The 42,605-nt window shown below is 36.2% G+C and carries 42 protein-coding genes, 1 pseudogene and 1 riboswitch; of the genes and pseudogenes, 6 read left to right on the forward strand and 37 right to left on the reverse strand.

Annotated elements, in window-relative coordinates:
- Positions 1-699 precede the first annotated feature (699 nt).
- From LC076_RS22865 to LC076_RS22885, 5 genes are all read right to left on the reverse strand, one after another.
- The gene (locus LC076_RS22865; RefSeq protein ID WP_226671433.1) at positions 700-1,044 is read right to left on the reverse strand and encodes a hypothetical protein; all 345 of its coding nucleotides are present in this window, start codon (positions 1,042-1,044) and stop codon (positions 700-702) included.
- 193 nt (positions 1,045-1,237) lie between these two features.
- Positions 1,238-1,678, reverse strand: coding sequence for a 3-hydroxyacyl-ACP dehydratase FabZ (gene fabZ / locus LC076_RS22870; RefSeq protein ID WP_226671434.1), 441 nt, complete (start codon positions 1,676-1,678; stop codon positions 1,238-1,240).
- Positions 1,679-2,019: 341 nt separating this feature from the next.
- The gene (locus tag LC076_RS22875; protein ID WP_226671435.1) at positions 2,020-2,313 is read right to left on the reverse strand and encodes a DNA-directed RNA polymerase subunit beta; all 294 of its coding nucleotides are present in this window, start codon (positions 2,311-2,313) and stop codon (positions 2,020-2,022) included.
- Between the two features lie 12 nt (positions 2,314-2,325).
- Positions 2,326-3,162, reverse strand: a complete 837-nt coding sequence (locus tag LC076_RS22880) for a flagellar hook-basal body protein (protein WP_226671436.1) — start codon at positions 3,160-3,162, stop codon at positions 2,326-2,328.
- Positions 3,163-3,177: 15 nt separating this feature from the next.
- A complete protein-coding gene (locus LC076_RS22885; protein ID WP_226671437.1) occupies positions 3,178-4,029 on the reverse strand; it encodes a flagellar hook-basal body protein in 852 nt (283 codons plus the stop codon).
- A 480-nt stretch (positions 4,030-4,509) separates the two neighbouring features.
- Positions 4,510-4,598: riboswitch (cyclic di-GMP riboswitch) on the forward strand.
- Positions 4,599-4,637: 39 nt separating this feature from the next.
- Here LC076_RS22885 and LC076_RS22890 point away from each other — a divergent pair.
- Positions 4,638-5,540 (forward strand): amidase, encoded by a 903-nt coding sequence (locus LC076_RS22890; RefSeq protein ID WP_226671438.1) that lies wholly within the window; start codon positions 4,638-4,640, stop codon positions 5,538-5,540.
- A 310-nt stretch (positions 5,541-5,850) separates the two neighbouring features.
- Here LC076_RS22890 and LC076_RS22895 read toward each other — a convergent pair whose 3' ends face one another.
- The 4 genes from LC076_RS22895 to LC076_RS22910 form a co-directional block, all read right to left on the reverse strand.
- Positions 5,851-6,852 (reverse strand): rod shape-determining protein, encoded by a 1,002-nt coding sequence (locus LC076_RS22895; protein ID WP_226671439.1) that lies wholly within the window; start codon positions 6,850-6,852, stop codon positions 5,851-5,853.
- Between the two features lie 156 nt (positions 6,853-7,008).
- The gene (spoIIID, locus tag LC076_RS22900) at positions 7,009-7,284 is read right to left on the reverse strand and encodes a sporulation transcriptional regulator SpoIIID (RefSeq protein ID WP_026563140.1); all 276 of its coding nucleotides are present in this window, start codon (positions 7,282-7,284) and stop codon (positions 7,009-7,011) included.
- Between the two features lie 632 nt (positions 7,285-7,916).
- Complete coding sequence (locus LC076_RS22905) at positions 7,917-9,566, reverse strand: sodium:solute symporter family protein (RefSeq protein ID WP_226671440.1); 1,650 nt, start codon at positions 9,564-9,566, stop codon at positions 7,917-7,919.
- A gap of 104 nt (positions 9,567-9,670) precedes the next feature.
- On the reverse strand, positions 9,671-9,973 hold the full coding sequence (locus LC076_RS22910; RefSeq protein WP_226671441.1) for a DUF4212 domain-containing protein: 303 nt from the start codon (positions 9,971-9,973) through the stop codon (positions 9,671-9,673).
- A gap of 480 nt (positions 9,974-10,453) precedes the next feature.
- Here LC076_RS22910 and LC076_RS22915 point away from each other — a divergent pair, with 480 nt between their 5' ends.
- Entirely contained in the window at positions 10,454-10,894 is a 441-nt protein-coding gene (locus LC076_RS22915) for a VanZ family protein (RefSeq protein ID WP_226671442.1), read from the forward strand.
- Between the two features lie 25 nt (positions 10,895-10,919).
- Here the strand turns inward: LC076_RS22915 and LC076_RS22920 are convergent, their stop codons facing one another.
- The gene (locus LC076_RS22920) at positions 10,920-11,804 is read right to left on the reverse strand and encodes a M23 family metallopeptidase (protein ID WP_226671443.1); all 885 of its coding nucleotides are present in this window, start codon (positions 11,802-11,804) and stop codon (positions 10,920-10,922) included.
- Positions 11,805-11,958: 154 nt separating this feature from the next.
- On the opposite strand from LC076_RS22920, the gene LC076_RS22925 reads away from it, so the two are divergent.
- On the forward strand, positions 11,959-12,330 hold the full coding sequence (locus LC076_RS22925; RefSeq protein ID WP_226671444.1) for a VanZ family protein: 372 nt from the start codon (positions 11,959-11,961) through the stop codon (positions 12,328-12,330).
- Between the two features lie 221 nt (positions 12,331-12,551).
- Here LC076_RS22925 and spoIID read toward each other — a convergent pair whose 3' ends face one another.
- From spoIID to LC076_RS22945, 4 genes are all read right to left on the reverse strand, one after another.
- Positions 12,552-13,580, reverse strand: a complete 1,029-nt coding sequence (gene spoIID, locus LC076_RS22930; protein WP_226671445.1) for a stage II sporulation protein D — start codon at positions 13,578-13,580, stop codon at positions 12,552-12,554.
- Positions 13,581-14,040: 460 nt separating this feature from the next.
- Entirely contained in the window at positions 14,041-15,342 is a 1,302-nt protein-coding gene (murA, locus tag LC076_RS22935; RefSeq protein ID WP_226671446.1) for a UDP-N-acetylglucosamine 1-carboxyvinyltransferase, read from the reverse strand.
- Positions 15,343-15,374: 32 nt separating this feature from the next.
- The gene (locus LC076_RS22940) at positions 15,375-16,103 is read right to left on the reverse strand and encodes a YwmB family TATA-box binding protein (RefSeq protein WP_226671447.1); all 729 of its coding nucleotides are present in this window, start codon (positions 16,101-16,103) and stop codon (positions 15,375-15,377) included.
- Between the two features lie 149 nt (positions 16,104-16,252).
- Entirely contained in the window at positions 16,253-16,489 is a 237-nt protein-coding gene (locus tag LC076_RS22945; RefSeq protein WP_226671448.1) for a DUF1146 family protein, read from the reverse strand.
- A 423-nt stretch (positions 16,490-16,912) separates the two neighbouring features.
- Here LC076_RS22945 and LC076_RS22950 point away from each other — a divergent pair, with 423 nt between their 5' ends.
- On the forward strand, positions 16,913-17,413 hold the full coding sequence (locus tag LC076_RS22950; RefSeq protein WP_226671449.1) for a hypothetical protein: 501 nt from the start codon (positions 16,913-16,915) through the stop codon (positions 17,411-17,413).
- A gap of 667 nt (positions 17,414-18,080) precedes the next feature.
- Here LC076_RS22950 and LC076_RS22955 read toward each other — a convergent pair.
- From LC076_RS22955 to LC076_RS23005, 11 genes are all read right to left on the reverse strand, one after another.
- Positions 18,081-18,476, reverse strand: a complete 396-nt coding sequence (locus LC076_RS22955) for a F0F1 ATP synthase subunit epsilon (protein ID WP_226671450.1) — start codon at positions 18,474-18,476, stop codon at positions 18,081-18,083.
- Between the two features lie 24 nt (positions 18,477-18,500).
- A complete protein-coding gene (gene atpD / locus LC076_RS22960; RefSeq protein WP_226671451.1) occupies positions 18,501-19,919 on the reverse strand; it encodes a F0F1 ATP synthase subunit beta in 1,419 nt (472 codons plus the stop codon).
- Positions 19,920-20,094: 175 nt separating this feature from the next.
- Positions 20,095-20,955, reverse strand: a complete 861-nt coding sequence (locus LC076_RS22965) for a F0F1 ATP synthase subunit gamma (protein ID WP_226671452.1) — start codon at positions 20,953-20,955, stop codon at positions 20,095-20,097.
- Between the two features lie 92 nt (positions 20,956-21,047).
- The gene (gene atpA / locus LC076_RS22970; protein WP_226671453.1) at positions 21,048-22,556 is read right to left on the reverse strand and encodes a F0F1 ATP synthase subunit alpha; all 1,509 of its coding nucleotides are present in this window, start codon (positions 22,554-22,556) and stop codon (positions 21,048-21,050) included.
- A 15-nt stretch (positions 22,557-22,571) separates the two neighbouring features.
- A complete protein-coding gene (locus LC076_RS22975; RefSeq protein WP_226671454.1) occupies positions 22,572-23,117 on the reverse strand; it encodes a F0F1 ATP synthase subunit delta in 546 nt (181 codons plus the stop codon).
- On the reverse strand, positions 23,114-23,635 hold the full coding sequence (gene atpF, locus LC076_RS22980; RefSeq protein WP_226671455.1) for a F0F1 ATP synthase subunit B: 522 nt from the start codon (positions 23,633-23,635) through the stop codon (positions 23,114-23,116). The genes LC076_RS22975 and atpF overlap by 4 nt, the downstream gene beginning before the upstream one ends.
- Before the next feature lie 300 nt (positions 23,636-23,935).
- Positions 23,936-24,148 carry a F0F1 ATP synthase subunit C gene (gene atpE / locus LC076_RS22985; protein ID WP_226671456.1) on the reverse strand — a complete coding sequence of 71 codons (213 nt, stop codon included), beginning with the start codon at positions 24,146-24,148 and terminating at the stop codon, positions 23,936-23,938.
- Positions 24,149-24,224: 76 nt separating this feature from the next.
- Positions 24,225-24,959, reverse strand: coding sequence for a F0F1 ATP synthase subunit A (gene atpB / locus LC076_RS22990; RefSeq protein ID WP_226671457.1), 735 nt, complete (start codon positions 24,957-24,959; stop codon positions 24,225-24,227).
- 20 nt (positions 24,960-24,979) lie between these two features.
- Positions 24,980-25,348 (reverse strand): ATP synthase subunit I, encoded by a 369-nt coding sequence (locus LC076_RS22995; protein ID WP_226671458.1) that lies wholly within the window; start codon positions 25,346-25,348, stop codon positions 24,980-24,982.
- A 7-nt stretch (positions 25,349-25,355) separates the two neighbouring features.
- Positions 25,356-25,577 carry an AtpZ/AtpI family protein gene (locus tag LC076_RS23000; protein WP_226671459.1) on the reverse strand — a complete coding sequence of 74 codons (222 nt, stop codon included), beginning with the start codon at positions 25,575-25,577 and terminating at the stop codon, positions 25,356-25,358.
- Between the two features lie 209 nt (positions 25,578-25,786).
- Positions 25,787-28,009, reverse strand: a complete 2,223-nt coding sequence (locus LC076_RS23005) for a S8 family serine peptidase (protein ID WP_226671460.1) — start codon at positions 28,007-28,009, stop codon at positions 25,787-25,789.
- A gap of 312 nt (positions 28,010-28,321) precedes the next feature.
- On the opposite strand from LC076_RS23005, the gene LC076_RS23010 reads away from it, so the two are divergent.
- Positions 28,322-28,585, forward strand: coding sequence for a hypothetical protein (locus LC076_RS23010; RefSeq protein ID WP_226671461.1), 264 nt, complete (start codon positions 28,322-28,324; stop codon positions 28,583-28,585).
- A 115-nt stretch (positions 28,586-28,700) separates the two neighbouring features.
- On the opposite strand, the gene upp is transcribed toward LC076_RS23010, so the two are convergent.
- From upp to LC076_RS23070, 12 genes and pseudogenes are all read right to left on the reverse strand, one after another.
- Entirely contained in the window at positions 28,701-29,330 is a 630-nt protein-coding gene (upp, locus tag LC076_RS23015) for a uracil phosphoribosyltransferase (protein WP_146950223.1), read from the reverse strand.
- A gap of 186 nt (positions 29,331-29,516) precedes the next feature.
- A complete protein-coding gene (locus tag LC076_RS23020) occupies positions 29,517-29,714 on the reverse strand; it encodes a hypothetical protein (protein WP_226671462.1) in 198 nt (65 codons plus the stop codon).
- A 111-nt stretch (positions 29,715-29,825) separates the two neighbouring features.
- Positions 29,826-31,067, reverse strand: a complete 1,242-nt coding sequence (gene glyA / locus LC076_RS23025; protein WP_226671463.1) for a serine hydroxymethyltransferase — start codon at positions 31,065-31,067, stop codon at positions 29,826-29,828.
- A gap of 805 nt (positions 31,068-31,872) precedes the next feature.
- Positions 31,873-32,445 carry a TIGR01440 family protein gene (locus LC076_RS23030; protein ID WP_226671464.1) on the reverse strand — a complete coding sequence of 191 codons (573 nt, stop codon included), beginning with the start codon at positions 32,443-32,445 and terminating at the stop codon, positions 31,873-31,875.
- Between the two features lie 16 nt (positions 32,446-32,461).
- Positions 32,462-32,908 (reverse strand): ribose 5-phosphate isomerase B, encoded by a 447-nt coding sequence (gene rpiB, locus LC076_RS23035; protein ID WP_226671465.1) that lies wholly within the window; start codon positions 32,906-32,908, stop codon positions 32,462-32,464.
- 266 nt (positions 32,909-33,174) lie between these two features.
- Entirely contained in the window at positions 33,175-34,467 is a 1,293-nt protein-coding gene (locus LC076_RS23040) for a methyl-accepting chemotaxis protein (protein WP_226671466.1), read from the reverse strand.
- 25 nt (positions 34,468-34,492) lie between these two features.
- The gene (locus tag LC076_RS23045; protein ID WP_226671467.1) at positions 34,493-34,939 is read right to left on the reverse strand and encodes a low molecular weight protein arginine phosphatase; all 447 of its coding nucleotides are present in this window, start codon (positions 34,937-34,939) and stop codon (positions 34,493-34,495) included.
- Between the two features lie 317 nt (positions 34,940-35,256).
- Entirely contained in the window at positions 35,257-36,132 is an 876-nt protein-coding gene (locus LC076_RS23050; protein WP_226671468.1) for a TIGR03943 family putative permease subunit, read from the reverse strand.
- Between the two features lie 21 nt (positions 36,133-36,153).
- Positions 36,154-37,167, reverse strand: coding sequence for a permease (locus LC076_RS23055; protein WP_226671469.1), 1,014 nt, complete (start codon positions 37,165-37,167; stop codon positions 36,154-36,156).
- 157 nt (positions 37,168-37,324) lie between these two features.
- Entirely contained in the window at positions 37,325-38,749 is a 1,425-nt protein-coding gene (locus LC076_RS23060) for an alkaline phosphatase (RefSeq protein WP_226671470.1), read from the reverse strand.
- A gap of 106 nt (positions 38,750-38,855) precedes the next feature.
- A complete protein-coding gene (locus tag LC076_RS24440; RefSeq protein WP_319005583.1) occupies positions 38,856-39,782 on the reverse strand; it encodes an LPXTG cell wall anchor domain-containing protein in 927 nt (308 codons plus the stop codon).
- Positions 39,783-39,794: 12 nt separating this feature from the next.
- A pseudogene (locus LC076_RS23070) lies at positions 39,795-41,207 on the reverse strand (alkaline phosphatase); the annotation flags it as partial.
- A gap of 135 nt (positions 41,208-41,342) precedes the next feature.
- Between LC076_RS23070 and LC076_RS23075 the strand changes: the two are divergent.
- Positions 41,343-42,380, forward strand: a complete 1,038-nt coding sequence (locus LC076_RS23075; protein ID WP_226671471.1) for a CobW family GTP-binding protein — start codon at positions 41,343-41,345, stop codon at positions 42,378-42,380.
- Positions 42,381-42,605: the final 225 nt, after the last annotated feature.

Here is a 42,605-nt window from a genome sequence, read left to right on the forward strand (position 1 = left end):
AACACATGGAAGTTCCGCAAAAAAAATGTTGGTGGGATTTGATAATAATCTTTAAAACAGGTCTGAATGATAGTTGAAAATATTTGTTCAAGAATTTACACAAGATTAAGGACTTGACTCTCTACAAATTGCACGTTGGGAATTTATCTTTGATTATTTAAAAATATCAGCGATTCTGGAAATTTATCTTCGATTTTTCTGATTTATCTTCGATTATTCCGATTTATCTTCGATTCCTCAAATTCCGACAAAATTCGCACTTATGATGACCAAGAAAGTTTTAAAGAATCAAAGACATATCTTATATTTGACCATTTAATTACCTAGCATTATTGAAAATTGACTAACTTTTATTGTAGTTGCGCTTCTTGCAGCGTTTCGTTGACACTTTACGTTGTCCTTCGGGGGTAAAATATGAGGAGATTTTGGAGATTTCTTCTGAAATTTGGTGCTGTTTATTAATATTTGACCTTTTTCAACATCACGGTCCTTGAAAATTGACTAACTTTCTTGTTATTTTGCTTGTACTAGTAAGCACGTTGGACATTTATCGGCGATTTTCTCAATTTATCAGCGATTCTTCAAAATCCGACAAAATACGCCCATCCTCACACACGCCACGCCGCACGCACTCTCCATTCGCCAACCCAAACAACCAAAAAAGGCCAACATCAAATGTTAGCCCTTCCAAAGGATCAATTATTTATCTTCCTCTTTATCTACATTCCCATTATCTTCAGTAAGGTCTGTTCCTTCTTCAGCGTTGTCCATGCCTTCTTCCATACCTTCCTCAGCATTGTCAGCGCCTTCTTCTAGCATGTCACCTGTTTCATCCATGCCTTCTTGAATGTTTTCTCCGCCCTCTTCTAGCATGTCTTCACCTTCATCCATGCCTTCTTCCATTTCTTGTTCCATATCTTCACCTGGAGTTTCTTCCATTGTATCTTCTGGTGGTGCTGGATCTTGATCATCTGCAGCACAGCCTGTTACGATCATTGCTGCAAGAAGAGAACCTGATAGAGTTAAAAACCATTTTTTGCTCATAATTATTGCTCCTTTCGATTTTGACCTTTATTTTGGTACGGTCTTTGCTTATGTTTCCCAAACAAATTTATTTCATACACATTTTTTTCTTTCGGCCGTTATGCTTTATATAGACAAGTTTTTCGTCTTCAAAACCTTTCTATAACAAAAAGAGACAAATGACCTACTTGTGCTGGTCATTTGTCTCTTACGTTTATTCTTCTGCTTTTTTCTCACCTAATGCAAACATGATTTCTGTTTCACAAGCAACTTCACCATCAACTGTAGCTATTGCTTTTCCTTTTCCAAGTGAGCCTCTTAAACGGATGATTTCAACTTCTAAACGAAGCTGATCACCAGGTTTTACTTGTCTTTTGAATCGGCAATTATCAATACCTGCGAAAAATGCTAAGCGCCCGCGATTTTCTTCTTTTTTCAAAATGGCTACTGCTCCAACCTGAGCAAGTGCCTCAACAATTAACACTCCTGGCATAACTGGATAATCTGGAAAATGACCATTGAAAAATTCTTCATTTGCTGAAACATTTTTAATGCCTACTGCCTTTTTTCCTTCTTCAATTTCTAGAACACGATCAACCAGTAAAAACGGATAGCGATGTGGGATGATTTCTTTAATTTGTTGAATATCAAGCATATGTATAAACTCCTTAAGGTTTATTTAGGCTTCTAATAAAAGGTCATGTTTATTTATGACTTTGCTATAGGCTAATTTCGCAAACTTTGTTGCTTTTCAATAATCGAAGCAATCAGCACTGTATTAAGTCTAGTGGCATCTTTTCTTCATAAAATAGTACCCTTATAGTGAAAAAACACTGCTTTCACTATAAATTTTGGTTACATAGCAACAATCGTTCAGAAAAGAGCCTTGCTATAAGTTTTTTATTTGTAATTAAGCCCTTTAAAAAAGCCATTATGTATACAACAAAAGGAAGGTATTAAGCAAACCTTCCTTTATGCAAAAGTATAACCTTGTATTTATTTTTTTTCAACCAAATCAATAATATGCTGCCATGTTGATTTCTCTAAGGCATCTGCTGGATTTCCATTACCGATGACTCCATAGCCCACAATAAGTCCAGCAATTGCACTTAAACCTAATAAAATGAGGATGAGGAGAACTCTTAACCATATCGGCAGAAGACGTATACGAATTCTTCTAGGGGTTTTTTCTTTTGCCCCTTCTTTTTCCTTGTTTGTTGCCTTGTTCGCCTTTTTTGCTTTTTTTAGTTCTTCCCGAGTGTATGTTTTAGTCGTTTCTTTTGCAACCAATAGTCATAACTCCTATCTAACACCATTAATTAATCCCAACATTTGGTCACCAAGTGTAACTGTTTTTGCATTCATTTGATAAGAACGCTGTGAGATCATTAAATCGGTCATTTCCTTTGTTAAATCAACATTGGACATTTCAAGTGCACCTTGCTGAACAGCTCGATCGGCTCCATCTAAAAAGGTTAACACATCATTGATTGGTATATTTCCTAAGTTCTTTAAACCGTAGAGATTATTTCCTTTTTCAATTAGCATTTGTGGACGATCTAGCCCAACAACACCAAGCTCAAAAATTTGCGGAAGCTCTGTATCATTTTTTGGAACGGCTGTTAGTACTCCATCTTGTGAAATAACAATTTCTTTAAACGTATCATTTAAGTAGATCGGATCTTGATTTTCATCTAAAACACGATTACCACTCGCTGTTGCTAGCATAAAGCGATTTGTTCCATCATTTGTTGGAGATAAATATAACGCACCATCTCTTGTATAATTTATTTCTCCATTCACATCGATCTGTAAAAATTGATTAGGAACAGTCAATGCAATATCAAGTGAACGACCTGTTTGCTTTACACTTCCTTGTGTAAAAACAACACTGCTATTTAGCTTGCTACCAGTTCCTTGCATAATCCCCAATTCAGAGTTCAAAATCAGCTTTTCTTCAAGCTCATTTGCGGGCTCGTTTGTTGTTGTATTAAACTGCTGACGAACCAACTCTGAAAATGTTGTTTCCGTACGTTTGAATCCTTGAGTATCTACATTAGCTAAGTTATGACCAATTTTATCAAGTTGCTTTTGAAATTGTGCCATCGAATTAGTCGCTGTAATCATTGAGCGTAACATTATTAGTACCTCCTATTATCTTAAGCGGCCTATTTCGTTTGCGGCCTTGTCCATACTTTTATCATACGCTTGTAATACTTTTTGGTTTGCTTCAAAAGATCGATAAGCTGTCATCATATCTGTATACGTTCGACCAACATCAACTGTTGAATTTTCTACGTAGTTTTGTCTTAAATTATATTGAATGTCTCCGTTACCAATCGCAGTTGGTAATACACCTTCATCAGCAGTACGAAATAGTCCGTTACCTTCTCTAACTAAGTTTCGTACATCTGCTTCGTAACGTACATCGATTTGACCTAGAAATTGGTCTGCGCCTTGAAGATCAAGATTATATACCTCTCCATTTGGAGTAATTTCATAATTGCTTGTTTGTATTGAAATCGGCTCACCTGTAGTAGATAAGACCGTATTTCCGTTAGACAGTAAAATCCCGTTATCATCTAGTGAAAAATGGCCATTTCGTGTGTATCTTTCATCACCAGTTGGTGTATCAACAGCAAATAGTAATGTTCCTTTAAGATTTGTTTCTGGGTTAAATGGAACATTTTCTTCAACTAATGCAATATCAGATTTCAATCCTGTTTCTTTTAATCCACCTTGAAGGTACTGATTACCTATCTCTTGTAAATACACTCCTGTATTAATTGTGCCTATTGGAGTCATTCCTCCAAAGTTTGCGCCATTTACAGTAGGTACTGATTTATTGTCCAGTCTTTGTAGCAGCATTTCTGGAAACGCGCGAACAGAAGATTGATCTGCTTTATAGCCTGGAGTTGTTGAATTTGCCATGTTGTTTGAGAGCATTTCCGTACGTCTTTGTTGCGTTAACATTCCTGCTGTTGCTGTATATAAACCTCTTAACATAGTGCACCCACCTTAGTGTTAGTAGTCCGAACAATGAATTCCTTTCGACAGAATTCCCTAACTTTCATTATAAAGGAGATGCAACGTTTTCTCATTACATTTTTTTAGGAAATGTATGTAATTTTTTGAACGAGGTATTTTTTAAGCTTTCTTTAAAAATACCTTTTTCATACTTTGTTGTAATAAACATTACTTTTTACTAGGCTCTGTTAAACTTTGTGGTTGATTTTCGTTACAGGCATTCGCTTTCCGCGGGCGGTCCGGAAGCCTCCTCGGCGCAAGCGCCTGTGGGGTCTCCCTTCGACACGCTTCTCCCGCAGGAGTCTCATGCCTTTCACTCCAATCAACCAAGTGCTAAAAAACAACCTTAAGCTTTAACATAGCCTTTTACTAAAAGGAATAATACTTTTAAAAAAGCCTTTTATAGGTCCAAAAACCTATTTGAATCTGTAGCATATGACTATATACTTAAGAAAATAAAACTGAAAAAGGCAAACTTGTCGAAAGATAAGGACGCAAAGCTATGGGCCTAACCAATGTTTACATTGTACGGTTGCCAAGTTGCCAGGCTCCCTTTCCGAGCCTCGGGATGAGAGGGAGAAGAAGATATGAAGATGCTAAAAGGTATCATTTGTGTGTTAACTGCTTTATTTGTTTTAGGTAGTCAGCTAGGAGTTATCGGGATGAATAACAAAGCAACAGCTATGGAAAATCCTATATCACCTGAGTATTCAACATGGTTATGGGATACGAATAAAATCGTAAATGACCGAGTGGCTACTCTTCAATTTCTAGAAGAAAAACAAGTTAAACATGTTTACTTACAAATTAATCGAAATGTAAATACAACTTATTATAAAAAATTCATTAGTGAAGCAAGCATAAAGAATATCAAGGTCTACGCATTAGATGGTGATCCAAACTGGGGTCCAACTTCAAAAGGGTTTACGAACTTTTTAAGCTGGGTAACAACTTATCAACAATCTTCACAAGCTACTGAAAAATTTTCGGGCATTCACCTTGATATTGAACCTTATTTAACTCCGCTATGGACATCAAACTACAAAGCGGCTGTTAATAAATATCAAAATGCACTTATCGTCGCTTCTAATAAAGCTACATCATTAGGAATTTCATTTGCTGTAGACATTCCATTTTGGTTTGATGAAATGACTTATAAAAACAAGCATGGTAAAGGAAACCTCGCAAAATGGGCGATTAATTTAACAGATGAAGTAACTATTATGGCATACCGCGATAAAGCTGTCGGTCCTAACGGTATTATTGAGTTAGTGAAATATGAGATGAATACCGCAAACACGCTAAACAAAAAAGTGAACATCGCAGTTGAAACTATGAATTTAGGCAATGACGGATTTTTAACTTTCTATGAAGAAGGACAAGCTGCAATGAATACACAATTAGAGCTTGTACAAAATTCTTATGGAAGTTATTCAAACTTTAACGGATTCGCTGTTCACCATGTTGGTAGTTGGATGGAATTGAAGTAGTAAAAATTAAAATCATTCATAAAAGGTTCTCTATTCTATATAGAGGGCCTTTTTTTCATAATTGTTATATTTGAAATTAATCTCTGTGTGTCTTCCGAGAATGATATTTACTTGTACCAATACCTTCAAGGCTCCAATTAACGATGCAAATATATACCGGATAATAAAGTGTCCGGACCTAGCGCAAATCAACCACACACTATACTTTACACCTGCATTTAAGATAAACATCAAAAAAAGAGCCAGGCAATCCTAGCTCCTTTTCCTATCTATATAAATAGTATGGACTTCATTCGTAAGGTACTTGATCTCAACCAAATTTCTTACGTGGTAATTTATCCATGTTATCTAGCATAATTCCTGTGCCAATTGCTACGCAATCCATTGGTGCTTCAGCAACTAGTACTGGTACCTTTAGTTCTTCAGCTAATAATTGATCTAGTCCGTTTAACAAGGCACCACCACCTGTTAAAATGACGCCACGATCAATAATGTCTGCAGATAGCTCAGGAGGAGTACGTTCTAGTACGCTTTTAGCAGCTTGTACGATCGCAGCTACTGGTTCACGAAGTGCTGATTCTACTTCTTTTGAGTTAACAGTGATTGTGCGAGGTAAACCTGTCACCATGTCACGTCCACGTATGTCAATCTCTTCATAACGTGCGCCTGGGAATACCGTTGCAACATTTATCTTAATGTCTTCTGCTGTGCGTTCACCGATAAGAAGCTTGTACTCTCTTTTGATGTAATTTAAAATTTCAAGGTCAAACTTGTCCCCTGCCATTTTAATTGAAGAGGCGGTGACAATATCGCCCATTGATAAAACTGCGACATCTGTTGTTCCACCGCCAATATCAACTACCATATTTCCATAAGGTTGGAAGATGTCCATTCCGGCACCAATTGCTGCTACCTTTGGTTCTTCCTCAAGAAAAACATTTTTGCCACCGCTTTTTTCTGCAGCTTCTTTAATCGCTTTTTGTTCAACAGATGTAATATTTGTTGGACAACAAATAAGCATACGTGGCTTAGATAATAAGCCTTTTACATTAAGCTTATTTATAAAGTGCTTTAACATCGCTTCTGTTACTTCAAAATCTGCAATGACGCCATCTTTCAATGGGCGAATTGCAACAATATTCCCAGGAGTACGTCCTACCATACGTCTAGCTTCTTCACCAACAGCAAGAACCTTTCCTGAATTCTTGTCTAACGCAACAACGGACGGTTCATTTAAAACAATACCTTTACCTTTTACATGTATTAGTACATTAGCAGTACCAAGATCTATACCAATATCCCTCGCAAACATTCTATCTATATCCTCCTTGCTTATCTACATTCCCGTAATAGTTTAACCTAATTAAATATTTTATCATAAAATCGCAAAAATAGTATGATTTTGTAAAATTATTTCGCGGGTTTATGTAGGGAAATGTCGATTAACAAGAAATTGATAGATAGACCTTTATTTCACTGGTTCTTCCTCTAAAATCTCGTCCTTCTTATACTTAAGCTTTGTTGCTTCTCCACCACGCAGATGCCTAATTGATTTATGATAATCAAGTATTTCCTTTACCTCATTTGCAAGATCAGGATTAATTTCAGGTAGCCTCTCCGTTAAATCTTTATGGACGGTACTTTTGGAAACTCCAAATTCCTTCGCAATGACGCGAACTGTTTTCTTTGTCTCCACGATATACTTCCCAATCTTGATTGTGCGTTCTTTGATGTAATCGTGCACACCACTCGACCTCCCTAATATGGATGTGAGAAGTGTGAAATGAGACTCGCATACCAAGACACTTTGGCTGACTTTCTCTTAGATGATCGTATGATGCCTCTATTACAGCGATTAAATTTTACACTCACGATCCCTCACCTCAAACACTCTCTTTGATAGGTTTGTAACATTTTATTAGCTTGGGTAAGGATATATGCAAGAAAACTCAAGTGGGACAAGGCTTTCTTTATTTTTTTTATTAAAACCCTTGTCTTTCAAAGGAAAACCTCAGGATTTTTTTCTAAATAATGTTTTTTATTTCAGCTTATGAAATTAGGATGAATGATTATTTCCCGAGAAATTTGTCGAGTTCTAAGCGAATATTGTGCAGAAAATGTTTTGTAAAAAATATATCCAGATGTACCTCGCCCTTACTTAATTAAAGGTATTCGTTCCAGATAAGAAACATAACTTATTTATTTCTTTTTCTAGCTGATTTCACAGTTCTTTTTGTCTCCTAGGCGAACGCCTTGAGATCTCCCTTTGACGTGCTTCTCCTGATGAAGAGGATGTATTCAATTCATTTATTGAACTTTACAACAAAAAAAAGACAATCATGCTAAAAAGCACAATTGTCTATGTTTATATTTATCTTAATCCATCCAAACCTCGCCATCTTTATATGTCATTTGCTCTGGGTAACGAAGGTTAAGCACTTCTTCTTGTGTTTTGATAGAAGGTGGCTTCGTTGCTAGAGAAACAATGACATTTGTTAAAATAGCTGCTGTGGCTCCAAATACACCTGCTCCTGTATCAATGATACCGAGGATTGTAAAGCCACCATATTTAGCTAAGAAGATATAAGTTAATGTGACCCCTAGGCCTGCTAGCATTCCAGAGATGACACCATAAGTGTTTGAGCGCTTCCACCATACCCCAATTAATAATGCTGGGAAGAAGGTACCTGAAGCGAGCGCAAATGCCCAGGCAACAATCTGTGTGATGGCTCCTGGTGGGTTTAATGCTACTAAACCTGCTAACACAGTAGCGATAACAATGGACCATCTTGCAACAGCTAAACGATTCTTTTCAGAAGCATTTGGCTTAAGTACTCTGTAGTAAATATCATGTGCAAAAGAAGAAGAAATCGCAATCATAAGACCACCGGCTGTGGATAAAGCTGCTGCCATTGCCCCTGCTGCAACAAGACCGATAACAAATAATCCAAGATTGGCAATTTCAGGTGTGGCCATAACAACAATGTCATTTGATATAATGAGCTCACTCCATTGAAGAATGCCGTCACCATTGCTATCTGCTATTTGTAGCTTACCTGTATTAACCCATGACGCGGTCCAAGATGGTAGCTCAGATAGCTTTTGACCAGCTACTTTTGTCATTAAAATAAAACGTGAAAACGCGGCATATGCTGGTGCTGATAAGTATAGTAGACCAATGAAAAGTAAAGCCCATGCTCCAGACCATCTTGCTGCTTTCATCGTTGAAACGGTATAAAAACGAACAATAACATGTGGTAAGCCTGCTGTCCCTGCGATTAATGTAAACATAAGAGCTAGAAATTGCCATTTTGTTCCATTGGTAAACGGGGCAAAATATTCAGAGATTCCTAGTTCCCGATCGAGTGCTCCCATTTCCTCTACAATTTTCCCATAAGATAACCAAGGTGCTGGGTTACCTGTGATTTGAAGAGACATAAAGATTACAGGAATGATATACGCAATAATTAAAATTAAATACTGAGCAACCTGCGTCCATGTAATCCCTTTCATTCCACCGAAAGCAGAATAAAATGCAATAAGCACAACACCAATTAATGTACCAATTTTGGCGTCGATTTCAAAAAGACGTCCAATAACAACTCCTGATCCAGAAAGCTGACCAATCGAGTAGGTGAAGCTAATAATAATTGTACAGATGGCTGCAATAACACGTGCCGTATGGCTATTATAACGATCTCCGATAAACTCTGGCACCGTATAACGACCATATTTACGAAGCTGTGGTGCCAATAAGAAGGTTAATAATAGATATCCGCCTGTCCACCCCATAATGTAAGCAAGTCCATCATATCCGAGTAGCATAATTGTTCCAGCTAAACCAATGAATGATGCAGCACTCATCCAATCAGCCCCGATGGCCATTCCGTTAAAGATCGGTGGAATACCGCGTCCTGCTACATAGAAATCTGATGTTTGCTTAGCTGTATTATAAATAGCGATCCCAATATATAAAGCAAATGTGACTAAAATAATCGTTAATGATACTAAAAATTGTGCGTCCAATGAAGATCCCCCTTTTGTCTCGGCTTTCCTCTTCTACACTATCTACCCAAGATAGCTGATGTTGACTCACAGATGATTAATCTAGATCCCTTTTTTGCCATTATTTAATGATCGACTGATTTACCAGCACTTAATTGAACATTTTTATTTTCATCAATTCCGTATTTTTTATCGATACTGTCACTAACCTTTGCATTAACAAACAATAAAAGAATAAAAATAACAATTGCCCCTTGAGCTCCCATGAAATAGTGAAACGGAAATCCATTGATTGTGATTTCACTTAGAGGTTCAGCAAATAACACCACTCCAAATGAAGCTAAAAACCCGATAATTAAATAAATAATAATATTGCGTGTTCGTTCCTTAAAATATGCGTCCGCGACCTTTTTTTCAATCTTTTTCATTTAGCCACCTCCATAAAGATATAAAGCAAACAAGTGTTCAAATTAAGATAAACTAAATATAAATTTTAATGTGTCAATAAATGATGCTGGTACGAGAGCAATTTGCACTATGAAGTAGAGTAGTAGTGATAGAACTGGTATTAGTAAAAATTGAGGCTTTTTTTTGCGTAAGCTCATAAACAGGCTAAAACCTGTTATAACTAGAATAAGAAAGATGAACAATCGAATATCCCTCCTTTTTGTTGTAAGCGTTATCATTATTACACATAGTTGTTCACCTCTTTGCCATATTTTGTGTCATTTCATTTTTTATTATGAATCCCACATACCAATCGGTCAATACTTTTTAGAAAATTCAGGTTTATTATCCTATGATTTTTTCTCGACAAAAATCGATCGTATCACATGGCATTCATAGGGAAATAAAACACTTCCAATTTCATCATCATTTCTGATACTTTACTTATAGGAGGCTGATTAATGAGAAAGGTTTTAAAGCTGTTAGTTTATATAAGTTTTTTCGCTTATCTTTGTTTTCTTCTTTATTTATTGTTTTTCTCACACTATCGTCAATCTGTTGAGGGTGTTATAGCCTATAATCTTGTTCCATTCACAACAATACAGGGCTATTTTTCTACGTTTACTGGATTTTCTTTAACAGATCAATTTATTGGAAATATTCTTGCGTTTTTACCTTTTGGTTTTCTCATTGTTTTCATCATTCCTCGTTCTTCACTGATGAGAATTTTGATATACACTTTTGTATTATCATTTGGTATAGAGTGTTTACAGATTTTGTTTCGAGTAGGTGCTTTTGATGTGGATGATTTGCTACTGAATACAGTAGGTGGAGTTATAGGTTATGTGTTTTCTTTACTTTTTCAAACAAAAAAAATTGAGGTTGATCTCGAAGAAAATTGAGCTCAACCTCATATGAAAGAAATCATTACGAGTTTATTGTACTTTTTGAAGTCTCAGGCTGATTAGAATTTTCGCTTCCTTCAGTTTCTCCCTTTTCAGCATCTTTGTCTGTTTCTGGAGACTTTTCATCAGACTCTTCTACTTTAGGAGTTTCTGATTCTTCAGCTGGAGCTTCTTCTTCTTTAGCTTCCTCTTCTTTAGCTTGTTCACTTGTTGCTTCTTCAATGGATGTTACCGGCTTATCCATATATGTTAGAGGATTTACAGCTTTTCCGCTTTGACGAACTTCAAAGTGTACGTGGATGCCATCTTCTTCATTATAAAGATTTTTTCCAGCTTTCCCGATTAGTTCGTTTTGCTCTACTTTATCACCAGCTTGTACATTTGCTTCAGCTAATGATTGGTATACTGTCACAACATCGTTTTCGTGCTCAATTTCAACAACATACCCAAGAATCGGATCTTTTTCAGCTTTCGCTACTGTTCCACTTAATGATGCAACAACATCGAATTCTTTTTGATCTTCTCTTGCAATATCAATACCTTTGTTCATTCTATACGTATTATTATAGAATACAAGGGCAGCTTCTTGCTCTTCTGTTGAAGCATTTGCATCATAAAACTTTTTCACAACTTGTACTTGATCTGGATCAATTGCAGGCATTGCAAAGTTTTCTTTTAAAGCATTAACTTCTACTGCTTCTGGTTGTTCTAATGCAACATCTTCACCTTGATTATTTTGTTGTCTAAGATCATCAGCTACATCGTTGCTAATTCCTTGATACCATAATACCGCCGTTAAGATTACTGCTGCACTCATTAGGTAAATTGCCGGAAATACCCAACGTTTTCTAAAAAATTGATTTAATTTTGTGTTTTGAGAAGTACGTTTCTTTTCTTCCTCTCTCATTCTATCATCACCTCAGAAATCAGTCTGAACAGAATTTCTGAATTATATACACATCTTGAAAAATATTTTTTAAAATTTAGTATGTGCTATGTTTATAATAATATGTACGATATGAAAAAAATTCTTAAAATGATGATTTAACAAGGAGTTTATCATGAAAAAAATTCTATTTACTATTTTCCCGCTTCTTTATATGGCATTAATCTGGACACTATCCAGTTTCCCTGCAAATGCTGTAGTCAATACCCCATTTTCTTTTGATTCACTTATAAAGGAGTCATTACATTTAATTGAATTTGCCATTCTTTATTGGCTTTTGGCCTTTGCTTTTATTGCACACAATAAATGGAGTGAAGCTATGAGTATAGTTGCGGCTGTAATTGCCATTTTGTATGGACTGACTGATGAGATTCACCAATCATTCGTACCAGCTCGCTCAGCAACAGTCATTGATTTTGTCAAAGATACAATTGGTGTTGTTGTTTCTTATATGATTGCGAAACGAATTTATTTTACGAAGAAATGATAAAAAGCTATGAATATAGGTGAAGTGATTCCACCTCGTTCATAGCTTCTTTTCGTGTGTTTGATTGACGAGTTTTGTCGAAAAACTAATATATCGTTACTTTTAGCAAATAAAAAGAGGATTTGAGCAAATAAACTCAGCATACTAGCAAATAAATTAGGCAAATCCGCAAATAAAACCGGTATATCAACAAATATGTCTAATTGCACCTTACTCGATGTCTATTGCTTAGCTGTGTATTTCGATAAAAACGGTTCAGCCGTCCCGATTTCTGTTCCTTGATAATAATGTGTCACGATTTCTTCATAAGATTTACCTGCTTCAGCCATAAAATTAGCTCCATATTGACTCATGCCAACTCCATGTCCAAAGCCTTCTGTTTTGATAACGATCGAATCACCTTTAATTTGCCACGTGAAATCTGAGGATTTTAACTCAAGTTTTTCACGAATTTGTCTGCCAGTAAATTCTTTTCCGCTAATTTCTACCTTTGCCACACGCTTTCCAGGTGTGAGCTCTTTAATTGTTCCTACTGTATCTTTGCTTGTATCGACTTTCACACCAAGTTGATTTTCAAATTGCTTAATCGTGATAATTTTCTGATCGTAAAATTTAGGTGACTTTTCATCCCATGTGCTTTCTACACTTTTTAAATAAGGAATGGCTTCCTTCCAATATGCTTCAGAGTTTTCTGTGTAACCATTACTTGTTGAAAAAAATGAAGCATCAATCGGCTTTTTCTCATATGTAAGGATTTTCCCTTGTGTGGCTGCAACAGCTTCTGTAATTTTATTTAGCTTGGCTGCATAATCATTTCCCCATTGTTTCTTCAGTTCTTCTTGATTTTTATAAACCTGATGCATTGTTGTGTCAGTAACAACCGATCCTGATCCTTCAGGAGTACCAATATTTTTTCCGTTCATAAGCTGTTTTGTAATATATGTTCGAGCTGCCAATGCTTGTGCCTTTAATGCTTCTAACTCAAATTCTGCTGGCATTTCAGATGCAACAACGCCAATAACATATTCCTCTAAAGGAATGTTTTCAACTTTCTTCGCTTGACTTCTATAAACAGGAACATCCACTGGTGATTCAGCTAACACTGGTACATTACTTTTTGCCACAGTGAGCTCTTCACCTAACTTGCCCTTGGATTGATCCATAAATGGCGTAACTAGTAGAGTAGGAATGAGCAGGATAATGAAGAATAAACCTCCAAAGATAAAGAGAGCTGGCTTAATTGGTTTCATGTCTAAGGCCTCCGTTTAGGTTTAGATTAATTAGGATATCTATATTCCATCTTATGGTTATGGACAAGCTTTTATGACAGAAATATCAAGTGGATGACTTTATTTTAAGTAAGAAAGGACAAGGCTTTTAACCTTATATGGAGTGTATTGTTTAGATGGCTATATTTCGCTTTCCGGGAGCCTCATCTAAGTAGGAGTCTTATTTATTCACGTACAATCAACACCTTCTATAGTTAACAGTTAAATTCTTTCTCAACTTTTTTTAACTTCCATGTATAAAAGCCAACTAATATAGGTATTCTAGTAAAGTCGTAATTAGAATAAATTTCTGTACATAAACTATTTCGTTCCATTAAAACGAAGGCGCATAAACAAAGAATATCTTGAAAGTCCTAAAAACTAAATAAAAGAAGCAGGGCGCCATAAAAATAATGACTCCTGCTTCTTTTATGAAGGCATATTAATCTGATACGGCAGCTTGCTGATCAGAATTTGTTTTTATTTCTTCAGTTACACGTTCGATATCAGCGCCGATTGCTGCTAATTTTTCGTGGAATCCTACATATCCTCGGTCTAAATGCTTTAGTTCAGTAACACGTGTGTGGCCTTCTGCAGTTAAACCTGCAAGAATTAATGCAGCACCTGCACGTAAATCTGTTGCTGCTACTTCTGCACCTTGTAATCCCACTGGTCCGTTGATAATAACCGAACGACCCTCAATTTTGATATCTCCATTCATACGACGGAATTCTTCTACATGCATGAAACGATTTTCGAAAACTGTTTCAGTAATCATACTCGTTCCTTTAGCACGTAATAATAATGCCATCATTTGAGATTGCATATCTGTTGGAAATCCAGGGTGTGGCATTGTTTTAATATCTATTGATTTTAAATTTTCTGGTCCAATGACACGTAGACCATCTTTTTCTTCTATTATTTCTACTCCCATCTCTTCCATTTTAGCGATAAGAGATGTTAAATGTTCTGGTACCGCATCTTGAACGAGTACGTTACCTTGTGTAATAGCTGCAGCAACCATGAATGTACCTGCTTCAATTCGGTCAGGAATAATTGAGTGATGAGCACCTTTTAATTCCTCAACACCTTCAATACGAATTGTTCCTGTACCAGCGCCACGGATTTTACCACCCATCGCATTGATATAATTAGCCAGGTCAACGATTTCTGGTTCTTTTGCTACGTTCTCAAGAACTGTAGTACCTTCTGCAAGAGAAGCAGCCATAATGATATTTTCTGTTGCTCCAACACTTGGGAAATCAAGATAAACTTTAGCACCTTTCAGCCTTCCGTTTACTTCTGCTTCGATAAAGCCGTTTCCAACTTTAATGGAAGCTCCCATTGCTTCAAAGCCTTTTAAATGTTGATCAATTGGACGAGATCCAATTGCACAACCACCTGGTAATGCAACACGTGCAGAACCTTTACGGGCTAGAAGTGCTCCCATAACGAGTACAGATGCACGCATTTTTCTTACATACTCAAACGGTGCCTCTGTTGATAGCTCTTTTGATGCATCTACAATTACTTGATTATTTTCAAAATGGACATCTGCGCCTAAGTGGCGAAGAACTTCATTAATTGTATACACATCGGAGAGCGTAGGTACATTACTTATAATACTTTTATCTTCACTTGCTAACAAAGATGCAGCGATTACTGGTAAAACGGCATTTTTTGCTCCTTCTACTTTCACAGTGCCGTTTAACTTACGACCGCCGCGGACGATGATTTTTTCCAAAGTATTCCCCTCCGCGTCCCAATTTCTCTATATTAATATTCAGACGTAATGATTGGTGTTCCTATTACGACCGTTGTTTTACCGCCCAATCCGTCAGATCTTAATGAAATTTGCATATTCATGTTATCTTCAGATGTTGGAATATAATCTTCCCACAATGGGGTTTTAGCTGAAATTGATACAAAATGATTTTCTTGTAATTCTTCTACCGTTACTGCTTTAAAATATTTTAATAATTCATTCGATTTCTGATTCAAAACAACTTCCATCATATCATCAATAGATCCTGTTAAACAAGCAAAAGTTGTTGTTTTTTCTCCAAAAATGTCGATTGCTTGTTCATTGTAGAAATCAGTTACTTGTGACCAATCTTTTTGCACACTTATACCCTTTACCTCATAAAGGATATACGACTGATCATGATCATTTGTGAGGGTAGTAATCAATTGGAGTTTTTCAGTAACATTCTCTTCGTTGTTTTCATGAACACCAATTGCTTTAAATACGTCGTCCTCATTTTTAAACGTCCATGTATATTGACGATATTGTTTTGTAAAAAGTTTCACATCTTCAATAGACTTTTTATCGACCGTCTTTTTTGAATATAAAGACCAATCGTTCATTTGAATATGATGACGTTCCATTGCATTTGCCATATGTTCTAGCTTTGAAATATTTTCTTCCGCCCCTATATGACTAGCCAACATATTCAACCAAATAAACATTAGGATTGCTACAATTACCATTTCTCTTTTTATCACACCCGGTCACTTCCTCTCCTTAGTAACATTGTTACCAGATTGAAGCGACACATACGTGGAAAAAGTCGTCAAAATTAGACAAGGCAATAGTATGTACTACATAATCAATGTAGTTTTTTTATTCCCGTTCTCCCCATCCATAAACATGTTTAAAATAAAGATGGAAGTTGCTGTGACCATAGTAAGTAATCTAAAAAGAAGTTACTTACTAAAGAACCAATAGCGATTGTTAGTAAAATTAAGAGTACTCTTGCTTGCATGACTTTGCCAGATTTTAGCCATTTTTCAATATTTATTGATTGTAATGCCCACCAAGTAATCATAAAAAAAACGAGGTTTACAACCATACTTAGTAAAGCAATTTGTCCAAAGTCGGGCACATTCATCCCTCCATAAATCCTCGTACAACGACGTTTCAGCCCTTTAATATTGCTCGTTCATTTACAAAAATAAAAGACACAAAGCAACTTACATCATACAACAAAATCCTAAAATTACAACCTTATTTTTACCTAATTTCTCGTAATATTTTTAGTTGTTTCCTGATGTTGGTATATACCCTTTTTCATTATATAGTGAAAGTTCTGTAACATGATTGATTTTTAAATTTAATAAAAATTTACGAATATTAAAATGACCATTTACAATTCGTTTTTCAAGTTACATTCCATTATTTTACTATATAGAGACATCCAAAATACCCCTCAATTATGAAAGTATTGTTACAAGTTTTTATTGGGTTCTTCTATGTTATACTTTCTTCGGATAGTTTTCTTTTCCGAATTTCAAAGGAATTTGAGGAGGATAAAATGTTTGAACCACAGTTAGATCATTATAGAGATATAACACTTGAGTATGGGGATCAATTACCTGAATTTGATAATATATATGCAGCACAAACATATTACTACGAGTTCCGCAAAGATCATCTTTTTTTACTTGAAGAGATTTGTAACGAACTTAATATAATAATTGATTATTCTTCTAGAAGCTTAATCGACATTGAAAAGTTGTATTTTGATTTATTTAAGGAAAATAAATATTTCGATTTCCAAATAACTGTAGAGGAATTTGAAACATGTATGAGCATTTATTTGTGTGAAGTTCTTGTTAGGGAAAACTCTGATTGTTCAGAGTGGTTGGTGCAAGAGTATCCGTTTATTGATCATAAATTTGTGATGGGTATTCGTTATGGACGTTATCACCAGTTTTTTCAGAACATGTTTTCAGATCATTATTTGAGTCATAAAGATGAGAGTGAGATGACTCTTTCTAAGCGTTATGAGAGAATGGCAAGGTTTTGTAAGTAAGTTATTGATTGCAATATGTTTTAAATTGAGTATTCCCCATGGAGTAATGGAGTATCCTGTATACCAATGCAATGCACATTTTCTAATGCAGTAATATTTGATTACTTTGTTTGATTACTTTGTTGTTTTGGTTGAAACTTAGTTCGTTTCATTTCGCTGCAGACACTTGCTTTCCGTGGGGAGGAAGCTGAGCCTCCTCGGCGCAGGCGCCTGTGGGGTCTCAGCCTTTCCTCTAGACCCACAGGAGTCTAGTGTCTTCCGCTCCATTACACTATCAGGTCTTAAATTGCATCTCAACCTTTTATAAGATGATTTCATTGTGGCTGGGTGAAGTTAATTTTCTTCGTCCTATCCTTAAGACCAAAGAATTATTTAAGAATTTTAACAATACTATAGCTAAAAGAATTCTCATAATACACAATTATAAATAACAACACATAAAAAAATAGTAGCACAGATCTTAAATAACATGTTGCTTATAAATACTTTAATGGATTTTAGAAGGAATCTAAAAACAGCATAACGAAAATTCCACTTACTCATCTTCTATTTTGTCTTTACAACAAATTTGAATACATATTTTTTATAAAACATTTGAAAAAAAGCCCGAATAAAAGATAAAAGAAAAGATGGTGCAGACTTTATGTCATACACCATCTTTTTTTATTTATTTCGTTACGTTTAAGCGGTTGATTGCACGTTGTAGTGCTAGTTCAGCACGCTTAAAATCGATATCGTCTGATTTATGATTTAGACGCTCTTCTGCACGTTTTCTAGCTGCTTCTGCACGAGCTATATCGATAGTCTCTGCTTTTTCAGCTGCTTGTGCTAAGATCGTAACCTTGTCAGGTCGTACTTCGATAAAGCCGCCAGTAACAGCAACGAATTCAGTGCTGCTCCCTTGCTTTAGGCGAACTGCTCCAATTTGCAATGGGGCAACCATAGGAATATGACCTGGTAAAATACCAAGCTCACCACTTTGAGCTTTAACACTCACCATTTCTACGTCTGCATCGTAAACTGGGCCATCGGGAGTAACGACATTGACTAATACTGTCTTCATACTCATACCCTCCTAGGTCCCTAATTAGGCTTCTACACCCATTTGTTTTGCACTTTCGATTACTTCTTCAATACGTCCAACTAAACGGAACGCATCTTCAGGAAGGTGATCATACTTACCTTCAAGAATCTCTTTAAATCCACGAACTGTTTCTTTAACAGGAACATAAGAACCTTTTTGACCAGTAAACTGCTCTGCTACGTGGAAGTTTTGAGATAAGAAGAATTGAACGCGACGAGCACGAGCAACAGTTTGCTTATCTTCATCAGAAAGCTCATCCATACCTAAGATCGCAATGATATCTTGTAGCTCTCTGTAACGTTGTAATGTTTGTTGTACATTACGAGCAACAGTATAATGTTCATCTCCAACGATTTCAGGTGACAATGCACGTGAAGTTGAAGCAAGAGGATCCACCGCAGGGTAAATACCCATTTCAGATAATTTACGCTCTAAGTTTGTAGTCGCATCTAAGTGAGCAAATGTCGTTGCAGGAGCCGGATCCGTGTAGTCATCGGCTGGAACGTAAATTGCTTGGATAGATGTAACAGAACCAACATTCGTTGATGTGATACGCTCTTGTAATTGACCCATTTCTGTAGCAAGTGTTGGTTGGTAACCAACGGCAGATGGCATACGACCAAGTAAGGCAGAAACCTCTGAACCTGCTTGTGTGAAACGGAAGATGTTATCCATGAAGAAAAGAACGTCTTGTCCTTGATCATCACGGAAGTATTCAGCCATTGTAAGACCTGTTAAAGCAACACGCATACGTGCTCCAGGTGGCTCATTCATTTGTCCGAATACCATGGCTGTTTTCTTAATAACACCAGAATCAGTCATTTCATGGTAAAGGTCATTTCCTTCACGAGTACGTTCTCCAACACCAGCGAAAACGGAAATACCACCGTGCTCTTGTGCGATGTTGTTGATAAGCTCTTGAATTAATACCGTTTTACCTACACCGGCACCACCGAATAGACCGATTTTTCCACCTTTGATATAAGGGGCAAGTAAGTCTACTACTTTAATACCAGTTTCAAGAATTTCAACTTCTGTAGAAAGCTGATCGAATTTAGGTGCTTGTCTATGAATTGGATCACGACGAGAATCAGCAGGGATTGGCTCATCTAAGTCAATGTTATTACCTAATACGTTAAATACACGACCTAGAGTTACGTCACCAACTGGTACTGAAATTGCTGCACCTGTGTCAACAACTTCTACTCCACGAACAAGTCCATCAGTAGAAGACATCGCAACAGTACGTACAGTATCATCACCTAAATGCAGGGCAACTTCTAAAGTTAATTCGATAGCGACTGATTGATCATTCGCTTCTGTTTTAATTGTAAGGGCATTATAAATGTCAGGAAGTTGACCACTTGGAAACTTTACGTCAACAACCGGACCCATAATTTGAGTAATGCGTCCTTTATTCATCGTTTTCCCTCCTATCTATTAAGAAAAAGCTCAGGGCGCCTTGATTAGACTCAGGCAGGCATAAGATGCACAGGAATAGAAGACGTTCTATGTCTTAATTCCTGAGTGGCTTATGAATCTGAGGGGCTAGGCACTGAAGCTAGACACCGACTTTATAATTAGCGGTGTTTTAATTTTATTCTAAAGCAGCTGCTCCGCCGACGATCTCAGTAATTTCTTGAGTGATCGCAGCTTGACGAGCTCTGTTATAAGTTAATGTAAGGCCATTAATAAGGTCTTTCGCATTATCTGTAGCATTCTTCATTGCCGTCATACGTGCTGCATGCTCTGAAGCTTTACTATCAAGTAAAGCACCATAGATGAGACTTTCAGCATATTGTGGTAACAGCACCTCTAATATTTCTTCTTGGTTTGGTTCAAACTCATAAGATGTTAACTTATTTTTACTTGAAGAAATATCAGTTAGTGGAAGAAGCTTTTTCTCAGTTACATCCTGTTGAATCGCACTAACAAAGTGGTTGTAATACATGTATAATTCATCAAATGTGCCGTCAGCATACATGTTTACTGCATTGTTAGCAATATCCTTAATACTAGCGAAATTTGTTTCATCACCAATACCAGTGATTTCTGATATTACATTCATGCCACGCTTTTGAAAGAAATCACGTCCCATTTTACCGATAGCAATAATCGCAAACTCATCGTTAGATTTGTGTCGCTTTTGGATTGCTTGGTAAACTGCGCGTAATACACTACTATTAAATGCACCAGCTAAACCACGGTCAGAAGTAATGACTAAATAACCAGTACGCTTAACAGGTCTACTTTCAAGCATTGGATGACTAACATCAGTGCTTCCGTTAGCAATGCTAGCTACAACCTCTTGAATTTTATTCATATAAGGACCAAATGCCTTTGCATTGTTTTCTGCACGATTTAATTTTGCAGCAGAAACCATTTGCATTGCTTTTGTAATTTGACTAGTTTTCTTTGTAGAAGTGATTCTTGATTTTATATCACGTAATGATGCCAAAGGTTCTCACCACCTTTATTAGAAAATCATCGAAATTTATGAAAAGAAAGCTGTGTGAAAACCTATAAGTTTTCACACAAGCAGTTGGTTAATTATTCGCTAACAGCAAATGTCTTTTTGAAGCCTTGGATTGCTGCTTTCATATCATCATCTTTTGGAAGACCGCCTGTTGTACGGATTTCGTCAAGAAGTGCTGCATTGTTTTGATCTAAATAAGCATGGAACTCATCCTCAAAACGAGTGATATCAGTTACAGGGATATCATCAAGGAATCCGCGAGTTAATGCATATAAAATCGCAACTTGCTTTTCAACTTTTAATGGTTTGTTTAAGCCCTGTTTTAGAACTTCAACTGTACGAGCACCACGGTTTAATTTAGCTTGTGTTGCTTTATCAAGGTCAGAACCAAATTGAGCAAATGATTCAAGCTCACGGTAAGAAGCTAAGTCAAGACGTAGCGTACCTGCAACCTTTTTCATTGCTTTGATTTGTGCTGATCCTCCAACACGAGATACTGATAAACCTGCGTTAATCGCTGGACGTACACCAGAGAAGAACAAGTCAGACTGAAGGAAAATTTGTCCGTCAGTAATTGAAATAACGTTTGTTGGAATATAAGCTGATACGTCACCAGCTTGTGTTTCGATGAATGGTAATGCAGTTAAAGAACCTGCACCCTTTGCATCACTTAATTTAGCTGCACGCTCAAGTAAACGAGAATGCAAGTAGAAAACGTCACCAGGGTATGCTTCACGACCTGGAGGACGACGAAGTAATAATGAAAGCTCACGGTATGCCGAAGCTTGTTTTGTTAAATCATCGTATACAACAAGAACGTGCTTGCCGTTATACATGAATTCTTCACCCATTGTTACCCCAGCATAAGGTGCTAAGAATAACATTGGAGCTGGTTGTGATGCAGAAGCAGTTACAACGATTGTGTAATCTAATGCACCGTGTTTACGTAATGTTTCAACAACACCACGAACCGTTGATTCTTTTTGACCGATTGCAACATAGATACAAACCATATCTTGATCTTTTTGATTCAAGATTGTATCGATTGCTACTGCTGTTTTACCAGTTTGACGGTCACCAATGATTAACTCACGTTGTCCACGACCGATTGGTACAAGTGCGTCAATCGCTTTAATACCAGTTTGAAGCGGTTCATGAACAGATTTACGGTCCATAACACCAGGTGCTGGACTTTCAATTGGTCTTGTTTTTGTTGTTTCAATTGGACCTAAACCATCAACTGGTTGTCCTAATGAGTTAACAACACGTCCGATTAAAGCTTCACCTACAGGAACTTCCATGATGCGTCCAGTACGACGTACCTCGTCACCTTCATGAATATCTGTATATGGTCCTAAAATGATAATACCAACGTTATTTTCCTCAAGGTTCTGAGCCATACCCATAACGCCATTTGAAAATTCTACAAGCTCTCCAGCCATGACATTGTCGAGGCCATGAGCACGAGCGATACCATCCCCAACTTGGATTACAGTACCAACATCGCTAACTTTTATATCAGACTGATAGTTCTCAATTTGCTTTTTAATCAGCGCACTAATTTCTTCAGCTTTGATGCTCATGAGTTTCACCCCTATCTACAATCTATTTGCGACTAATTGTCGCTCTATACGTTCAAGCTTACCGCTTACACTACCATCATATATACGATTACCAATACGAAGCTTCACGCCACCAATTAATTTTGTATCGATTACGTTTTGCAAGCGCAGTGATTTTTTACCTATTTTCTTAGCAAAAGAACTTGAAATTGATGATAATTCAGTTTCTGATAACGGACGAATAGAATATACAATTGCATCTTCCGTGCCGCGGAATTCATTTGCTTGATCTACGAAATGACTAACCACTTCTGTAACGACATCCACACGATGACGATCAACTAATAGAAGAAGAGTATTCACTACCTGTTGTGATAGATTAGTAAATGCTTCTTTTACGATTGATTTTTTCATCTCGTTTGTCACTTTAGGGTGGCTTAATACATCAACAAGATCTTGGTTTGTTGTAAAAACTTCTTTTACAACTTGTAATTCACTTTCAATTTGATCAATTGCGTTTTGTTCTTGTGCAAGTTGAAAAAGAGCTACCGCATAACGTTTTGCTACAATTCCTTTACTCATTGACCTTCGCCTACTTCATTAATGTAGTCATTGATCAATTTTTCTTGCTCTTGTTCATTTAACTCTTTTTCAATAACTTTAGAAGCAATCATAACAGATAGAGAAGCAACCTGTTGACGTAATGCTGCTACCGCTTGTTCTTTTTCTTGCGCAATTTCTTTTAATGCAGCGTCTTTAAGACGTCCTGCTTCAGAACGTGCAGCTTGGATAATATCTTCTTTTTGTTGCTCACCAAGCTTTTTCGCATTTTCTACTAAACCTTGTGCTTCTACACGTGCTTGCTTCAAAAGCTCACGTTGCTCTTCAACCAATTTCTGTGATTCTTTATTTCTTTCTTCAGAACTATTTATTTCACTTGCGATATGTTCTTCACGTTGCTTCATCATATTCAAAACAGGTCCAAATGCATATTTTTTTAATAATGCAAGCAGGATCAAGAATATGACAAGCTGGAATATGATATCACCTGTGTTAAGTCCGCCTGTTGACGCACCTAGTACAAGATCAAAAGTTAACATAGCTCGGTTTCACTCCCTTCAAGAGTTCCATGATGGGTTAGTAGTTCACGGCTTCCAATGAACTTCGTATTTCTGTGTCAGCTACCTCGTCGGTATCCTCACGTACAGGCGTACGCTCCGGTCCCAACTAAGTCACTTCCTTGAACTATTCATTCCTCGAAACCCTTTTATTCTATACATAGTTTTAAAGATATAACATCATTTGTAATCAATAGCGTTACACTTTTCTTTGCATAAAGGAAAGGCGAAGGTTCGCTTTGAATGATCTTCGCCATATAAATTCAATTACTATCGAATTAATTATTGACCCATTACGATGAACGCGATAACTACAGCGATGATTGGAATCGCCTCAACTAATGCTACCCCGATGAACATTGTAGTTTGTAATACACTTTTAGCTTCAGGTTGACGTGCAATACCCTCTACTGTACGAGATACGATAAGTCCGTTACCAATACCAGCACCTAGTGCCGCTAAACCAATTGCAATTGCAGCTGCTAATAAACCCATGTTAAATTTCCTCCTTCAAATGTATGAAAAATAGTATTTCTTTTGTTTTAGTCCAAGTAATTTGAACATTTATTGATTAATGGTCATGACTCACTTTGTGCGCCATATATACCATCGTTAACATAGTAAAGATAAATGCCTGGATTGCACCAACAAAGATACTAAATCCTTGCCATACCATCATTGGAATTGCTGCAACAAGTGTTCCAAAAATTCCACTTCCAAAACCATCTGCATAACCGCTTACTGCTAGACTAGCAAGCAGGCCTAACAAAATCTCACCTGCAAAGATATTCCCATAAAGACGAAGACCGAGTGTTAATGTATTTGCAAATTCTTCAATGATCTTTAATGGAAACATGAAAGGCATCGGTTTAAAGAAATCCTTTGCGTATTCAGACGCACCTTTCATTTTAATACCATAGTAATGTGTTAAAGCTACAACAAGAACAGCCAGAGTTAATGTGATGGCAGGATCTGCAGTTGGTGATTTCCACCATAAGTCGTGATCAACAATTATGGCAAATGGTAATCCTAACATATTTGCTACGAATACATACATTAATAATGTCATACCCAATGTTAAGAATCGTCCACCTGTTTGCCAATCCATCGTACTGCCGATAATATTTTTAACAAAATCGACAATCCATTCTACAAAATTCTGCATTCCCGTTGGTTTCATCGCTAGATTACGTGTTGCCGCAAAAGCGATAAGGAAAACGATTAAACTAGCAATCGTAATCATTAGTACATTTGATAAATTAAAAGTAAGACCTAAAAATTCTCTCACAGGAGCTCCGTGACCCAATAGATTCACCTCTCTTCCAGCTAAGCGCGTGAATGTTGAAAAACATAATCTATCATAATAACGATATACATCGTCATTAATCCAATAATGACACTAACTAGATGGAAATAGTCAGGATACCTCAGTGCAAAAAAAACTGCGACTCCTGCTGCTGCCATTCTTGACATGGTTCCTAACGATCCCGCTTTTCTTCCCTCTTCAATCGCTTGATTAAGTTGGTTGTTTTTCCTCACCATGATCCATAAATTATATAGACTTATGCTTGTCCCTAATATTAATCCTAGGAAAACTGACTGATATTGCGTCACACCCCAACCAATTGTATAGAGGGCAAGTAAATAAAATATGTACTTTCGGTACCTAAGAAACATCAGATGCAAATCAGACATGGAATATTTATTCTCCTGAGAAATAGTGACGGACTAATTTAAGCATGGCGTATACGCCAGTAGCTAGTCCTAGCAGAAGGCCTACGATTAAAAACAGTGGTTCAGTTTTTAAATATTCGTCAAGCCACTTTCCTCCAAAAATACCAATCAAGATTGACCCAACTAATTGGGAAAGAATAGCTGACATGAGGCCCATCGCATGAAGCGGATGGTGTTGTTTTTGTCGCATTTTATAAATCCTCGCTAAGTAGATTTATAACGGATCAGGGGTTGAAAAAACGGTTTGTAACTGGCATTGAAAACCTTATCATTACACCCTCGTTTAGCATACAATAGCATATAGTTCATGTCAATCTGTTTAAAGTCAATTGTTCACAATCTTGTTAAAAACATCACAAATCGTTCACAATTACCTCTTGACTTACTTTTCGACATTAATTATTCACCTAGTAAAATATCTGTTTCAATATGATCTTCTTTTCCATCTTTCTTCACAAAGATGATCGCTTTATACACACCTTCTTTTAAATTGAGATCATCAATTGCTATTTCTTTTTCAAGCATTCCTCTGGAAATACCTCTGCCCCAGTCCAAAAAACCCACAAAAACAAGTGTATCTGGATCATAAAGAGCAATTCCCATTTCATCGGCACCTCCAGGTAAATAGGTTTGATATTTATACATTTTAGGCGTATCACTATAAGCAAATTCAAAACCCATTACTCTTGGATATTGTGGTTCATCAACAACATAGATATAAGGTAGCTGAATTTCATTTTTTCCATAATTAAGTTCAAGCCACTCTTGATGTAAACCAGGTTTTTTTTTGTTTGGTGTGATATCAACACTTATAGAAACATTTCTTTTTTCTCTTGCTCCAACTTTCACATTATTAGGCAAATCCCAATGAATTCCCGGTTCATTTTCTGGTATTCTAAATCGCACATTTTGTTCTTGTTGAGATTGATTGTCCAATGTTATCGTTAGCTCTTTTTTTGTTCGCATGTTGGTTGTTTCAAATTTGCCAAAAGTAAGGGATCCTGGATAAGCAAGTAACTCTGTATTAATCGCATCTTTCACATTTATTCGACCAGCACCTTGTTCTGTTGGTTTTAGAGTTTCTTGTTTATCATTTTTTAGTTGTTTTGCTGTGTTCATTAATGATGCTTTTATTTGTTCTGGATTCCAATCTGGATGTGCTTGTTTAATCAATGCACATGCTCCTGCAACATGGGGTGCAGCCATACTTGTTCCATGTAAAGCTAAATAACCATTTGGAACCGTGCTATGAATTGCCACACCAGGTGCAACAACATCTGGCTTGATTGCCCAAGTATTTGTTACTGGTCCTCGTGAACTAAATTCCGCTAGTTTATCTTCTTCTTTTTTATAAACAGTTCTTAATGAAACGGTTCTTTTTAGTTGTTTCTTGATCGCTAATCCCGCTTCCTTTGAAATCGAGACTACAGGTAGATTCATCGGAATTTCTAATGACCCAGCAAAAGATCCTTTTACATTGTTATAAATGATAACCGCTTTTGCACCTCGTTGTTTTGCATGTAATACTTTTTCTGTGAAGGTAATTTTCCCTCTTTCTATTAAAACAATTTTGCCACGAGCATCTTCGTTGATATCTGTTTTTTTACCTAAACCTCCAAAAACAACTGTATCAACGCTTTTTAAATCCCACGGCTTTGCACCCTGTAGGGAGTTTATTGCAATTAATCCACTTAATCCTGCTACTTTTAAATATGGTGCTTTTATCGGTGGTGAAGAAGCCCCGACAGATATTGCTTTACTAGAGGTACCTGGTGATCCAACAGACCATACATCAGGACCAGAATTTCCACTAGACGTCACAGCAACAATCCCTGAATCAACCGCCTTATCAAGTGCTAAACTAGTTGGCCAATCAGGTCCATTCACATTATTTCCAAGTGATAAATTGATAATATCAACTTTATCTTCTATTGCTTTATCAATGGCTGCGATGACTTGATCAGATGTTCCCATTCCCCCTGGACCAAGTGCTCGATAAGCAATAATCTCTGCTTCAGGGGCAACTCCTCGTAACTTCCCGTTTGCTGCAATAATTCCCGCAACATGTGTGCCATGAAGAGTTTCATCTCCCTCCTCAGCCATTGTCTCCATTGGATCTTGGTCACCATCGATAATATCAAAACCACCCCCATAGTTCTGATCTAAATCTGGATGATGATAATCAACACCTGTATCAATAACAGCCACTTTTACACCTTTTCCAGTTAATCGATGATCTCCTCGATCAAATAAGCCCCTTGCATCTTCACCACCGATAAATGGGACACTGGTATCCAAATGTGATCTATAGGAAACAACAGGGCTATGATGAAGAACAGCGGGATGTTTTTTCAACTCACTTAGGTCTCGAACAGGTCCTTCTAGAGAGAAACCATAAAATGCATGTTGATATGTTTGTGCTATTTTAATGTTGGTATTTGATTGAATTTCTTTTTTAAAAGAATCAAATTCATCACCATTAACAACTAGAAGAATTCTTTGTATATCAGTTTCCTTTTCACTAGGTAGATCTGGTCTATTTGGGTAGGTTTCTCCATATGCAGTTGATGTTATAAAACAAAGAGTGATACATAAAGAAAAAATGTTTTTTCTGATATCCATCGTTATCCACCTCTTGTTTAGTTTGCACGATGTGAGGGGAGAAAATGTAAGTTGAGGCAATATGAGTTATTTCAAAATGGCTATAATCTAAAATTGACGTTCTCAAAAAGGCAAAGGAATATTTCACTTTTTATAGAATGATAAGATTAAGAATATATTTTAAAAAGGTTTTTTTAGAAAGATTGTTGCTAATTGACTTAATTATCTGTCGAGATTATCGCATAAAAAGATGCTACTAGACTTTATACAGTGCTGTTTCATTCAAGATTGGCAAAACAACAAAGTTTACAAAAGCAGAAAAAAGGTGAGTAAATGATTTTTGAAATATTTACAAATATTTGTATGTCAATGGTTATGTTTATTCGTGGAAATCCAAATGAGGAAAAAGTTAATCGGAACATTGAATTACTAAAGAAAGCAGAATGGTTTAATCAGATCTATTCAAGTAATGAAGAATTTTTTAAGAAAGATGAAAATCTACGATACATCATTGGATGGGCGAAAGTTGAGAAATCATTAAGAAATGAGAAGGAAACCGCTAAATTACGGGATGGAATTCTAGAAGCTATAAAGTAAGAATAACTTTGTAGCTTTTATCATTTATGTGATGTTGGTAAGGAGTTATGCTTAAACTGAATCGCCCCTAGGTAATAAAAAAGAAACCCTTAATACAAGAGTTTCCCGTCATCTTTTATTTTGTTCCGTATAATCTGTCCCCAGCATCACCTAAGCCAGGTACGATATAACCGTGGTCATTAAGCTTTTCATCTAGTGCAGCAATGAAAATATCAACATCAGGATGTGCTTCTTTGACAACTTCCACACCCTCTGGAGCCGCAATTAAACACATAAATTTAATGTTTTTTGCACCGCGTTTTTTTAAACTATTAATCGCTTCAACAGCAGAACCACCAGTTGCTAGCATTGGATCAACAACAATAAAATCACGCTCTTCTACGTCTGAAGGAAGTTTTGCATAATATTCTACTGGTTGAAGTGTTTCTGGATCACGGTAAAGGCCGATATGACCAACTTTTGCTGCAGGAATCAATTTTAAAATTCCATCTACCATTCCTAAACCAGCACGAAGTATTGGAATAATTCCCAGTTTCTTTCCTGCTAACACCTTAGATTTTGCCGTTGTAACAGGTGTTTCCACGTCTACTTCTTGTAATGGTAGATCTCTTGTGATTTCAAAAGCCATTAAGCTCGCTACTTCATCAACAAGCTCTCGGAATTCTTTTGTTCCTGTTTTTATATCACGAATATATGTAAGTTTATGTTGAATTAATGGATGATCAAACACATATACCTTGCCCATCAAATCATCTCCTTTTCTTTGACACTTCAATAGATTTTACAGAAAAACAACTATAGTTTCAAGTTCAAATAAGATAAATATACAGGTTATCTCAAGTGTTTTGCTTTTAATCTACTATAATAGCCAAAATAAAATACAATTGTTCCAAGTGCTGATGCTCCAATAATAAATACACCATCCCAATTATTAGAACCACGAGATTTTCCATATGATGATTGGAATGAAGATAATTAGCACTATGACTAGTAAACCCCAAAATAAAGAATGTGCGATTTGTAGTATCTCTTTTGATTGTGTTTTTGGTTTTACTTTTTCAATAGTGACGATTCTTTTCGTGATAAACATGAGTAAAAGGATTGCACCAGCTAGTAATACGATAAGCATGTTAAACCCTCGTTTCAATTGGAGAAGTCTTAGGGGAGTAGAATCTAGGTGTGTGTAATTAGTTAAAATAATGGCGACCTCCTAATTGGAAAGCCGCCATTACACTTTAACTTATAAATTACGATATAAAGGGAAATTACTTGTTAAATCTTCAACACGTTGCTTCGCTTCAGCAAGCTTTGCTTCGTCTTCATGGTTTTTAAGAGCGAACGCAATGATGCTACCGATTTCGTCCATTTCTTTCGCACCAAAACCACGACTTGTTACAGCTGCTGTACCGATACGAATACCACTTGTTACAAATGGGCTTTCTGTTTCAAATGGAATCGTGTTTTTGTTAACAGTTACACCAATTTCATCTAATACATGCTCTGCCACTTTACCAGTGATGCCTAGTGAACGAACATCAACTAATAAAAGATGGTTGTCTGTACCACCAGAAACTAAAGTAAGACCTTCAGATTGAAGCTTTTCAGCCAAACGTTTAGCATTGTCAATGATGTTTTGTGCATATGTTTTAAAGCTATCTTGAAGAGTTTCACCAAAAGAAACTGCTTTTGCTGCAATCACATGCATAAGTGGTCCACCTTGGATACCAGGGAAGATCGATTTATCAATCTTTTTACCGAATTCTTCTTTACAAAGAATCATCCCGCCACGTGGTCCACGTAATGTTTTATGTGTTGTTGTTGTCACGAAGTCTGCATATGGAACTGGATTTTCATGAAGTCCAGCAGCAACAAGACCAGCAATATGTGCCATATCAACCATGAAGTATGCGCCAACTTCATCAGCGATTTCACGGAATTTTTTAAAGTCAATGGCTCTTGGGTATGCACTAGCTCCAGCAACGATTAATTTAGGCTTATGAAGTCTAGCTTTTTCTGCTACATCTTCATAATTAATACGATGTGTTACTTCATCAACACCATACTCAACGAAATTATATTGAACACCACTAAAGTTAACAGGGCTACCATGTGTTAAATGTCCACCATGAGACAAGTTCATTCCAAGAACTGTGTCACCATGATCTAAGATAGTGAAATATACGCCCATGTTAGCTTGTGCACCTGAGTGAGGCTGAACATTTACATATTCTGCACCAAAAATTTCTTTCGCACGATCTCTAGCAATGTCCTCAACAACATCTACATGCTCACATCCACCATAATAACGACGTCCTGGATATCCTTCTGCATATTTGTTTGTTAAAACAGATCCTTGTGCTTCCATTACTGCTTCACTGACAAAGTTCTCAGAAGCAATTAATTCAATTTTCGTTTCTTGACGAGTACGTTCTAATTGAATTGCATCAAAAATTTTCGCATCTTGTTCTGGTAAATGTTTCATTGGTGTGTTCTCCCTTCATTCTTAACCGATAATTATTTTACTTCTCAATTACTTTGGCTGTTTTCGCAAACTTTGTTGCTTTAAAATACCTGAAGAAATCAGCACTGTATTAAGTCTAGTGGCATCTTTTCTTCATAAAATAGTACCCTTATCGTGAGAAAACACTGTTTTCACTCCAAATTTGGTTACATAGCAACAATCGTTCAGAAAAGAGCCTTTATTAATAACGACTAATTCCATCTATATTGTACACGTTTATTGATCCTAATGTAAAAGTTTTTCTGACATTTTTTTCGATTTTTTAAGTTTTCTTCTAGTGTATGAACTAAAAACCGAATATTAAAGGCTTACATTGGTATTAACATTCACTTTTTAAGCGTAATTGGTTTATATATACAACCTATTGTCGTTACTTTTCTTTGTAATGTCAACTACGAATGTAGAATATTTTGATGAATTTGAAAATTTGTATTTGAAGATAGTCTAGGGGTGCTGATTTTGGCAAATTTGTCGATTGAACGTTTATTCCGGAAAGTTGAACGATTACTGGTCAAAGTTGAACGATTATCCTGTAAAGTTGAACGATTAATGCCCAAAGTTGAATGATTATTTATCATCAACTTACTCTGCGAATAAATTCAGTATGATTTTCATTCTAAATAAGACAAATTCAGCCTAGATGCTCATATTAAGAAGCTATATTGGCTCTAATTTGATATAAATACAAATAATATATAAGAAGTTACTACATTTCAATGAAAAAGACACAAAAAAGGAATCAACTACACTAGTTGATTCCTACTATTTAATGACATGAGCTATTTTCAACTGTTTGTTCATATACGGCTCTTGCTCCACCGATTAATTTTGGACGTGTGTTTGCCATCGTCACATGCGCGGCCCCAATTTGTTTTATTTTGCTTCGGATTGGTACTGCCACATGTTTAAGATGCATGCCAATAAATGTGTCGCCTATGTCTATTCCAGCATCTGCCTTAATATGCTCGACAACTACAGGGTTGTTCATCGAATTAAACGCATAGGTAGCCATTGCGCCACCTGCTTTTCGCACAGGAATGACGGTAACCTCTGGAAATTTATGCTCTTTTACAACCGATTTTTCTAAAACAAGTGCACGATTTAAATGTTCACAGCATTGAAATGCTAAATGAATTCCTGTTGATTTCTGGAAATCTGCTAAAGCATTGAAGATCATCTCTGCCACTTCTTCTGTTCCAGCGGTACCGATTTTCTCGCCAATTACCTCGCTTGTACTACAGCCAATCACAAGAAGATCACCTGAACTAAGTTTTGCTTGCTTCTGAAAATCAACTAATAAAAAGGTTAAATCTTGCTTCCATGTTTCAAGATTTGTCATAGTTTAACAGCTTCCTTTAGTCGTGATTCTGTTCATATTGAGTGATTTTCCCTACTCGTGTTGCATGACGGCCACCTTGGTATTCAGTTGTTAACCAGATTTTTGCTACATCTCTAGCTAAACCAGGACCGATGACTCGTTCACCCATTGCTAACATATTTGTGTCATTGTGTTCACGTGTTGCTTGAGCACTAAATGTATCGTGAGCAAGTGCACAACGAATACCTTTTACTTTATTTGCAGCAATACTCATGCCGATTCCTGTGCCACAAATTAAGATCCCGCGATCAAATTCTCCGTTCGCTACCCTCTCAGCTACTGGTAAAGCATAATCAGGGTAATCTACAGATGTTTCACATTCACAGCCCATATCTTCAAATTCAATATTCAGCTCTTGAAGTAAATTGATGATTTCTTTTCTTATATTAAGTCCACCATGATCTGAAGCAATTGCAACCTTCATTGATACACCCTCCACTTTTCAACTCATTACTATTACTAATCATACTACAATACATTGATAATGAAAAAAGCTAATGCTCATGCTATTAGCTTTTTCTTCCATTCTATTTTATCTCTTATATAGGCTCTTTTCAAAAAGATTGTTGCTATATAACCAAAATATGCAGTAGAAACAGTGTAGTTTCGCATATACAGCTACCGTTTTTTGAAGAAAAGGTTCCACTAGACTTACTACTGTGCTGATTTCTTCGGATATTTTAAAAGCCTTTATCTAGTAAAACGATCAATTGTTTTTCGTAATTCGTCTGCACTATCAGCAAGTTGTTTTCCTAACTGGCTAATTTGTTGAATATTTGTTGTTTGATCTGTAATTGCTGAAGCTACTTCGTGTGCACCTGCAGATGTTTCCTGGGCAATTGCTGCCACCTCTTGAGATTGTTCACCCGTTTTTTGCAGTGAATCCATTTGCTGATGAACAAGCTCGCTAATTTGATTAACTGCCGTAGCAACATCTAAGATCGAAGTACTCGTTTCCTCAAGCATTTTAGCAGAGGTTTGTCCATTTTCTGCCTGGCTTTTCGCTGTTTCTACTTGCTCACCTATTTGACCAACCACATTTTGAACTTCTTGTTGAATATTTCCGATAAGACCTGTAATTCCTTGTACAGCTTTTGCACTTTCATCAGCAAGTTTTCGTACTTCTTCAGCTACAACAGCAAAGCCTTTTCCATGCTCACCTGCTCTTGCTGCCTCAATAGAAGCATTTAATGCTAATAAATTCGTTTGATTCGCGATATCTCCAACAAGCGAGACAATTGTTGAAACTTCATTTGCATGCTCTTCAAGTCGACGAACCGCTGTCATCGAATGCTGATTTTCTTCAGCTAATGTTTGAATACCTGTTATAAGTGAATCATAAACCTTTTTACTTTCTTCTAATGAAGTGACCATCTGTTTTGACATTTTTTCTGATGAAGTTGCTTTATCTTCTACTTGTGATGCAAATTCAATGATATCTTCAACTGAAGTTGCTGTTTCTTGAATAGATGTAGCAGACTGATCTGCTCCACGTGAAATTTCTTGAACAGTTAAGGAAATTTCATCTGCTTGTTTAGATGCATTGCTTGATGCAGTCGCAATTTGAGTCACTTGTTGATTTGTTGCATGAAAATTAGATTCAATGCTTTCAACCATATTTCTCATATTTTCAAGCATCGAATTAAAAGCAATGCTTAAACCTCTTATCTCATCATCACTTTTTGTTAATGGAACATCTTCTTTAATATTTCCATCTGCTGCTTTATACACAACTGTTTCAAGCCTTTTCAGAGCCCTTGTAATAAATCCGGCACCAAAATACGCTAAAACACCTGACCAGAAAACACCCATTAATAATGTAATTAATGTGAATACTTCTGGTGCAACAATATGGTCCGCGTAATTTACGACAAAATAAATAAAGAAAGCACTTGTTGAATATGTAATCAGTGCTAATACTGTTGCAAAAATAACAAGCTTACGACGCAAGCTAAACTTATATTTCTTTTCATCTCTCTTCACATGTTTCTCCCCCTGTGCATTTCTACTATTTAAGCTTATCTTTCAGTTTAACAATAAGAACTTCTAAATCCGCTAGTGTTTGTCGATACAATGTTAAAGGTCCGCCGTATGGATCTGTTATATCTCTCTTTTCCTCCGAAGGATCTGATACATATTCTGAAAGAGTAAAGGTTTTTCTTCCTGCTTCTGGATAGTGATCAATAACCGATTGCTTATGACTATTTGTCATTGTTAAAATAACCGTAGCCCATTCTACTAAATCACTTGATAAGCTAGAAGACTTATGCTGACATGTAATTCCTCTTTCACGTAATGCTTCAATCGAATGACGAGATGCATCACTTCCATCTATTGCAAAAACACCAGCCGATTTAACAAAAATCGAATCTGAATCCTTTAGATGATTTAAAAGGCCTTCTGCCATCGGACTTCTACAAGTATTTCCCGTGCAGATGAATAGTACATTTGTCATATAATACACTCCTTTATATTATTATAATCGAAAAAAACATAAGAAAATAGTCGAATTTATTGAATAAAATTTGTATATTGTGACTATTTTACCCTTTCTGAGAATGTAACTATCTCTTCTCGTAAACTTTATTGATTTAACAAGTTTTAACGAAAGGGGTAGATAGTAGGAAGTCGTTTCATTTCGCTCCACACAAGATTCCCCCGGGAGAAAATGGAACTGTATAAATAAACACAATTTCTAACCTATCGTTAGGTTAGATCCCGTCAAAGATAAAAAGAGTGCAGAGATAAACTCTACACTCAATCATTATAGCATTAATAGATATAAATATATGGATCTGATGGAGCTTCTATAACTTCTAATTGACCAATATCAATTGAAGGAAGAGCCAGACCGTTTTTTTCTGTTTTATTAATTGTTCCTGTTACCTTTACCCATTGGTCATTCTTAAGCTGAGTTGCCATTTCACCTTTTGCCAGTGTTCCAATAACCTGAAGATCGGCTACACAGCAGGAAACAGTAAATCTCGAGACTGCCATTTGATCCGGTTCAAAATCTGGTTCACGATAAACAAATCCAGTTAGCTCAATTTCTTTTCCAATAAATTTATCCAAGTTCGTCTCAATATAGGTGGTGATCTTTTGATACTCTGTATCTTTCACAACGATTTTATCACTATTTAAAAGACCTTCTAAAAATAATTCATCAAGACTTTTTGTTTCAGAAGAAGATGATGAAGCATTACTTTCTGTAGCTGAAGCTTCGACCACTTTATCTTCCCCAGCTTTTTCTGTTTGCTCTACAGGAGTTTCTGAAGCTCCAAGGTTAATCCCTCTTTTAGCGATAACCGAGCTATCAAGGACAACTTCCGGAAACATAAACCCTGTTAAGACCGGAAATAAAAATAAAGAATAAATTAAGAGTGATTTGATTGGTGATCTTTTCCCACTATGATCAAGGCCACAATCACAGTAGATGTCTAACTCTTCTTTTGAATCACTTCTCCAAATTTGTAAAATGCCTAATATGAGAAATACCCCTGTTGCAAAATAAGCAAACGGAAGCATTTTTGGTGCAATAAAGTTTGTAATATCACCAGAAATAATTAATTTAAATAGCAACATTGTGAAGCCTACTAAGATAATACCTCTAATGAATTTTTGAAATCCTAAATCAGTTGTTTGTTCCATCTCAATTTCCCTCCATTTCTCTTAAAATACCAATGCTTGATAAACAAGGACTCCTAAATAGACAACGATTGTTACAACTAAAATAAAGGCGAAAACAAATTTTGTTTTAAAATAAGCGAAAAGCATGATTGTATTTTTCAAATCCAACATCGGTCCATACACAAGAAACGCTAATAAAGCTCCAGGTGCAAATGTACTGCCAAAGGAAGCAGCAATAAAGGCATCAGCTTCTGAACATAGTGATAAGACAAAAGCAAAGACCATCATGACGATTGGTGATGAAAACTCACTTGAACCTAAACTTAATAAAATATTTCGATCTAAAAATGTTTGGAATAAACTTGCGATAAAGGCACCAATGATGAGGTATTTTCCCATATCAAAAAATTCATCACTTGCATGATAGAGAGTTGCTTTTAATTGGTTTACATTCAGAACTTCAGACGTACCCGTTTGTTTTCCAACTAATTCTTCAGATGTTAGTTTCAATTGATCACTATTTTTAAAGAAAACGTATAATACTAGTCCGATAATAATCGATAATATAAATGCTAAAACCATACGGCCAGTTAAAATACTAAGATTCGTTTGAAAAGCAAAATAGGTAGAAGCGGCAACAACAGGATTTAAAATCGGTGCACAAGCTAAAAAGACAAATGCAACATGTAACGGCATTCCTTTTTTAATTAATCTTCTTACAACCGGAACAACAGCACACTCACATACTGGGAATATCGCACCAAGCAAAGCGGCTGGCAATACAGCTATAATCATATTTTTAGGAATATATTTCTTTACTGTTTCTTCAGAAACGAATATCTGGATTAGTGATGAAACAAACACTCCCAGTAAGATAAACGGAATCGCTTCAATGACAATACTCAAGAAAATTGTATTTAAATTCAACCATTCTTTTGGGATCGAAAATTGATTTTGAAAGATTTTGTAATCCCAAAAAATAAAGAAGTAGATAAATACCGCTACCAATGCTAAACCTATTAATTCCTTTGATTGCTTCAACATCATTGTTCTCATCGTAAAACCCCTTTTTCTATATTCTTTTATCATCCAAATTCAAAAAGCCCCTGCAAGTGACTACTTTATATGTAATGAAGATTACTTACTTGAGGATCTTACTTTACTAGAAAAGTAGAAAGCCTATTAATACAGGCTTTCTACTCAATATTGCTGTTTATTTATTATTCTCTTCTAATAGTTGGAAGATAATTTTCGCTTGATCGGTGTTATCAATTAAACCACTGAAACGTGATTTTTCTGGACCGAAAGCATATACAGGTACTTCTTCACCTGTGTGACCGCCTGTTGTCCAACCTGTTACAGAATGATCATTTACAATCGCTTCGATTGCATTGTCAATTGCTGTACCGTTATTTGCTGCAACAGCGTCTTTGACTGCTTGAATTTCTTCAGGCTTAATTTGGCTATAGAAGCTGTTATCGATATGATTTTTCATCACACTTTCTACATCAGCACTTGCACCTGCTGCATAAAGTTCAGCTGCAATATAATCTGGTGTTTTATTGAAAGCTTTTATTGGGTTTACTAGGAAGTTATAATCTCCACTCGTTTTTGCTTTCGTGTTTGCTCCTAATGTTAAACCACCTGTTGCATGGTCAGCTGTAGTGACAACTAGTGTTTCACCATCATTTTTTGCAAATTCAATTGCTGCTTTAAATGCACGTTCGAAATCTTCCATTTCACTCATTGTGCCTACAACATCATTATCATGCTCTGCCCAGTCAATTTGGCTTCCTTCAATCATTAAGAAGAAACCATCTTCATCTTTATTCAGGCGTTCAATTGCTGTTGTTGTCATTTCTTCAAGTGAAGGAATGCTATCATCACGATCGATCATTTTTGGAAGTCCACCTTTAGCAAATAAACCTAATACTTGACCGTTTGTATCGTTCAATAATTCTTCTTTATTAGTTACAAAGCTGTAACCATCTTCAACAAATTTTTCCGCTAGATTAGTAGTGTCCTTTTTACGGCCATCAGCTGGTACAAAGTTCTTTGAACCACCACCAAGCATGATATCGACTTTATGTTCACCATTAATTAGCTCATAATAATAATCATCAGCTATTGCATCCATGTTTTTACGACTTTCATCATGAGCACCATAAGAAGCTGGAGTAGCATGAGTGATTTCAGATGTTGCAATTAAACCAGTAGCTTTTCCATACTCTTTCGCACGTTCAAGTACTGTTTCGTAAGGATTTTTCTCATTATCCATCCCAATAGCATTATTGTATGTTTTTATACCTGATGCCATTGCTGTTGCAGCTGATGCTGAGTCCGTAATTTTCTGCGACGGATCATCAGGATACGTCGTTTGCATTCCTACTAAATATTTATCAAATTCAGTAGACTCCATCGTTTTAGTTGAAGGATCATTTTTCATATATCGATGTGCTGCAACTGTTGAAGGTCCCATTCCATCACCTATAAGGAAAATGACATTTTTAATTTTAGCTGTAGACTCTTTTTCTGCTTTTGCTTCATCTTGATTTAATCCTGCAAAACTCCCAACAACAACTGTTGATAGGACAGCTGCAGTTACTAGTTTTTTCGTAATCGATCGTTTAAAAACCATGAATTTCCCTCCTAATTTCTTAAATGGCTAGTAAGCTCTTAATCTGTTGGGAAGGGAAGTACATTTGTACTGCCCTACCCCTGTTTGTATTAAGCTTTATTATTTATCAAGCGTTCAATTTTGCTTTTCTTCTTTGATAAAAGAAGATCGCACCTGCTGCTAGTAAAACAGCCATTCCTAGTCCTAGTAAATTAAACACATTTGTAGCTGTTTGAGGTAATCCATATCCACCCTCAGTTGCTGGAAGCTTTTTCAGTTTATCAACATCTTTTGCATTATCCATCTCTAATTCAAATACTGCGAAAGAACTGAAATGGTCTGTATCTGCTGTTACAACACCATTTTTATAAGCTCCACCTACTAATTCCCACTTCTTATCTTCTTCGTTATAGTAGAAAAGTTTCACATCTTCTTCTTTTTCTACTTCACCAGTTACATTAAATTCTAATGTCATTTTTTCTTTAAATTGATGTACAGCTTTATCTCCAGCCATGATTGTGAAATCGTAAACTGCACTTAAAGCATCATCAATATTCTTCATGCGTTCTACCTTAATTTTCACATCACCATCTGGTAGATTTTCAAAAGGTACATTTACTTTCACATCTTTGTTTTTCAAATGAAGATCAATATTTTTTTCTTTTAACCATTTAATTTGCTCTTTACTTAAAGATAGCTCAACATAGTGTTCACCTTTAAAATCAACAATAACTGTCGAACCTTCTTTTACTGCCTTTAAATCCTCTGTATCAATTGTCGCTTTACCATCTTTAATTGTTACTTTTACTTCTTGTGGCTTTGGTTGTTCTGTTTCATCTCCTGGTGTTTCTGGGTTCTCTGGTGTTTCTGGTGTTTCTGGTGTTTCTGGTGTTTCAGGTGTTTCTGGTGTTTCAGGTGTTTCTGGTGTTTCTGGATTTTCAGGTACTTCCGGTGTTTCTGGGTTTTCTGGTGTTTCTGGATTTTCAGGTACTTCCGGTGTTTCTGGATTCTCAGGTACTTCTGGTGTTTCTGGTGTTTCTGGTGTTTCTGGCATTTTATTTTCTTCTAACAGTTGGAAGATAATTTTTGCTTGATCTGTATTATCAATTAATCCTGCAAATCGGTCTTTTTGTGGTCCAAATGCATATACAGGAACATCTTCACCTGTATGTCCACCAGTTGTCCAACCAGTGACAGAATGGTCATTAACAATCGCTTCGATTGCATTATCAATTGCAACACCGTCGTTTAATGCTGCAGCATCTTTTACCGCTTGAATTTCTTCACTTGTGATTTGGTTGTAGAAGCTTGAATCAATATGTTTTTGCATGATTCCAACTACATCAGCACCTGCTCCAGCTGCATAGATTTCAGCTGCGATATAATCAGGTGTTTTAGAGAAAGCTTGAATAGGGTTAACATGAAAATTGTAATCTCCATTTGGCTGAGCTTTTGTGTTAGCTCCTAGAGAAAGACCACCTGTTGCATGGTCTGCTGTTGTCACAACTAACGTGTGCTCATCATTTTTAGCAAATTCAATTGCAGCTTTAAAAGCTTGTTCAAAATCGTTCATTTCACTCATTGTTCCAACAACATCATTGTCATGCTCAGCCCAGTCAATTTGACTTCCTTCAATCATTAAGAAGAAGCCTTGCTCATCTTTACTTAGACGCTCGATAGCTGAAGATGTCATTTCTTCAAGAGAAGGAATACTTTCATCACGGTCAATCATTTTTGGAAGACCACCTGTAGCAAACAAACCTAGTACTTGTTCATTTTCATCACTCATTAGTTCGTCTTTGTTCGTTACATAGCTATAACCTTTTTTCTGGAATTCTTCTGCTAGATTGCGATCATCGATTTTTCGACCATCTTCTGGTACGAAGTTTTTAGAGCCACCACCAAGAATAACGTCAATTTTATGATTACCATTTACAAGCTCATCAAAATAATCGTTAGCAATCGCATCCATATTTTTACGACTTTCATCATGTGCACCATAAGATGCTGGTGTTGCGTGTGTTACTTCTGATGTTGCAACTAATCCTGTTGCTTTTCCATCTTCTTTTGCTTGCTCAAGAACGGTTTCATATGGGTTTTTGTCAGCATCCATACCAATTGCATTATTGTACGTCTTAATTCCTGATGCCATTGCCGTTGCAGCTGAGGCAGAATCTGTTATATTCTGTGAAGGATCATCTGGATATGTAGTTTGCATACCTACTAAATACTTATCAAATTCAGTAAGTTCAACCTGTTTTGTGTCAGGGTTATCCATCATATAACGATGTGCTGTTACTGTTGAAGGCCCCATTCCATCTCCGATTAAGAAAATTACATTCTTGATTTCCGGTGTTTCTGCGGTATTTGCTTTTGCTGATTCTTGATTTAAACCAGCAAAACTACCGATTACTAATGATGATAAAACACCAAGAGTAACTAGTTTCTTAGTAAAGCCTCTTTTAACTACCACTATCATATTCCTCCCTTAATCTATTTTTCACACAACTATAATGGTAGTTTGCAAATGTTAAGGAAAAATGTATATTTTTTGTAGATAAGGTAAATTTTTTGTAAATTTTTGAAGAATCACTTGTCGAAGGAGATAATCGAAGTGTATAATCGTAACGATTCCTATTTGATACCAATAATGAAAAGTGAGGGGTTTGTGTTGAAACAGCCTATAAATGTATACATAATTAGTGGATTTTTAGGAAGTGGTAAAACGACTGTGTTGCAAAAACTCGTTGAAGAATGCAATGCTAGAGGACAAAAGCTTGGGATTATCCTTAATGAGCTTGGCGATACAAATATCGAAAACCATCTATTTGATAAAGAACAAATGTATGAGCTCTTAAACGGTTGTATATGTTGTTCCATTCAAGATGATTTAAAAACAACTTTAGATCAATTTATTAAAAACCCTGTCGATATTTTGTTAATAGAAGGTACTGGTGTTGCAAATCCTACTGAAATTATCGAAGCACTGGCTAGTCCACTCTATATTGATCAATTTAATTTACAATCTGTTATAAGTTTAGTAGATGCAAGTAATTATCTAGACTACCAAAGTATTTTTTCCAGTTCTAAAGAAGTTCGAACTTTATTAAAGGAACAAATTACGAGTGCATCGTTTATTATTTTAAATAAAACAGATCTTGTTTCTGAGAAGAAACTCGATAAAATCAATAATCAAATTAAAAAACTGGTTAATGAAGAAATACCGATCGTAACAGCTTCATATGGAGATGTTTCAGCAAACGAGCTGTTGATGGAACGAATACGGACAATTAATTTAACCAACAAGCAAGTGGCATCATGTGGCTGTTCAACACAAGCAACATGTGATCATAATCACGTTAACCATGCTTCTATTAAAGCTGTGAAGTTAGAGGATATACCACTATTTGATAAAAAAGTATTTGAAAAGTGGTTAAAAAGCTTGCCAGAGAATGTTTTCAGAGGTAAAGGGATCGTTCAGTTTCATCAAGATTCGAATGTATATTCATTTCAATTCGCGTCTAAAAAACTTGCAATACAAGAAGTAAAATCAAAAAGTGGTTTAAAACCAATTATTATTTTAATCGGTAATGGGATTGATAGTGAGGCAATAAAGAAATCTTACGAACAAACTTTTCTACACTTGTCTTAGACAGAGGCTCGGACATAATTAAAGAATTCATAAAAAACACGAATAAATCTAAATTCAGTTAAGCCGAAAGAAACAAGTTCGTTCCATTGCGCTGCAGACACTCGCTTTCCACGGGGAGGAAGCTGAGCCCAATGTCATCAAGCTAACCTTACAAATTATGTAAGGTTTTTTTGGACGATTTTCTGTTTGAATCAAGCTAAGTTTAATTGAAATGCAAATGTCATA

Source organism: Metabacillus litoralis (assembly GCF_020524045.1).
GTDB classification, from domain to species: Bacteria; Bacillota; Bacilli; order Bacillales; family Bacillaceae; genus Metabacillus; species Metabacillus litoralis_C.

Excerpts from the sequence above, each read along its gene's own strand:
- LC076_RS22865 (WP_226671433.1), bottom strand. The coding sequence starts at position 1,044 with ATGAGCAAAAAATGGTTTTTAACTCTATCAGGTTCTCTTCTTGCAGCA.
- fabZ (WP_226671434.1), bottom strand. The coding sequence starts at position 1,678 with ATGCTTGATATTCAACAAATTAAAGAAATCATCCCACATCGCTATCCG.
- LC076_RS22880 (WP_226671436.1), bottom strand. The coding sequence starts at position 3,162 with ATGTTACGCTCAATGATTACAGCGACTAATTCGATGGCACAATTTCAA.
- LC076_RS22885 (WP_226671437.1), bottom strand. The coding sequence starts at position 4,029 with ATGTTAAGAGGTTTATATACAGCAACAGCAGGAATGTTAACGCAACAA.
- LC076_RS22890 (WP_226671438.1), top strand. The coding sequence starts at position 4,638 with ATGAAGATGCTAAAAGGTATCATTTGTGTGTTAACTGCTTTATTTGTT.
- LC076_RS22895 (WP_226671439.1), bottom strand. The coding sequence starts at position 6,852 with ATGTTTGCGAGGGATATTGGTATAGATCTTGGTACTGCTAATGTACTA.
- LC076_RS22910 (WP_226671441.1), bottom strand. The coding sequence starts at position 9,973 with ATGAAAAAGATTGAAAAAAAGGTCGCGGACGCATATTTTAAGGAACGA.
- LC076_RS22915 (WP_226671442.1), top strand. The coding sequence starts at position 10,454 with ATGAGAAAGGTTTTAAAGCTGTTAGTTTATATAAGTTTTTTCGCTTAT.
- LC076_RS22920 (WP_226671443.1), bottom strand. The coding sequence starts at position 11,804 with ATGAGAGAGGAAGAAAAGAAACGTACTTCTCAAAACACAAAATTAAAT.
- LC076_RS22925 (WP_226671444.1), top strand. The coding sequence starts at position 11,959 with ATGAAAAAAATTCTATTTACTATTTTCCCGCTTCTTTATATGGCATTA.
- spoIID (WP_226671445.1), bottom strand. The coding sequence starts at position 13,580 with ATGAAACCAATTAAGCCAGCTCTCTTTATCTTTGGAGGTTTATTCTTC.
- LC076_RS22945 (WP_226671448.1), bottom strand. The coding sequence starts at position 16,489 with ATGAATGTGCCCGACTTTGGACAAATTGCTTTACTAAGTATGGTTGTA.
- LC076_RS22950 (WP_226671449.1), top strand. The coding sequence starts at position 16,913 with ATGTTTGAACCACAGTTAGATCATTATAGAGATATAACACTTGAGTAT.
- LC076_RS22955 (WP_226671450.1), bottom strand. The coding sequence starts at position 18,476 with ATGAAGACAGTATTAGTCAATGTCGTTACTCCCGATGGCCCAGTTTAC.
- atpD (WP_226671451.1), bottom strand. The coding sequence starts at position 19,919 with ATGAATAAAGGACGCATTACTCAAATTATGGGTCCGGTTGTTGACGTA.
- atpA (WP_226671453.1), bottom strand. The coding sequence starts at position 22,556 with ATGAGCATCAAAGCTGAAGAAATTAGTGCGCTGATTAAAAAGCAAATT.
- LC076_RS22975 (WP_226671454.1), bottom strand. The coding sequence starts at position 23,117 with ATGAGTAAAGGAATTGTAGCAAAACGTTATGCGGTAGCTCTTTTTCAA.
- atpF (WP_226671455.1), bottom strand. The coding sequence starts at position 23,635 with ATGTTAACTTTTGATCTTGTACTAGGTGCGTCAACAGGCGGACTTAAC.
- atpE (WP_226671456.1), bottom strand. The coding sequence starts at position 24,148 with ATGGGTTTATTAGCAGCTGCAATTGCAATTGGTTTAGCGGCACTAGGT.
- LC076_RS22995 (WP_226671458.1), bottom strand. The coding sequence starts at position 25,348 with ATGTCTGATTTGCATCTGATGTTTCTTAGGTACCGAAAGTACATATTT.
- LC076_RS23000 (WP_226671459.1), bottom strand. The coding sequence starts at position 25,577 with ATGCGACAAAAACAACACCATCCGCTTCATGCGATGGGCCTCATGTCA.
- LC076_RS23005 (WP_226671460.1), bottom strand. The coding sequence starts at position 28,009 with ATGGATATCAGAAAAAACATTTTTTCTTTATGTATCACTCTTTGTTTT.
- LC076_RS23010 (WP_226671461.1), top strand. The coding sequence starts at position 28,322 with ATGATTTTTGAAATATTTACAAATATTTGTATGTCAATGGTTATGTTT.
- upp (WP_146950223.1), bottom strand. The coding sequence starts at position 29,330 with ATGGGCAAGGTATATGTGTTTGATCATCCATTAATTCAACATAAACTT.
- LC076_RS23020 (WP_226671462.1), bottom strand. The coding sequence starts at position 29,714 with ATGCTTATCGTATTACTAGCTGGTGCAATCCTTTTACTCATGTTTATC.
- glyA (WP_226671463.1), bottom strand. The coding sequence starts at position 31,067 with ATGAAACATTTACCAGAACAAGATGCGAAAATTTTTGATGCAATTCAA.
- LC076_RS23030 (WP_226671464.1), bottom strand. The coding sequence starts at position 32,445 with ATGACAAATCTTGAAACATGGAAGCAAGATTTAACCTTTTTATTAGTT.
- rpiB (WP_226671465.1), bottom strand. The coding sequence starts at position 32,908 with ATGAAGGTTGCAATTGCTTCAGATCATGGTGGACTTAATATAAGAAAA.
- LC076_RS23045 (WP_226671467.1), bottom strand. The coding sequence starts at position 34,939 with ATGACAAATGTACTATTCATCTGCACGGGAAATACTTGTAGAAGTCCG.
- LC076_RS23050 (WP_226671468.1), bottom strand. The coding sequence starts at position 36,132 with ATGGAACAAACAACTGATTTAGGATTTCAAAAATTCATTAGAGGTATT.
- LC076_RS23055 (WP_226671469.1), bottom strand. The coding sequence starts at position 37,167 with ATGAGAACAATGATGTTGAAGCAATCAAAGGAATTAATAGGTTTAGCA.
- LC076_RS23060 (WP_226671470.1), bottom strand. The coding sequence starts at position 38,749 with ATGGTTTTTAAACGATCGATTACGAAAAAACTAGTAACTGCAGCTGTC.
- LC076_RS24440 (WP_319005583.1), bottom strand. The coding sequence starts at position 39,782 with ATGCCAGAAACACCAGAAACACCAGAAACACCAGAAGTACCTGAGAAT.